This window comes from Enterobacter sp. BNK-14 (assembly GCF_047456095.1).
GTDB classification, from domain to species: domain Bacteria; phylum Pseudomonadota; class Gammaproteobacteria; order Enterobacterales; family Enterobacteriaceae; genus Enterobacter; species Enterobacter kobei.
The window spans coordinates 2,234,938-2,291,609 of sequence record NZ_CP179897.1 but is presented as its reverse complement, the minus strand read 5'-3'; the positions used below and the strand labels follow the sequence as shown (position 1 = coordinate 2,291,609).

Genomic DNA, 56,672 nt, shown 5'->3' with positions numbered 1-56,672 from the left:
TTTCTCGTATGTTAAGGATTAACAAGTGAAAAAAGTATTACTCGCTACCGCCCTTTCTCTGTGTGTAACATCAGCATTTGCTGCTAACCCTACCGCTGTTCTGAAGGTTAAGGGTACGCTGACAAATGCAGCATGTACGCCAACATTAAGTAATGGTGGTACCGTTGACTACGGTAGAATTAATCTGGGCAATTTGAGTGCTACAGCGGTTAACCAGCTGGGTCAGAAAAATATCGACCTGACCATTAATTGCACCGCGGCAACGAAAGTCTCCTGGAACATGGTTGACGATCGCAAAGATTCAAACGCGAAACTCGAAGTTGAGAAGGGCATGTTTGGTGGGGATTCTCAGACTTCTGAAAGCCAGCTTTATGGTGTCGGTAAAACTGCAGGTGCAACACCAGTAAGCATCGGTTCTTATTCAATGTTTGTTAAAACTGACAGCGTAGTGGCTGATGGTGCTACTGTTGATCCAATTTACCAGCAGGGCTCTGCGGGTGAATGGACTAAGAGCATCAACGGTTCTACTCAGGGCGACAACTATCGTGATTTCACCGTTGCGACTGTTGGCTCTTTGGCTCCTCTGGCGTTCGAAACGGCAACCTTCCCACTGGTAACCTCCCTGGCGATCCAGGATACCACCACGCTGGCGATCACTGATGACACCCAGCTTGACGGTCAGGTAACAATCAGTCTGCGTTATCTGTAAGACTTTTTAATCGAGTAAATATTATTTAATTACCGGAGAGTAAATGCGCTGCATTTACTCTCTTTTTAACGGCGCGATAAACATGGACTGTTCTGTTGTTGCTTTCAAGGAGATATTATTATGCAAGGTTTAAAATCCACTTTAATTAATACACTTATTACTGCCACATTATTGTCTGCCAGTGTTGCTGTACATGCAGAAGGCATGGTGCCTGAAACCAGTCTGTTAATCATTGATGAAGCGACGCACAGTGGAACGATAAACGTCAAGAATACCGACTCGCACCCTTCACTTTTATATACGAATGTCGTTGATCTGCCGGATGATACCGGTCTTAAGCTTATTGCGACGCAGCCAGTGGTACGTCTTGAGCCAGGTCAGACGCAGCAGTTGCGCTTTATTCTTCAGAATAAACAACCGTTGGACGTTGAGCATTATAAACGCGTCACGTTCGACGGTATTCCACCTAAAAACGATGATAAAAAAATCAAGATCGGTATAAACATTCGCCAGGATATCCCCGTGCTTATTCGTCCGGCATCTCTGGGAGTGGTTACTGATGCCTGGAAGTTCCTTAAGTGGTCTTCAAACGGCGCGTCTGTCACCGTGAAAAACCCTAGCAAATATGTGGTCCGTCTTGGGCAGAACGTAATGCTGCTGCCTTCAGGTGTGAGTGCCACTCTGTCCAAAACCTACATTCTTCCTGGCGAAACGCTAACGGCTGATATGAAAAAGAAAGTCAGCGGTGACAGCAGCGTTAAGTTTTTCCCGGCCAGCCGCTATGGCGTTGAGGTACCGAGCTTTACATCGGAATTAAATAAATAGGGATATGACGGTGATTAAACAAAGCCGCCTTGCATTTTGTGTCCGCGCCATTCTTTGCGGCACATTACCTCTGGTATTACTTGATTCGACATCCGTCCTGGCGAGGGAAGTCACCTTCGATACGGGGATTATGCAAACGCTGGGGTTGAATACAGATCTCAACCATTACTTCGCTGAAGCACCGCGATTTTTACCCGGAACCCACTCCGTTTCGGTGAAGGTCAATGGGAAAGAGCGAGGAATGGCTGCAGTTCGTTTCAACAAAGATGGCGTGCTTTGCTTTGACAACGATCTCATGGAGTTTGCCGGGCTGATGCCTGTGCCAATAAAGTCTAATGAGGCGTGTCACGATATTCGTGATAACTATCCTAAAGCCATCATCAACGCTTTGCCTAACCAGGAAGCCGTTGAACTCTATCTGCCAGCTGAAGCGGTGAACAGTCTGTCGGGAGATATCAAAAACTTTCAGCATGGCGGAACGGCGGCGCTGCTGAACTATTCATTGTTCAGTACCCATAACGACTATGGTGACAACGACACTAGCCGCTACTCTCAGGCCAGCCTGGAAGCCGGATTCAACACGATGGACTGGGCGCTGCGCAGCCGTTATATCCTGACGGATGACAACGGTAGCCGAAATGCTGAAAGCATTTACACCTATGCAGAACATGTATTTGCCGCGCAGAAGATGACGATGCAGGTGGGTGAAATCAACGCCATGTCTAACGTGTTGAGCGGCGTGCCGATTACCGGCGTGCAGTTTATGCCGACCAGCGGCCTGGCGAAAACAAGCTCTGGCGTGAGTGTTTCCGGTATCGCCCAGTCTTCCCAGGCACGTGTAGAAGTCCGCCAGAACGGGCAGTTGGTCTTCAGTACCCTTGTGCCTGCTGGCCCCTTCACGCTGGATGACGTGCCCGTGGTTCGCAACAATGTGGATCTGGACGTCTCGGTGGTAGAGTCCGATGGTGCGACTAACCGGTTTATTGTCCCGGCGTCTCAGGTAAGGGCGCGCAACCTTTCACGCCCACAGGGACTGACCCTTTCTGTAGGTCAGGTGCGCAGCATCGAAAGCGAATATAGCGATCCGCTGGTAATGAACATTTCTGACGGCTGGCGCATCTCACCGTGGATGAATCTCCTGGCTTCTGGTGCAGCTGCGGAAAACTACCAGGCAGCAGGCGGCAGAACAGAGTTCCTGATAAACGATGACTGGACTCTTTCAACGGGCGCAGCAGTCAGCAGTGCGAGCTTTGGTGACAGCAGCAGCGGAGTAAAAACCGATCTGCAAAGTGATTATATCCTGAACGAGTATGTCGGTCTTTCAGGCAGTGCGACGCATTACAGCGGCGAGTACCGCGAAATGGCTGACGCAATGGATGACGATTATCAGGGATATGACAATACCTATTCTGGCAACGTTCGTTTCTCCTCCCCTCTGGCGGGGGTGTTTAGTGCAGGGTTCAACTACAACCAGACCAATGGTGGTAGGGATGACTCACGTTATCTCCTGCTGTCCTGGGGCAAGACCTTTTCGTACGCGTCAGTGTCCATGAACTGGCAAAGTGCGGTCGGTAATGTCGATGACGATCAGGACAATGAGATGTTCTACGTCAATGTGAGCATCCCGCTCGGTGGCAGTCAGTCGATCAGTTCCTATATGCGTAAACAGGGTGATAGCACCACCTATGGCGTGTCTAACAGCGGCTCGCTGGGAGACAATACGCACTATTACATCTCAGCCGATCGCGATCAGGATACCAAAGACAACAGCTTCAATGGCAACATCAACACTAACCTCCACTATACGCAGCTAAGCGTGGGGGGCGGAACCAGTGGTGATAATCAGCGGAACTACAGTGCGACATTGTCGGGTGGCGTGGCCATGCATAAAGAGGGCGTGACTTTCTCGCCGTATTCGATTCAGGATACCTTCGCGATTGCCAGACTGAGCGAGAAGAAGAGCGGCGTTGAAATTTCCACTCCGCAAGGCACCGTCTGGACCGATCCATGGGGCCAGGCCGTGGTGCCTTCTCTCAACGAATGGCATAACTCCCGCATAGAAATTGATGCTAACAAGCTGCCGCAGAGTATGACGCTTGCTAACGGCACGAAATATATCGCCGCAGGCCATGCTTCGGTCAGCGAGATTGATTTCAAAGTACTCAACAGCCGCCGCGTCATGCTGAGCGTAAAGCAGGCTAACGGTCAGCCCCTGAATAAAGGGATCTCGATTGTTGATGAGAAAGGTAACTATATCGTGACCACGGTTGATGATGGCCACGTCTTTATTAACGATGCCGATCAGCTGAGCGCCCTCTACGCGCTAGACGGTAACAATAACCGACTGTGTAAGATTGATTACACTCTGGCTGATAAGCGTGACGAAAATGCCTTCTACGAAGAAGTGAACGGAGTCTGCCGATGAACAGTCGACACTTATCGGGCTTAGTAGCCTTGCTGATGCTCGGTATGACAGGGGTAACCCATGCTGAAGACTGTCAGATCAGCCTCTCACAGCCGGTGGTGGATTATCACGAGATGCGTCGGGATACGATCGAAACGACGCAACAGGACTGGCACAAAATGGCCGATCGTGGCATCACGGTCAACGTTTTCTGTCCTCAGACTCAGCAGATGGCGGTGTTACTGCGCGGTACAGCTGGAGATAAGGGGCGGTTTCTTTTTGGGCAGTCCGGTGGTGTCGCGGTCAAAATTGACAACATGACCGTCGATGGCAAAAGTTACAGTGTGGGTAAAACAGTTGATCAGCTAAATTTTACGCCTGAAAACGGTACGCCGACACCTCTCTACCTGCGTAATAACGAGGCGGTGATTGCGCTTGAGAATAACCAGGTTCCTTCCGGCCAGCAGATGAGTTTCAACGTAACGCTCTCGCCGGTTCTCAACGATAGCGCGTTCAGCCATCTGACAGATCAAACTACGCTGGAAAGTGATTTGTCCTGGAGTTTATTGACGAAGTAACCCTTCTCTTCGTGGCACTCCTTAAAAGCGGAGCTGCATGCGGGGTAGGGTGATAATCAATGGCTGTAAACCGCATAAAAAAAGCCGGAGGGTAAATACCGTCCGGCTTTTTTCTTACACTTCCAGGTAGTTCATAATCCCGTCGGCCGCTTTACGCCCTTCGGCAATGGCTGTCACCACCAGGTCAGAACCGCGAACGATATCGCCACCCGCGAAGATTTTTGGGTTGCTGGTCTGGAAAGCGTTATCGCTGCCTTCAGGGGCGATAATACGACCCTGAGAGTCAAGCTCAACGCTGTGCTTCGCCAGCCACTCCATGCTGTGAGGACGGAAACCGAACGCCATCACCACGGCATCAGCCGGGATCACATGCTCAGAGCCTGCGACAATCTCTGCACGACGACGGCCTTTCGCATCCGGCGCACCCATCTCCGTGCGCGCCATCTTCACGCCGCTCACTTTGCCGTTAGCATTCACTTCAATACCCAGAGGCTGGATGTTGAACTGGAATTCCACGCCCTCTTCACGCGCGTTTTTCACTTCGCGTTTAGAGCCCGGCATGTTCTCTTCGTCACGGCGGTAGGCGCAGATGACGTGCGCCGCATTCTGACGAATAGAGGTACGCACGCAGTCCATCGCGGTATCACCGCCGCCCAGCACCACCACGCGTTTGCCTTCCATGCTGACGAACGGTTCGTCGGCGGTTTCGCCGTAGCCCATAATCTGCTTAGTATTGGCAATCAGGAACGGCAGGGCATCAAACACGCCCGGCGCATCTTCGTTCTCCAGACCGCCGCGCATGGACTGATAGGTGCCCACGCCGAGGAACACCGCGTCGTAATCCTTCAGCAGATCGTCGAGCTGCACGTCGCGGCCCACTTCCACATTCAGTTTGAACTCAATACCCATGCCGGTGAAGATTTCACGGCGACGGGTCATGACCTCTTTTTCCAGCTTGAAGGCCGGAATACCAAAGGTCAGCAGACCACCGATTTCCGGATGACGGTCAAAGACCACCGCCTTCACGCCGTTGCGGGTCAGCACGTCCGCACAGGCCAGGCCCGCCGGGCCCGCACCGATGATCGCCACGCGCTTATCGGTTTGCTTCACGCCGGTCATATCCGGACGCCAGCCCATCTCGAACGCTTTATCATTGATGTAGCGCTCAATGTTACCGATGGTCACCGCACCAAACTCGTCGTTCAGGGTACAGGAGCCTTCACACAGGCGGTCCTGAGGACACACGCGGCCGCACACTTCCGGCAGGGTGTTGGTCTGGTGAGAGAGTTCGGCGGCTTCAAAAATACGCCCTTCGTTGGCCAGCTTCAGCCAGTTCGGGATGTAGTTATGGACCGGGCATTTCCATTCGCAATAAGGGTTACCGCAGGACAGGCAGCGGTCTGCCTGCGCTTTGGCCTGGCCTTCTGAAAACGGCTCGTAAATCTCAACAAATTCAATTTTACGGATCTTCAGCGGTTTCTTTGGCGGATCAACACGCTGCAGGTCGATAAACTGGTATACGTTCTGGCTCATCTGAATTCCTTACTGCGCCTGCACGCGCAGCTCTGCTGCGCTACGACTACGGTGACCCAACAGGGCTTTAACATCGCTGGACTTCGGTTTAACCAGCGCAAATTTCGCTGAGAACGCCGGCCAGTTCGCCAGGATCTCTTCGCCGCGCGAAGAACCGGTATGCTGCACGTGTTCGGTAATCAAACCGCGCAGGTGTTCTTCATGGATAGCCAGCGTATCAACGTCCAGCACTTCCACCAGTTCCGGGTTCACGCGTTTGCGGAACTCACCGTCTTCATCCAGGACGTAGGCAAAACCGCCCGTCATGCCTGCGCCAAAGTTCACGCCGGTTTTACCCAGAACGCAAACAATCCCGCCCGTCATGTATTCACAACCGTTATCGCCAATGCCTTCCACCACGGTGATGGCACCGGAGTTACGCACCGCAAAACGCTCACCCGCACGGCCCGCGGCGAACAGACGACCGCCGGTCGCGCCGTACAGACAGGTGTTACCGATGATGCTCGCTTCGTGGCTGCGGAAGGCAGAGCCGACCGGAGGGCGCACTGCCAGCAGACCACCCGCCATGCCTTTACCGACGTAGTCGTTGGCGTCACCGGTCAGGTACAGCTCAACGCCGCCTGCGTTCCACACCCCGAAGCTCTGACCCGCAGTGCCGCTGAAGTGCGCGGTAATCGGATCCGCTGCCAGCCCCTGGTCACCGTGCGTTTGCGCGATATAACCGGAGAGCGACGCGCCCACGGAACGGTCGGTGTTGCGGATATCAAACCAGAACGTCTTGCTCTGCTTCTCGTCCACATACGGTTTCGCCTGCTGCAACAGCTGCGCATTCAACACGCCATTGTCGAACGGTGGGTTGTTCTCGGTGCAGTACACCGCTTTGCCTGGGTGTGGCTGCGCGGTTTCCAGCAGCTTGCTCAGCTCCAGTTTCTGCTGCTTCGCCGTGAAGCCTTCCAGCTCTTTCAGCAGGTCGGTACGGCCAATCAGATCCACCAGACGCTTCACGCCCAGCTGCGCCATCAGCTCGCGGGTTTCCCGGGCGATGAAGTCAAAGTAGTTGGTCACTTTGAACGGCAGCCCGTGATAGTGGTTCTTACGCAGCTTCTCATCCTGGGTCGCCACACCGGTTGCGCAGTTGTTCAGGTGGCAAATACGCAGGTATTTACAGCCGAGCGCCACCATTGGGCCTGTACCGAAGCCGAAGCTTTCTGCACCGAGGATCGCGGCTTTGATGATGTCGAGGCCAGTTTTCAGGCCGCCGTCCACCTGAAGACGGATCTTATGACGCAGACCGTTCGCCACCAGCGCCTGCTGGGTTTCCACCAGTCCCAGCTCCCACGGGCAGCCCGCGTATTTCACGGAGGAGAGCGGGCTTGCACCGGTACCGCCGTCGTAGCCGGCGATGGTAATGAGATCCGCATAGGCTTTCGCCACCCCGGTGGCGATGGTGCCCACGCCCGGTTCGGAAACCAGCTTCACGGAGATCATCGCTTTCGGGTTGACCTGTTTCAGGTCGAAAATCAGCTGCGCTAAGTCCTCGATAGAGTAGATATCGTGGTGCGGTGGCGGGGAGATCAGCGTCACGCCCGGCACCGAGTAGCGTAGTTTGGCGATGTACGGGGTAACTTTATCCCCCGGCAGCTGACCGCCTTCGCCCGGTTTCGCACCCTGAGCGACTTTAATCTGAATCACGTCGGCGTTGACCAGGTACGCAGGCGTCACGCCAAAACGACCGGATGCTACCTGCTTGATACGGGACACTTTATTGGTGCCGTAACGCGCCGGATCTTCACCGCCTTCACCGGAGTTGGAGTTACCGCCGATGCTGTTCATGGCTTCGGCCAGCGCCTCGTGGGCTTCCGGGCTCAGTGCGCCGATGGACATTGCCGCGGTGTCGAAGCGTTTGAACAGCTCGGAAGCAGGCTCAACGTCGTCAATGCTGACCGCTTCATCACCCGGATTCAGGGCAATGAGATCGCGCAGCGTCGCCGCCGGACGGTTGTTCACCAGCTCAGCATACTGCTGATAATCGCTGTATTCACCGCTCTGCACCGCCTGCTGCAGCGTGCGCACCACGTCCGGGTTATAGGCGTGGTATTCACCACCGTGAACGTATTTCAGCAGACCGCCCTGATCCAGCGGCTTACGTGCCAGCCAGGCACGTTTGGACAGGTTCACCAGATCCTGCTGGAAGTCAGCAAAACCGGCTCCACCGATACGGCTAACCACGCCCTGGAAGCAGAGATTTGCCACGTCATCATGCAGGCCGACCGCTTCAAAGAGCTTCGAACAGCGATAAGAGGCAATGGTCGAGATGCCCATTTTGGACATGATCTTGTACAGGCCTTTGTTGATGCCGTTACGGTAGTTCAGCATCACAGTACGGTAATCTTTGTCGATCGCGCGGGTATCAACCAGACGGGCCAGCGTTTCGTAGGCCAGGTACGGGTAGATCGCCGTCGCGCCAAAGCCTAACAGCACGGCAAAGTGGTGCGGGTCGCGGGCGCTGGCGGTTTCAACAATGATGTTGGCATCGCAGCGCAGGCTCTTATCCACCAGACGCGTCTGGATAGCACCCACCGCCATTGGCGCAGGCACCGGCAGACGGTTTTTCGCGATATTGCGGTCAGACAGCACCAGCAGAACGGTACCGTTACGCACCATCTGTTCGGCTTTGTCACACAGCGCATTCACCGTCTCTTCGAGGCTCGCGTCGTTCACGTCAAACGTAATGTCGAGCGTGTCGGCGCGGTAGTGCTCCTCGGTCATGGTGGTGAGCTGTTTGAAGTCGGAGTACAGCAGGATCGGCGATTTAAAGGTCAGACGGTGCGCCTGGCCTTCGGCTTCGCAGAAGACGTTCATCTCGCGACCGATGCTGGTGGCCAGGGACATCACGTGGGCTTCACGCAGCGGATCGATTGGCGGGTTAGTAACCTGCGCGAACTGCTGGCGGAAGTAGTCATAAATGATGCGTGGCTGGCTGGAGAGCACGGCAAATGGGGTATCGTCACCCATGGAGCCGACTGCTTCCTGGCCGTTTTCACCGAGCACACGGATAACCGAGTCCAGCTCTTCCGCGCTGTAGTTAAACTGTTTCTGGAAGCTCGCAAGCGTATCGTCGTCCAGCTCGCGGCTGCCCACTTCTTCGTCCGACAAATCTTCAAACGGCACCAGACGACGCACGTTCTTCTCCATCCACTCTTTGTATGGATGACGGCTCTTCAGATCGTGATCGGTTTCGGCAGAGTGCAGGATGCGCCCACCGCGGGTGTCAATAACCATCAGCTCGCCCGGACCGACGCGGCCTTTCTCGACCACTTCATCAGGCTGGTAATCCCAGATACCGACTTCAGAGGCACAGGTGATGAGCTTGTCTTTTGTGATGACGTATCGCGCCGGACGCAGACCGTTACGGTCCAGGTTGCAGGCGGCAAAACGACCGTCGGACATAACGATGCCCGCCGGGCCGTCCCACGGCTCCATGTGCATGGAGTTAAAGTCGAAGAAGGCGCGCAGCTCAGGGTCCATATCCGGGTTGTTCTGCCATGCCGGTGGCACCAGCAGACGCATGGCGCGCACGATGTCCATCCCGCCCGCCAGCAGCAGCTCCAGCATGTTGTCCATGGAGCTTGAGTCCGAGCCAGTTTCATTCACGAACGGCGCAGCGTCGTGCAGGTCAGGGATCAGTGGCGTCTGGAACTTATAAGTACGGGCGCGAGCCCACTGGCGGTTACCGGTGATGGTGTTGATCTCGCCGTTGTGCGCCAGATAGCGGAACGGCTGCGCCAGCGGCCAGCGTGGAACAGTGTTGGTGGAGAAGCGCTGGTGGAACAGGCAAATGGCCGATTCCAGACGCAGGTCCGCCAGGTCCAGGTAGAAGCGCGGCAGGTCAGCCGGCATACACAGACCTTTATAGATGTTGACCAGGTTGGAGAGGCTACAGACGTAGAACTCTTTATCGTCCTGGAGGCGTTTTTCAATGCGGCGACGGGCGATAAACAGGCGGCGTTCCATATCGCGTGGACGCCAGCCCGCAGGCGCGTTAACAAAAATCTGCTCAATACGAGGCAGTGAGGAGAGGGCGATTTCACCGAGCACCCCTTCGTTGGTTGGCACATCGCGCCAGCCGACAATCGACAGGGTTTCACGCTGAAGTTCTTCTTCAACGATGCGGCGTGAAGCGGCAGCCTTTTCAGGATCCTGGTTCAGGAACAGCATACCGACAGCGTAGTTTTTGGCTAAACGCCAGCCGCGCTCTTCCGCAACGATACGGAAGAAACGATCCGGTTTTTGCAGCAGCAGGCCACAACCGTCGCCGGTTTTACCATCAGCAAGGATGGCGCCACGGTGCTGCATACGGGCCAGTGCGTGAATAGCGGTACGCACTACCTTGTGGCTAGGTTCGCCTTCTATGTGGGCGATCAGGCCGAAACCACAGTTATCCTTCTCAAGGGATTTATCGTACAACATATCAGTGAACCTCCCCAGGCTCGTCGGGCTTCTCTCTGAACTTTACCGTGGCGCACAGGCGCAGAAAGAGCATGGCGACGGGGTTTGCGCTTCATACGCGTACCTCGCATTCGCCCTCTTTTCATCCTTTCGCGCAGGTAAACAAGTTTGAGGACTTGCTTCAGAGGGAATCTCAATTACTGCATAAATATGATGAGCAGGCCGCTCATCCAGAAAGCTTCCAGCGGATTTCCAACTTATCGGGAATTGGTACACAGGTCAAATGGCAATCTTATTTATCCAAAAATGTGCTAAAGAGTGACTATGTATTTGTAAATAAAGGGAATTTAACTATTTTTACATTGATTAAAAGCCCTTGTAGACCGCAACGGAGTGTGATCTGTCTCACTATATGTAAGCGGTATTATCAACGTAGCGTGCTGAATAGTGGTTTTAACGCAGAACAATAATCTGGCATGGGTTCTAAACCCGCATAAAGTCACTGTTTTTCAGTGCTGGCGCTATAAATGAAAAAAACAATCAGAACATAAGGAAAAGTAATCACAGGTGGTGTGAATGAAACTGCAGTAATCTTGAGTATTTATTCATATAGATAAAGGCCGTCCTGGGCGATTGATCCAGGTCATCGCCGACAGAGGCTAAAAATGGCAGGCTTGTCCCCTTTCTTCGGGACGGTCTATCAGATTATGCAGTTACAGAAATTAGTCAATATGTTTGGTGGGGATCTTTTGCAGCGCTACGGGCAAAAGGTTCACAAGCTGACGCTGCACGGCGGTTTTAGCTGTCCGAATCGCGATGGCACCATCGGGCGCGGTGGCTGCACTTTCTGTAACGTGGCCTCCTTTGCTGACGAAGCTCAGCAGCATAAATCTATTGCAGAGCAGCTCGCACATCAGGCCAGCCGGGTTAACCGCGCAAAGCAGTATCTGGCCTATTTCCAGGCGTACACCAGTACCTGGGCGGAAGTGCAGGTGCTGCGGTCCATGTATCAGCAGGCAGTCACGCAGGCGAACATTGTGGGGTTGTGCGTCGGTACGCGTCCGGACTGTGTGCCGGAGGCGGTGCTGGACTTGCTCAGCGAGTATAAGGAGCAAGGCTACGAGATCTGGCTGGAACTGGGCTTGCAGACCGCACATGACAAAACCCTGCACCGCATTAACCGTGGCCATGATTTCGCCTGTTACCAGCGCACCACGCGCCTCGCGCGCGCGCGTGGGTTGAAGGTCTGTTCACATCTGATTGTCGGTCTCCCTGGCGAAGGGCAGCAGCACGGCCTGGAGACGCTGGAAAAGGTCGTTGAGACAGGCGTGGACGGTATCAAGCTGCATCCGCTGCACATCGTTACGGGAAGCATTATGGCGAAAGCCTGGCAAGCGGGGCGGTTGAGCGGTATTGAGCTTGAGGACTATACGGTGACCGCGGGGGAGATGATTCGCCACACGCCACCGGAGATTGTTTACCATCGCATCTCGGCCAGCGCCCGCCGTCCAACGCTTCTGGCACCGCTCTGGTGTGAGAACCGCTGGACGGGAATGGTGGAAATTGACCGCTATCTGCAGGAAAACGGCGTACAGGGTTCGGCGCTGGGGCGCCCGTGGGTTCCCCGTCTACCGGCGACGGCCGCCTAGCAAACTCCCCAGCATGCCCCGTACAATCTGATTGGTGACCTGCCGCGCCGCGCTTTTCGCCATGGTTTGCACCACGCCGTCGCGTTTGCCGCCGCGCGGACCGGTGCTGCCAAACAGAATGTCTTTGAGTCCACCGAGAATGCCATCATCTACGGCGACGGACTGCCCTTTTGCGGCAGGAGCCTCCTGGGACTCCGTTGTTGCCTGCACGCCTTTTTGCAGCATCTCAAACGCGGACTCGCGATCCACCTCGTCTTCGTACTTACCGTAAACCGGAGAATGGTTAATCAGGCCGTTACGTTCATCATCAGTGACGGGCCCCATACGCGAGCAGGGCGCAATCACCATCGCACGTTCCACGATGGATGGGCTGCCCTTCGCATCAAGGAACGATATCAGCGCTTCACCGGTGCCCAGCGCCTGAATGGCGGCTTCGGTATCAAAGGCTGGATTCGCACGCATGGTTTGCGCGGCGGCTTTCACCGCTTTCTGATCCTTTGGCGTGAAGGCGCGCAGGGCATGCTGGACGCGGTTGCCGAGCTGCCCGAGCACGTTATCGGGGATATCCGACGGATTTTGCGAGACAAACCAGACGCCGACGCCTTTGGAGCGGATCAGGCGGATGACCTGTTCAATCTTATCCAGCAAGACCTGTGGGGCGTCGTTGAACAGCAGGTGCGCTTCGTCAAAGAAGAACACCAGCTTCGGTTTTTCCAGGTCACCCGCTTCGGGCAGCTGTTCATAAAGCTCGGAGAGCATCCACAGCAGGCTGGCGGCGTAGAGTTTCGGCATCTGGTAGAGCTTCTCTGAGCTCAGAATGTTGATGATGCCTTTTCCACTGCTGTCGGTGCGCATCCAGTCTTTGATATCCAGCATCGGTTCACCAAAGAAGTGTTCGGCACCCTGTTGTTCCAGAGTCAGTAACCCGCGTTGAATCGCGCCGACAGAAGCGCTGCTGATATTGCCGTACTGGTTCTGGAAAGATTTAGCGTTATCCCCGATGTACTGGGTAATGGCCCGCAGATCTTTGAAATCGAGCAGCAGCAGTCCCTGGTCATCGGCGATGCGGAAGATAATATTCAGTACCCCGGACTGGACATCGTTAAGGTTAAGCAGACGGGCGAGCAGCAGCGGGCCGAGGTCGGAGACGGTGGCGCGGACCGGGTGGCCTTTCTCACCGAAGATATCCCATACCACCACCGGGTTGCCATGCGGCGTCCAGTCCGTGATGCCAATATTCTTCAGCCGCTCGAGCAATTTTTCAGAGGCGGTACCCTCCTGAGCCACACCGGTTAAATCGCCTTTCACGTCAGCCATAAAGACCGGCACGCCAATCTCTGAAAGCGACTCCGCCAGCTTCTGCAGGGTGACGGTTTTCCCCGTCCCGGTCGCGCCGGTGATCAGGCCGTGGCGGTTCGCCATCGCGGGCAGCAGATACAGCTCTTTTTCCAGCGTCCGGGCAATTAACAATGGTGTACTCATAATGCGCTTCCTCTCTTAGTCCTGGGTGGAGTATAGGCAACCTGACGGCAAAATGGCTGAGTAAATTGCTGACTTTGCGGCGCATTATCCAGCGCGGACTATGCTTTTGCATACGGTTAACAAAATAGTGGGAAACTATGTCCAGATTCTTCTTTAACGATCGCAAACAGCTGGTCAACGATGCCATTGAAGGCATACTGCTTTCTGCGCCACACGCGAATCTCGTCAAACTCGATATTGATCCTGCCATCAGGATTGTCGCGCGCGGTGACTGGGACAAAAGCCGCGTGGCGGTGATCTCCGGCGGCGGCTCTGGCCACGAGCCCGCGCATGCCGGGTTTGTCGGCAAAGGCATGCTGACGGCTGCCGTCTGCGGCGATCTGTTTGCCTCGCCGAGCGTGGATGCGGTGCTGAATGCCATTGTCGCGGTCACGGGCGATCGCGGCTGCCTGCTGATTGTCAAAAATTACACCGGCGATCGGCTGAACTTCGGTCTGGCGGCCGAGAAGGCCAAACGTTACGGGCTGAAGGTCGAAATGGTGATTGTGGCGGACGATATCGCGCTGCCCGACAACAAACAGCCGCGCGGTATTGCCGGTACGGCGCTGGTGCATAAGATTGCGGGCTATGCGGCGGAGCAGGGGAAATCGTTGAGTGAAGTGCGGGATATTGCGCAACAGGCCTGCGATAACCTCTGGAGTCTGGGCGTGGCGATGCAAACCTGCAACCTGCCGGGCAGTGACGATGAAGAGGGACGCATTAAGCAGGGTCATGTCGAGCTGGGGCTGGGGATCCACGGTGAGCCGGGCGCTTCCGTTGTCGACACACAAAACAGCAAAGCGATTATCGACACGCTGGTGACCCCTCTGAAAGCGCAGGCGGGTGAAGGGCGCTTTGCGGTGCTGATTAACAATCTTGGTGGCGTATCGGCGCTGGAAATGGCGTTACTGACCAAAGAGCTGGCGCACTCGGCGCTGAAAGAGAGTATTGCTTATCTTATTGGCCCGGCCCCGCTGGTAAGCGCTCTGGATATGAAGGGTTTTTCGCTGACGCTGCTGAAGCTCAACGATCTGTTCGAAAAAGCGCTTCATGAAGAGGTGGAAACGCTGGGCTGGCAGAAACCCGTGGCGTTTGCGCCACTGCGTACCGTCGCACATAGTGCCATCCATGATCGCGTGGAATACACTCCGTCGGAAAACCCACAGGTCGAAAAGTCTGTCTCCTCGGTAGCCAGGACGCTGATCCAACTGGAAAATCGTCTGAACGCGCTGGATGCCAAAGTGGGCGACGGCGATACCGGCTCCACCTTTGCGCAAGGCGCGCGGGATATTGCGCAGCGTCTGGAGGAGCATGCGCTTCCGCTTGATGATGTCTCTAAGCTTCTGCTGCTGGTAGGGGAGCGGCTGGCAACGGTGATGGGCGGATCGAGTGGCGTACTGATGTCGATCTTCTTCACGGCAGCGGGGCAAAAGCTGCATGACGGAAAATCGCTTCCGGATGCGCTGCTGAGCGGGCTGGCGCAAATGAAGCAGTATGGCGGCGCGGATCTCGGCGATCGCACCCTGATCGATGCGCTCCAACCGGCGCTGGAGGCGTTGCAGAAAAATGATCTTCAGGCAGCGGCGCAGGCAGCGCAGCAGGGGGCAGAAGCAACGGCAAAAATGGAGAAAGCAGGAGCAGGGCGCTCGTCGTATGTGAACAAAGAAAACCTGGATGGCGTGATGGATCCGGGGGCGGTTGCGGTGGCAGAAGTATTTAACGTATTGGCACAGCGGTAAAAGTAGGCCGGGTAAGGCGAAGCCGCCACCCGGCAAACTCACATCAAAAATCCGCTTTCAACACCACGCGATACCGGGCTTTCCCGTCGCGTACGTGCTGGATAGCTTCGTTAATTTTCGACATCGGATAAAGCTCGGTGGTGGGCGCCACTTTGGTGCGTCCGGCGAACTTCATCAGCTTGCGCAACTCGTACGGCGTACCGGTTGCGGAACCGGATACGCTGCGATCCCCGCCGATCAGGGTAAACGCCGGAACCGGCAGAGGCTTCATCACCGCACCCACGGTGTGGAAGTTACCGCCGTGGGCCAGTGCTTCAAAGTATGGCTGCCAGTTGAGATCGACGTTGACGGTGTTGATGATCAGATCAAACTGACCCGCCAGCGCCTTCAGCGCTTCAGGATCGCGGCTGTTCACCACTTTATCCGCACCCATCGCCAGCACTTCCTGTTCTTTTGCCGGGTTCGAGCTGAACGCCGTCACTTCACAGCCCATTGCGTGCAGCAGTTTGATGGCAATATGTCCCAGGCCGCCAATACCAATGACGCCTACGCGGCTGGTCGCAGTGACGTGGTGCATCAGCAGTGGTTTAAAGACGGTGATACCGCCACACAGCAGCGGACCGGCGGATTCAATATCAATGCTCTCCGGCAGGGGGATAACCCATTGCCAGTCGGCACGCAGTTTATCGGCAAATCCGCCTTTGTTCAGAATGGTTGGCACCGCGCCTTCAAGGCAGTTGATCTGGTTGCCGCTGATACAAGCATCACAATGACCGCAGCTGCGTGCCGTCCAGCCAATACCTACGCGCTGGCCGACCTTCAGCCCTTTGTCCTGGGCGGCGCTACCGAGCGCCGCGACGCGACCAATGACTTCATGCCCGGCAATCAGTGGATAGCTCGAGAAGCCCCATTCGTTGTCGATCATCGAGAGATCCGAGTGACAGATCCCGCAGTAATCAACCTGCACTTCGACGTCTTCTGCTTTTAGTTCGCCCGCATCGTATTCGTACAGCTCAAGTTCTGCACCCGCCTGCGGTGCGGCGTAGCTTTTTATCTTCGACATCGTGTTTCCCCCGTTGTGGTGTGAACTGAGAGTGTAGAGCATTCAGTTTACGGCCGCTTAACAGAAGGGGGCAGGAACAAAATTTACAGATTTTTCAGCATTCTCACTTCGCAGTCGACGTGGCCCGTACAGCCCAGCGGCGCATCGATATGCTCAAAGCCAAGATGTTCATACAGGCCGATGGCCTCTTTGAGGAAGGCGGTTGTTTCGAGGTAACAGCGTGTGAAACCCTGAGTACGAGCATGATCAAGGGCGAGCTGCGCCAGTTTTTTTGCCAGCCCTTGTCCGCGAGCGGACGGCAGGAAATACATTTTCTGTAGCTCACAGATGTCCGGCTCGCTGCAGCTCAGCGGCGCAACGCCGCCACCGCCCACGACCTGGCCGTCCTGCTCTATGACCCAATAGGCGTGGCCCGGTTGGCTGTAGAGCTGAAAAAGCTCGTCAAGATTGGGGTCAGCAACGGTATAGCCTTTATCCGCTGTCAGCCCATACTCCGCAGAAACGGTGCGGATAACGGTGGCAATAGCCGGATTGTCCTGCTCAGTGATCCGACGCATCGTCGTCGCGACGGGGGTAATCACGCTCATAGTATTACTCATGACAAAAATTGACACACAACTGCTGTTAATAGCACCGCAGAAAAGGGAGTGCAAGCGAGGAGTTTTCAGGAAGGGTACCCCTTACGCCCTGAAGCGTAAGGGGTAAAAGCATTACAGGGCAGCAATAACCGCCTGCTGCTCAATCAGCTTGGTCTTCGCATCTGCGAAGGCAACCAGACGTTCACGCTCTTTGGCAATGACCGCCTCCGGCGCACGGGCGACAAAGCCTTCGTTCGCCAGTTTGCTTTCGATTTTGCCAATTTCTACGTCGACTTTCGCCACTTCTTTCGCCAGACGCGCCAGCTCAGCATCTTTGTCGATCAGACCTGCCATCGGGATCAGCAGCTCGGCGCCGTCGATGATTTTGGTCACGGAAACCGGACCTTTGTCATCTGCAGGCAGCACGGTGATGCTTTCCAGACGCGCCATCGTTTTCAGGAAGGTGCTGTTCTCGTTCACGCGACGCACGGCAGCCTCGCTGCAGCCGCGCAGCAGCAGTTCCAGCGGCTTGCTCGGGGCGATGTTCATTTCTGCACGAACGTTACGCACGGCAACAATCGCCTGCTTCAGCCATTCGGTATCGGCAGCGGCGGCTTCATCAACGCGCGCAGCATCGAATTCCGGGAACGGCTGCAGCATGATGGTATCGGCATTGATACCTGCAATCACTTTCACGCGCTGCCAGATGGTTTCGGTAATGAATGGAATGACCGGATGCGCCAGGCGCAGCAGACCTTCCAGAACGGTAATCAGCGTGTTGCGCGTGCCGCGCAGCTCCGCTTCAGAACCGCCGTTCATCACCGGCTTCGCCAGCTCCAGGTACCAGTCGCAGAACTGGTTCCAGGTGAATTCATACAGAATGCCCGCTGCGATATCGAAGCGGTAGCTGTCCAGCGCCTCACGGAACGCTTTCACGGTCTGGTTGAATTCCGCCAGGATCCAGCGGTCCGCCAGGGACAGGGTCATCTCGCCGCCGTTGAAGCCGCAATCCTGATCTTCGGTGTTCATCAGCACGAAGCGGCTGGCATTCCACAGCTTGTTACAGAAGTTACGGTAACCTTCCAGACGCTTCATGTCCCAGTTGATGTCGCGGCCGGTCGAGGCCAGCGCCGCCAGGGTGAAGCGCAGGGCGTCGGTACCGTGAGACTCAATCCCGTTCGGGAACTGCTTCTCGGTGCGCTTGCGGATTTTCTCTGCCAGCTGCGGCTGCATCATGTTGCCGGTACGTTTTTCCAGCAGATCTTCCAGCGAAATACCGTCAACCATATCCAGTGGGTCGATAACGTTACCCTTGGATTTGGACATCTTCTGGCCTTCATCATCACGGATCAGACCGGTCATGTAGACGGTATGGAACGGAACCTGAGGCTTGCCGTCTTCGTCTTTGATGAAGTGCATGGTCATCATGATCATGCGCGCAATCCAGAAGAAGATGATGTCGAAACCGGACACCATCACGCTGGTTGGGTGGAACTGACGCAGCGCGTCGGTGTTCTCAGGCCAGCCAAGGGTGGAGAAGGTCCACAGCGCGGAAGAGAACCAGGTATCCAGTACGTCTTCGTCCTGACGCAGCGCAACGTCAGCGCTCAGGTTGTTTTCCTGACGCACTTCGTCTTCGCTGCGGCCAACGTAGACGTTGCCTTCGTTGTCATACCACGCCGGGATGCGGTGACCCCACCACAGCTGACGGGAGATACACCAGTCCTGAATATCACGCATCCAGGAGAAGTACATGTTTTCGTACTGCTTCGGCACAAACTGGATGCTGCCGTTTTCAACCGCTTCCACCGCCGGTTTCGCCAGCACATCGGCACGGACGTACCACTGGTCGGTCAGCATTGGCTCGATAACTACGCCACCACGATCGCCGTACGGCACGGTCAGGTCGTGAGGTTTAATCTCTTCCAGCAGGCCGAGTGCGTCAACGGCAGCCACAATCGCTTTACGCGCGGCAAAACGTTCCAGTTTCTGGAATTCAGCCGGGATCTCGCTGGAGTAAACGTCAGATTCGTTGCCTTTGGTGTCGTACACTTCTGCGCTTTCACGGATATCACCGTCGAAGGTCAGAATGTTGATCATTGGCAGGGCGTGACGACGACCCACTTCATAGTCGTTGAAGTCGTGCGCCGGAGTGATTTTCACGCAGCCAGTGCCTTTTTCCATGTCGGCGTGTTCGTCGCCCACGATCGGAATACGGCGGTTTACCAGCGGCAGCACCACAAATTTGCCGATCAGATCTTTATAACGCGGATCTTCCGGGTTAACGGCCACGCCGGTATCGCCCAGCAGGGTTTCCGGACGGGTGGTGGCAACGACCAGATAATCTTTACCGTCTGCGGTTTTTGCGCCGTCGGCCAGCGGATAGCGGATGTGCCACATGGAGCCTTTAGACTCGCGGTTTTCCACTTCCAGGTCAGAGATGGCGGTACGCAGTTTCGGATCCCAGTTCACCAGGCGCTTGCCACGGTAAATCAGGTCTTCTTTGTACAGACGGACGAAAACTTCTTTCACGGCATTGGACAGGCCTTCATCCATGGTGAAGCGCTCGCGCTCCCAGTCTACGGAGTTGCCGAGGCGGCGCATCTGACGGGTAATGGTGCCGCCGGATTCCGCTTTCCACTGCCAGATTTTGTCGATGAAGGCGTCGCGACCGTAGTCGTGGCGGGTTTTTCCTTCTTCAGCGGCAATTTTACGCTCAACCACCATCTGGGTCGCGATACCCGCGTGGTCAGTCCCCGCCTGCCACAGGGTGTTTTTACCCTGCATGCGCTGGTAGCGGATCATGGTGTCCATGATGGTCTGCTGGAAAGCATGTCCCATATGCAAACTGCCGGTGACGTTCGGCGGCGGGATCATGATGCAGAAGGACTCTTTGCTTTCGTCGCCGTTAGGCTTGAAATAGCCCTGCTGTTCCCAGTGCTCGTAAAGCGGCTGTTCGATATCGCGTGGGTTATATGTCTTTTCCATTATTTCCAGGTTGCCGTATTCAGGTTAAAACCAGCCAGGCGGTACGCTTTATAGCGTTCGCGCGCCAGTTGTTTCAAAGATTCTTCGTAAGGGACAAAGTCTACCACTTCTGTGAAAGCGGTGGCAAAATCTGCAAAGTCTGCCCGCAGGCTAATGAGAATATCGCGCGCGCTGCTGTTGCGCTTTTGTGGCCAGGCGATCTCGACCGGGGCGCCACCGCGCGGACCTTCGCCCGACAGGTTATGCGGGACAAAACTCTCCGGTGGGCGGGCCCACAGGGCTTCATCAAGGCGAATCGCCTGCTGTTCATCTTCACAGGCAATCAGAACGCGTTTACCTGCGCGCCAACGTTCTGCGGCAATGTCACACACCAGCTGTTCGACGGCGCTGAGGCCATCCTGATGGGTGTCGTTGTCCAGAAGGTAGAACGTTGCATTCTTCATATATGGGGCTTCTTGTCGTGGATTTAAATGCAAAGCCGGGTGGCGCTACGCTTACCCGGCCTACGGTTGAGCGACGTTGTCGGCCGGGTAAGGCGAAGCCGCTACCCGGCGTTTTACATCACTCGTCGCCGTTAAAACCCGCACGATTGAGCAGGAACTGCGACAGCAGCGCCACCGGACGGCCGGTGGCACCTTTGGCTTTACCGGAGCGCCATGCGGTACCCGCGATATCCAGGTGTGCCCAGTTATACTTGCGGGTGAAGCGTGCCAGGAAGCAGCCCGCGGTGATAGCCCCGCCAGGACGACCGCCGATGTTCGCCATATCCGCAAAGTTAGACTCCAGCTGTTCCTGGTACTCGTCACCCAGCGGCAGACGCCATGCGCGATCGCCAGCCTGTTCAGATGCCCCGATAAGCTCGTGCGCCAGCGGATTGTGGTTCGACATCAGTCCGGTGATGTGGTGGCCCAGTGCAATCACGCAGGCACCCGTCAATGTGGCGACGTCAATCACCGCTTCAGGCTCGAAGCGCTCAACGTAGGTCAGCACGTCGCACAGCACCAGACGGCCTTCGGCATCGGTGTTCAGCACTTCAACGGTCTGGCCTGACATCGTGGTCAGCACGTCACCCGGACGATAGGCGCGTCCGCCAGGCATGTTTTCGCAGCCTGCCAGAACGCCGATCACGTTAATGGGCAGCTGGAGCTCCGCGACCATGCGCATCACGCCGTAAACCGCCGCCGCGCCGCACATGTCGTACTTCATCTCATCCATGCCTTCGGCAGGCTTGATGGAGATGCCGCCGGAGTCGAAGGTCAGGCCTTTACCGACGAGCACGACAGGGCGCGCATCTTCGGACGGGTTGCCCTTGTATTCGATGACCGACATTAAGGATTCGTTCTGCGAGCCGTTGCCGACCGCCAGATAGGAGTGCATCCCCAGCTCTTTCATCTGCTGTTCACCGATGACGCGAGTGATGACGTTTTTGCTGTAGGAGTCTGCCAGCTGGCGCGCCTGAGAGGCCAGATAGGCAGCGTTACAGATGTTCGGCGGCATGTTGCCGAGGTCTTTCGCCGCTTTAATACCGGCGGCAATCGCCAGACCATGCTGAATAGCGCGTTCGCCGCTGGTCAGTTCGCGACGGGTTGGCACATTGAAGACCATTTTACGCAGCGGACGACGCGGCTCGCTTTTATTGGTCTTCAGCTGATCGAAGCTGTACAGGCTCTCTTTTGCGGTTTCGACCGCCTGACGGACTTTCCAGTAAGTGTTACGGCCTTTAACGTGCAGCTCGGTCAGGAAGCAGACGGCTTCCATTGAACCGGTATCATTCAGCGTATTAATGGTTTTCTGAATGACCTGCTTATACTGACGCTCGTCCAGCTCGCGCTCTTTGCCGCAGCCAATCAGTAGAATACGCTCTGACAGGACGTTTGGAACATGGTGCAGTAACAACGTCTGCCCAGGTTTGCCTTCCAGTTCGCCACGGCGCAGCAGGGCGCTGATATAGCCGTCACTGATTTTATCGAGTTGCTCGGCGATCGGGGAGAGTCGGCGTGGTTCAAAGACGCCCACAACGATGCAGGCACTCCGCTGTTTCTCCGGGCTACCGCTTTTTACACTGAACTCCATGCACTACGCTCCTGAATCTTAAAGACAACAGCGGCTGCTACGGATAGAATTGAAACCTTTCGTAACTCATGTCCGCTGTTGTGGTGACTTCGTGTTAATCTTACGTTACTACGGTTTCGACACGTCAGAAAAAGTCCTGAAGCGTGAATCCGCCGGATGTTTTAATCTTAGCGATGATTTCGACGACTCAAGAGAATAAATGACGTTTAAGCCATGAAACAAGCGATTTTCCAGCAAAGAGACGGGTTTTTACGGGCGTATTTAAAGTGATAATCATAAGATATCTGGTGCGGGAGACGCTCAAAAGCCAACTGGCGATCCTCTTCATCCTGCTGCTGATTTTTTTCTGTCAGAAGCTGGTTAAGATCCTCGGTGCGGCCGTTGACGGCGAAATTCCAACGAATTTGGTGCTTTCCCTGCTTGGTTTAGGGATCCCGGAAATGGCGCAGCTGATCCTGCCGCTGAGTCTTTTCCTCGGCCTGCTCATGACGCTCGGCAAGCTGTACACCGAGAGTGAAATCACGGTGATGCATGCCTGTGGCCTGAGCAAAGCCGTACTGGTGAAAGCGGCGATGATACTGGCGCTGTTCACGGGGATCGTGGCGGCAGTGAATGTGATGTGGGCGGGCCCCATGTCTTCTCGTCATCAGGACGAAGTGCTGGCCGAAGCGAAAGCGAACCCCGGCATGGCGGCGTTAGCGCAGGGGCAGTTCCAGCAGGCGACCGACGGTAACTCTGTGCTGTTCATTGAGAGCGTTGACGGCAGTAAATTCAACGATGTATTCCTGGCCCAGCTGCGACCTAAAGGTAACGCGCGTCCATCCGTCGTGGTGGCCGATTCCGGTCAGCTGGCTCAGAGTAAAGATGGTTCGCAGATTGTCACGCTGAATAAAGGCACTCGCTTTGAAGGCACCGCGATGCTGCGCGACTTCCGTATTACGGATTTCCAGAACTATCAGGCTATTATCGGCCATCAGGCGGTGGCGCTCGATCCGACGGATACCGAGCAAATGGATATGCGTACATTGTGGAACACCGACACCGACAGAGCGCGTGCAGAGTTCCACTGGCGTATTACGCTCGTATTCACCGTGTTTATGATGGCACTGATTGTGGTTCCGCTGAGCGTGGTGAACCCGCGTCAGGGGCGCGTGCTCTCTATGCTGCCAGCGATGCTGCTTTACCTGATCTATTTCCTGCTGCAAACCTCTATTCGCTCTAACGGCGCGAAGGGTAAGCTGGATCCTATGGTCTGGACGTGGTTCGTTAACAGCTTGTACATCTTACTGGCGCTGGGATTAAACCTGTGGGATACGGTGCCAGTGCGCCGCATACGTGCCCGATTTTCGCGTAAAGGAGCCATCTAATGCAGGCGTTTGGCGTTCTTGACCGCTATATCGGTAAAACCATTTTTACCACCATCATGATGACGTTGTTCATGCTGGTGTCGCTCTCCGGCATTATCAAATTTGTCGACCAGCTGAAAAAAGCCGGGCAGGGCAGTTATGACGCGCTGGGCGCAGGGATGTACACCCTGCTCAGCGTGCCAAAAGATGTGCAGATCTTCTTCCCAATGGCGGCCCTGCTGGGGGCACTCCTCGGGTTGGGCATGCTGGCACAGCGCAGCGAGCTGGTGGTGATGCAGGCCTCAGGCTTTACCCGTATGCAGGTTGCGCTGTCGGTGATGAAAACCGCTATCCCGCTGGTGCTGTTGACCATGGCGATTGGTGAGTGGGTGGCACCGCAGGGCGAACAGATGGCGCGTAACTATCGTGCTCAGGCGATGTACGGTGGTTCACTACTCTCGACGCAGCAAGGGCTGTGGGCGAAAGATGGTAAAAACTTCGTCTACATCGAACGGGTAAAAGGCGATGATGAACTGGGCGGCGTGAGCATCTACGCCTTCAATGACCAGCGCCGCCTGGAGTCAGTCCGACATGCCTCTTCGGCAAAGTTTGACCCCGAACATAAGCAGTGGCGTTTGTCGCAGGTGGATGAATCTGACCTGACCGATCCAAAACAGATCACCGGTTCGCAGACCGTCAGCGGCACGTGGAAGACCAACCTCACGCCGGATAAACTCGGCGTCGTGGCGCTGGATCCTGATGCGCTCTCTATCAGCGGCTTGCACAACTATGTGAAGTACCTGAAGGCGAGCGGGCAGGATGCCGGACGTTATCAGCTCAACATGTGGAGCAAGATCTTCCAGCCGATGTCCGTGGCGGTAATGATGCTGATGGCGCTGTCGTTTATCTTCGGTCCGCTGCGTAGCGTACCGATGGGCGTGCGCGTGGTAACGGGGATCAGCTTCGGCTTTGTCTTCTACGTTCTCGATCAGATCTTCGGACCGCTGACGCTGGTGTACGGTATCCCGCCGATTATTGGCGCGCTGCTGCCGAGTGCCAGTTTCTTCCTGATCAGCCTCTGGCTGCTTTTGAAACGCTCCTGACAGACCTCTCCTCGCTTCCGGTTGACCGGGAGCGAGGCTAATCTCCTGTTTCACCCCGCACTTTTTCTCACAACCTTCAACGCCCTGCCCCGAATTTGAGTATTATTGAGCGATAAAGTCGTGAAGGGATCCTCTATGAAGCAAATTCGAATGCTTGCCCAGTATTACGTCGACCTGATGATGAAGCTTGGGCTGGTGCGTTTCTCCATGCTGCTGGCGCTGGCGCTGGTCGTTCTGGCCATTGTCGTGCAAATGGCCGTCACCATGGTTCTGCATGGCCAGGTTGAGAGTATCGACGTCATCCGCTCTATCTTCTTTGGCTTGCTTATTACCCCCTGGGCCGTCTATTTCCTTTCCGTCGTGGTTGAACAGCTTGAGGAGTCTCGTCAGCGCTTGTCAAAACTGGTGGATAAGCTGGAGGAGATGCGCGAGCGCGATCTGAAACTCAACGTTCAGCTTAAAGACAATATTGCGCAGTTGAATCAGGAAATTTCAGATCGTGAGAAGGCGGAGGCTGAGCGTCAGGCCACGCTGGAACAACTGAAAGTTGAAATGAAAGAGCGCGAGGTGACGCAGATCCAGCTTGAGCAGCAATCCTCTTTCCTGCGTTCGTTCCTGGATGCTTCGCCGGATCTGGTGTTCTACCGCAACGAAGATAAAGAGTTTTCCGGCTGTAACCGGGCGATGGAACTCCTGACCGGAAAAAGCGAGAAGCAGTTGATTCACCTGAAGCCGCAGGACGTTTACTCTGAGGAGGCGGCCGCCAAGGTTATGGAAACGGACGAAAAAGTGTTCCGCCATAACGTCTCGCTGACCTACGAGCAGTGGCTGGATTATCCGGATGGCCGCAAAGCCTGCTTTGAGATCCGTAAGGTGCCCTATTATGACCGCGTAGGGAAACGCCACGGCCTGATGGGCTTCGGCCGTGATATCACCGAGCGTAAGCGCTATCAGGATGCCCTGGAGCGCGCCAGCCGCGATAAAACCACCTTTATCTCCACCATTAGCCACGAACTGCGTACGCCGCTCAATGGCATTGTGGGGCTGAGCCGTATTTTGCTGGATACCGATCTCACTGCAGAGCAGGAAAAGTACCTGAAAACAATTCATGTCTCGGCGGTTACGCTGGGTAATATCTTCAACGATATTATCGATATGGATAAGATGGAACGCCGTAAGGTTCAGCTTGATAACCAGCCGATTGATTTCACCAGTTTCCTTGCCGATCTGGAAAATCTGTCTGGTCTTCAGGCGCAGCAGAAAGGGCTGAGGTTCGTCATGGAGCCCACCCTGCCGCTGCCGCATAAAGTGGTTACCGACGGTACGCGGTTGCGCCAGATCCTGTGGAACCTGATCAGCAACGCGGTGAAATTTACCCAGAAAGGGCAGGTGGCGGTGCGTATCCGCTATGACGCAGGCGACATGCTGCACTTCGAGGTGGAGGACTCCGGGATCGGTATTCCACAGGAAGAGCAGGACAAAATTTTCGCGATGTACTACCAGGTGAAGGACAGCAACGGCGGAAAACCTGCCACCGGGACCGGTATTGGCCTTGCGGTGTCTAAACGGCTGGCGAAGAGCATGGGCGGTGATATTACCGTTGCCAGCCAGCCGGGCAAAGGATCAACCTTTACGCTGACGGTGCATGCGCCAGCTGTGGCGGAAGAAGTTGAGGATACCTTTGAAAACGACGATATGCCGCTGCCAGCCCTGCACGTCCTGCTGGTGGAAGATATTGAGCTGAACGTCATTGTGGCGCGCTCGGTGCTGGAAAAACTGGGCAACAGCGTGGATGTGGCAATGACCGGTAAAGCCGCGCTGGAGATGTTTACACCGGGCGAATATGACCTCGTTCTGCTGGATATCCAGTTGCCGGATATGACCGGGCTGGATATCTCGCGTGAACTGACGCGTCAGTACGCGGCTGACGAACTGCCGCCGCTTGTGGCGCTAACGGCAAACGTACTGAAAGACAAAAAAGAGTATCTCGACGCCGGTATGGACGATGTACTCAGCAAGCCGCTGGCGGTGCCTGCTCTGACCGCCATGATCAAGAAGTTCTGGGATACCCGTGATGAAGAGGAGAGCACCATGACGTCTGTTGATAGCGCAAAAGCCCAAACGATACTCGATACCGCGATGCTGGAGCAGTACATTGACCTGGTCGGCCCGAAACTGATTACCGACGGTCTGGCTGTGTTTGAAAAAATGATGCCGGGCTATCTGAGCGTGCTGGAGTCAAACCTGACGGCACGGGACCAGAAGGGCATCGTGGAAGAAGGGCATAAAATCAAAGGGGCCGCCGGCTCGGTCGGGTTACGCCACCTGCAGCAGCTGGGCCAACAGATTCAGTCGCCTGATTTACCCGCCTGGGAAGATAACGTGGGTGATTGGGTTGAAGAGATGAAACAAGAGTGGCAGAACGATGTGGCGGTGCTTAAAGCCTGGGTGGACGCCAGAAAAAAATGACCCCGGTTTAACCGGGGTGCGCGAATACTGCGCCAACACCAGGGAAATCGTGGCTGCGCCTGTTTTTAAACGTTATTTTCGAATGGGCGCCGCCTGAAAAATTTAGGCCGCACGCAGATAAGATAGCAAATCTTAAATGGTTTGTTACATGAATCAGTGAAATGTGTGAAGCATAGCGTTTTAATCAAAATTATTAATGTGCTTCAGCAAGTTGCAAAGAAGGATCGTCAAGATGAAAAAAATGGGTGTCGTCCTGAGCGGATGCGGTGTTTATGATGGCTCAGAGATACATGAAGCCGTAATTACCCTACTGGCTCTGGCAAAACAGGGCGCAGAGGTGATGTGTTTTGCGCCAGATAAAAATCAGGCGGATGTCATTAACCATCTGACCGGCGAGCCAATGGCCGAAACCCGTAATGTGTTGATTGAAGCCGCGCGTATTGCCCGGGGAGAAATTCGTCCGCTGGCCCAGGCAAATGCTGCTGAACTGGATGCGCTCATTGTGCCGGGTGGCTTTGGTGCCGCGAAAAATCTCAGCACTTTTGCTGCTGAAGGCGCGGCTTGCAAGGTGGACGCGGATTTAAAAGCGCTGGCGCAGGCGATGCATGCGGCGGGTAAGCCGCTGGGCTTTATCTGCATTGCACCGGCCATGCTGCCAAACATTTTTGATTTCCCGTTACGGCTGACAATCGGGACCGATATCGATACTGCTGAGGTCATCGAGGAGATGGGTGGCGAACACGTTCCGTGCCCGGTCGACGACATTGTCGTGGATGAAGAGAACAAAATCGTCACCACGCCCGCGTACATGCTGGCGCAGAATATCGCGCAAGCGGCTGAGGGTATTGAAAAACTGGTAGCCCGGGTACTGGTGCTGACGGAATGAGCCGACAGTCTTCCGCAGGAAAATGGGTGAAATACCTTCTTTTGCGCATCGTACTCGTGCTGGCGGTGTTCTGGGGAGGCGGACTGGCCGTGTTCAGCATTTTGCCAGTACCGTTTTCAGCCGTTATGGTTGAGCGTCAGCTCAGCGCGTGGTTCTCCGGTGATTTTGGCTATGTCGCGCATTCTGACTGGGTGAGTACGGACGAGATCTCACCGTGGATGGGGCTGGCAGTCATCGCGGCGGAAGATCAGAAGTTCCCGGAGCACTGGGGGTTCGATGTGGCCGCGATTGAAAAGGCGCTTGCCCATAACGAACGCCATGAAAATCGCGTGCGCGGTGCGTCTACCCTGTCGCAACAGACGGCAAAAAATCTGTTCCTGTGGGATGGCCGAAGCTGGGTGCGAAAAGGGCTGGAAGCGGGGCTGACCCTGGGAATGGAAACAGTCTGGAGCAAAAAGCGCATTCTGACCGTCTATCTCAATATTGCCGAGTTTGGGGAGGGGGTATTTGGTGTCGAAGCTGCATCACAACGCTATTTTAATAAACCTGCCAGCAGGCTAAGCATGTCGGAGGCCGCGCTGTTAGCCGCTGTACTGCCTAATCCTCTTCGCTTTAAGGCCAGTGCCCCATCAGGCTACGTGCGAAGCCGTCAGGCGTGGATCATGCGCCAAATGAGACAGCTGGGTGGGAAGGGATTTATGCAGCGTAATCATCTGATGTAGGGCGGGTAAGCGCAGCGCCACCCGCCAGAATGGCAGACCTAATCTTCGTCAAACCCGGCATTAAACAGCGCAATCACCGCCGCCAGCGCTTCCTCTTCCTGAGGGCCGGTGGCTTCGACCTCAATCTGGCGCCCTTTGGCAGAATCCAGCATCAGCAGGGCGATAACGCTGTTCGCTTCCGCTTCGGTGCCTTCATCATTGCGCAACAGAACTTCTGCATCAAAACCCTGCATCAGCTCAAACAGTTTCATCGCCGGGCGTGCATGCATTCCCAGCTTGTTGGTGATCTCAACGGTTTGTTTTACGGTCATGTTTTACGTTTTTCCAGCGTGCGATGACGGGACTGAACGTTCTTGCCGCGCGAGCGGAAATAGTCGGCCAGCTGTTCGGCAATGTAGACCGAACGATGTTTACCGCCGGTACAGCCAATCGCCACCGTCAGGTAGCTACGATTGTTTGTCTCCAGCATAGGTAACCATAGCTCAAGGTAGCTTCGCGTCTGGTAGATAAAATTGTGAACTTCTGTGTGCCTGTCGAGGAACGCCGCAACGGGTTTATCCAGGCCGGTCATAGGACGCAGTTTAGGATCCCAGTGCGGGTTCGGCAGGAAGCGCACGTCGAAAACATAGTCCGCATCAATCGGAATACCGTGCTTAAAGCCAAAGGATTCGAACACCATCGTCAGTTCGCGCTCGCGTTTGCCCAGCAGGCGGGTACGCAGCATTTCCGCCAGTTCATGAACGGACATCTCTGAGGTATCGACAATCAGGTCGGCGCGTGAACGCAGCGGTTCCAGCAGATCGCTCTCTTCGTCGATGGCGCTTTCCAGCGAGAGATTTTTACTGGAAAGCGGATGCAAACGCCGGGTATCGCTGTAGCGGCGGATCAGGGTATTGCGATCGGCATCGAGAAACAGCAGCTGAGGCGAGAACGCGTCAGGCAGGTTACTCATTGCCTGCTCGAAGATTTCAGGCGACTCGGGCATGTTACGAACGTCGATACTGACGGCAGCAGAGGTTTGTCTCTCCGCCAGGGTACGCGCCAGATCGGGCAATAACACCACCGGCAGGTTATCTACGCAGTAAAAACCCATGTCTTCCAGCGCGCGCAGGGCAACGGATTTCCCCGACCCTGAACGACCGCTGACAATCATCAGCACCATGTTCCGTTTCTCCTCAGGACAACAGATGTGAAGGCCATCTCCTGGTTACGCGTCATCCTGATTGCCTTCTGCTTCAGTGATAATCTGATAAAGCTCTTCATCACTTTGGGCTGAGCGCAGTCGACGGCAGATGGTTTTATCGGCCAGACGTTTAGCGACCAGCGAAAGCGTGTGTAGATGGGTTTTGGTCTGGTCGGCAGGAACCAGCAGCGCGAAGAGGAGATCGACGGGCTGATTATCAATGGCATCAAAGGCAATTGGCGTTTCCAGTTGCACAAACACACCGACGGCACGCAGGGTGTCCTCTTCCAGTTTGCCGTGCGGGATCGCGATGCCGTTGCCGATACCGGTACTGCCCATCTTTTCACGGGTCAGGATCGCTTCGAACACCACTTGCGGCGGCAGGCCCAGCTGTTTTGCAGCCAGTTCACTGATGATCTCCAGCGCACGTTTTTTGCTCTGGCAGTGAACGGCACTGCGGGTACATTCCTGGTTAAGGACATTGCTCAGTTGAAGAGCGGAATCGTTGTTCATCATAATTTCACCTAAGCGCTAACTGTACAAATGGCCTGTTGTTTTTCACAACAGGCCGTCCTGCACCCGTTAACTGCCCGGACAATTAGTGTTGTTTCAGTTTATCTTTATGTTTATTGAGCTGTCGCGCAAGCTTATCAATCAAGCCGTCGATAGCAGCGTACATGTCTTGCCCTTCCGCACTGGCATGGAGTTCACCCCCGTTTACATGCAGGGTCGCATCCGAGATATGAGTCACTTTCTCCACTTTCAACACAACGTAGACCTGGTTGATCCTTTCGAAATACTGCTCGAGTTTCGCGAACTTAGCGTTCACAAAATCACGTAAGGCCTCAGTAATCTCGACATTGTGTCCTGTGATATTGAGCTGCATAGTGTCTTCCTTATCGGTTGTGTCAGACCAGTTGTTTACGCTGGTTTGACGGCGGAATGGATAAAGACTCTCGATACTTCGCAACAGTACGACGTGCCACCATAATACCCTGATCGGACAGCATGGTGGTTAACTTACTGTCACTCAGTGGCTTCGCGGGGTTCTCCGCGGCGATCAACTTCTTCACCAGTGCGCGAATCGCCGTTGACGACGCTTCGCCGCCGCCCTCGGTACTCACGTGGCTGGAGAAGAAATACTTAAGCTCAAAAATACCGCGCGGACTGTGCAGATACTTCTGCGTGGTGACGCGGGAAATGGTTGATTCATGCATCTCGACGGCCTGAGCGATATCCGCCAGTACCATCGGTTTCATATATTCTTCGCCCTGCTCAAAGAATGCCTGCTGCTGTTCGACGATACAGCGGCTCACGCGAAGCAGGGTATCATTTCGGCTCTCCAGACTCTTGATCAACCATCGCGCTTCCTGAAGGTTGCTACGAATATATTGATTATCGGCGTCGTTGCGCGCGCTGGTGCACATGGAGGCGTACTGCTGGTTGATTTGCAGGCGAGGGATGCTGTCAGAGTTCAGTTCAACGACCCAGCGGTCGTTATGTTTTCTGACCAGCACGTCCGGGATCACGTACTCGGGTTCACTGGTCTGGATCGACTGACCAGGCCGCGGATCGAGCGACTGAATCAGATTCACCGCCTCTTTCAGCACCTCTTCTTTGAGGCGCGTAACGCGCATCAGGCTACGAAAGTCGTGGTTAGCGAGAAGATCCAGATGATCGCTGATGATTAAGCGTGCTTCGTCGAGCCATGGCGTCTCTTTGCTGAACTGAGAAAGCTGGATCAGCAGGCAGTCGCGCAGATCTTTCGCTGCCACGCCTACGGGATCGAAACGCTGAATACGTTTCAGAACGGCTTCAATCTCTTCCAGCTCAATCTCTTCATCGCCCATGCTCTCCAGAATGTCGTCCAGCGTGACGGTCAGATAGCCGGTGTCATCAACGGCGTCGACAATGGAGGTGGCAATGGCACGATCGGTATCGGAGAACGGGGTCAGCTCCACCTGCCACATCAGGTAATCCTGCAGCGACTGGGTGGTTTCGCCCTGATAAACCGGCAGCTCATCGTCCTGGTAGTCTGCACGCGTACCGGAAGGGGTGCCGGCGGTATAAATTTCATCCCAGCTGGCATCCAGAGGAAGCTCGTCCGGCATCTCTTTTTGTTCGAGTGCATCTGCGGTATCGAGCGATTCTGTATCCTGGGACTGCTGTGTATCTACCTCATCATGAAGATCGGCTTGCTCCAGCAGGGGATTGCTGTCCAGCGCTTGCTGGAGCTCCTGCTGGAGTTCTAAGGTGGACAGTTGCAACAGACGAATTGCCTGCTGTAACTGCGGCGTCATCGCCAGTTGTTGGCTGAGCCTTAATTGCAAACCTTGCTTCATGTTCAGAGCATTTTTCTCCGGTTCGGCGTTACGTTACCTCTACCCTATCAGAGTCTGAAGTCTTCCCCAAGATAGACGCGCTTAACATGATCGTTTTCGAGGATCTGCTGCGGCGTACCGTGGGCGATCAGATTGCCCTGGCTCACAATGTACGCGCGCTCACAGACGGCAAGCGTTTCACGCACGTTGTGGTCGGTGATCAGCACGCCAAGCCCGCTGTCACGCAGATGCTCAATGATACGTTTAATGTCGATGACGGAGATTGGGTCAACACCGGCAAACGGTTCATCCAGAAGGATAAATTTAGGGTTTGCAGCCAGCGCGCGCGCAATCTCAACACGACGGCGTTCACCGCCGGACAATGCCTGACCCAGGCTGTCGCGCAGGTGCTCGATGTGAAACTCTTCCATCAGCTCGTTGGCGCGATCCTGACGCTGTTCGCTGGTCAGGTCGTCACGAATTTGCAGAACCGCCATCAGGTTATCAAAGACGCTCAGGCGGCGGAAAATAGAGGCTTCCTGCGGCAGATAGCCGATGCCACGACGCGCGCGCGCGTGCAGTGGCAGCAGGCTGATGTCTTCATCATCGATGATGATGTTGCCGGCATCACGCGGGACAATGCCAACCACCATGTAGAAGGTGGTGGTTTTACCCGCACCGTTAGGGCCAAGCAGGCCCACAATTTCGCCGGAGTTGACGGTCAGACTGACATCTTCTACGACACGGCGGCCCTTATAGGCCTTCGCGAGATTTTTTGCAGTTAATGTTGCCATAACGAATTAGTTACTCTTCTTCTGTGCCGGGGCCTGACCCTTGCCTTTATCCTGCAGCTGAGACGGAACCAGCACGGTGGTTACGCGTTTGCCTTTCTCGCTGGAGGCCTGCATTTTTTGCTCTTTCACCAGATAGGTGATCTTGTCGCCGGTAATGTTGCTGTCCAGCTGTTCCAGATACGCGTTTCCGGTCAGGATAACCAGGTCTTTCGCCAGCTCATAGTGCATATGCGAGGCGCGGCCTTTCACCGGCTTGCCGTTGTCCTGCATCTGGTAGAAGGTGGCCGGGTTGCCGTAACCATCAATGATCTCTTTGCCCTGCTCGCCACCCGGACGGGTAACGACCACTTTATCAGCGTTAATTTTGATGGTGCCCTGCGTCATCACGACGTTACCCGTGAAGGTGACGACGTTACCCTGCATATCGAGGGACTGAGTGTCAGACTCGATGTGGATCGGCTGGTCGGTATCGCCCGTTACAGCAAGCGCGGGGAGACTGGCCGCCAGCATCGCGCTGGCGATAATTACTTTAAGGCTGAGTTTGTTTGTTTTGAATTTCATAGGAGGTTCTAACCTTTTCAATCAGCTCGGCGTTCTTGCTGCGTAAGTTCCCGCGCATTCTTAAACCGCTGGAATTAAATGTTGTGCCATACAGTGTGACCAGATCCTGCGAGGTCACGTCCTGGGTTACCAGGTTGATCTGGGCATTATCGGTCGTAATTTTCCGCAGTTGCGAGTCAGCGGTCAGGGCGTTGACTTCAACGTGGCCATACAGATAAAGCATACGGTCATTTGTCAGTTTGGCCCGATCTGACTTAATTGACCACGTCGGCACTTTGTCTTTATCGAATGTGGTCATGACGGGTTGGGTAAACCACGAAACGCCCTCATCGGAAAAATATTCCACATGCTGGGCAACCAGGCGATAGTTCAGCGCACCTTCCGGGCTATAGACCACGGTGTCGCTGTGATCGCTTTTGTAGGTTGGATCGTTATTGTTGATCACTTCCTTTTGCGTATCGTCGCGATCGGCCAGGTTCACGCCAATCAATACCAGTGCGACAAGCGAAAGCAGAATGATAACCCAACGTCTGGTTTTACTCATATTGATTGCCCTTTGGCCTCATCAAGCTTGCCCTGCGCCAGCAGAAGCAGGTCGCAGACTTCACGTACGGCACCGCGGCCACCGTTGATGTGGGTAACGTAGTCAGCGCGTGGGAGCAGCAGCGGGTGAGCGTCAGCAACCGCAATGCTGAGACCGACTTCAGCCATCACTGGCCAGTCAATCAAATCGTCCCCGACATAGGCCACGTTTTCCGGCGCGATCGCCAGTTTACCCAGTAAATCGTTGAACGCTGCCATTTTATCGGATTGCCCCTGATACAGATGGGTAATCCCTAAGGTTTCACAGCGGTCTTCTACCAGTTTAGCTTTCCGCCCGGTGATGATAGCCACCTCGATACCCGAGGTGAGCGCGCAGCGAATTCCGTAGCCATCGCGGACGTTAAACGCTTTCAGCTCTTCGCCATGATTGCCCATGTAAATCAGGCCATCGGAGAGTACGCCATCGACATCAAGGATGAGCAGACGAATATTTTCCGCCTTTGCCATCATCTGGGTACTAACCGGTCCATAACAGGTTGCAAGGGATGCACCCGCATTACTCATTGTCTTATCCTTCATTACACTACGCCTGCGCGCAGCAGATCATGCATATGTACCACACCCAGCAACTGGTCGCCATCGGCAACCATAACGGAGGTGATATGGCGGGACTGCATCAGGTTCAGCACATCCACGGCCAGCGTACCCGGACGCACGCGAATCCCGCCGGGCGTCATCACATCGGCAATGCCAAGTGTACGGACATCTACACCCATGTCGAACACGCGACGCAGGTCGCCATCGGTGAAGATCCCCTGAATTTTCATCAGGTCGTCACACACGACCGTCATGCCCAGATTCTTGCGGGTGATTTCCAGCAGCGCATCACGCAGGGAGGCCTCTTTACTGACGTGAGGGATCTCATCCCCGGTGTGCATAATGTCGTTTACCCGAAGCAGCAGCTTGCGCCCCAGCGCGCCACCCGGGTGGGAAAGCGCGAAGTCCTCCGGCGTAAAACCACGCGCTTCCAGCAACGCAACGGCAAGTGCATCGCCCATGACCAGGGCCGCGGTGGTACTGGACGTTGGCGCCAGACCGAGAGGACAGGCTTCTTTGGGTACTTTTACGCACAGGTGAATATCGGCTGCACGCGCCATGCTGCTTTCCGGGCGGCTGGTCATGCAAATCAGCGGCACCTGCAGACGCTTCAGTACCGGGATTAGCGCCAGGATTTCATTGGATTCACCGGAGTTGGACAGCGCGATGACAACATCCTGCGGCGTGACCATCCCCAGGTCGCCGTGTGCGGCTTCTCCCGGGTGGACAAAGAAGGAGGAGGTTCCGGTGCTGGCAAAGGTTGCCGCCATTTTGCGGCCAATATGACCGGATTTGCCCATCCCCATCACCACGACTTTACCGGCACAGTAAAACATCTTCTCACAGGCCAGACTAAAATCCTGATTAATGTACTGATCTAACTGCGCCAGACCTTCACGTTCAATCTCCAGAACGTCTTTGCCTGCTTTCTGAAAGTCAAAACCCGGCTGCAATTCTATTTGCGACATAATGCGTTTCCGTTTACCCAGAGAGAAGAGGCGAGAGCCAGTACAGCATCGCCATCCATACGATAAATCCACCTGTCAGCAGCGCACCTGCGCCTTTGCCGATCTGTCGTTGCCGCCGCCAGCAGAGCAGGGCGAATATCACGCTGACCAACAACATCACTCCGTAATCGCGAGAGAATGCCAGAGGGTTGAAGGGCCCTGGCGTAATCAGGGCCGGCAGACCCATCACAATCGCGATATTAAATATGTTGGAACCGATGATATTACCAATGGCAATGTCATCTTCCCCTTTACGTGCCCCCGCAATGGCGGTGGCCAGCTCCGGCAGGCTGGTGCCGATAGCAATCACCGTCAGGCCAATCGTCAGTTCACTCATGGCGAAAAAGTTCGCCAGCACCGTCGCGTTATCCACGACCATGCGCGTTGCCATCGGCATAATAATCAGCGCGACGCCAAGCCAGAGCAGGGCGACCGGTAGCGTACCTTCGCGCGGGAGTTCGGCGACCTGCTCACGCGTGAGGCTGTCATGACCCAGTTTCTCAGCCTGGCGGGCGATTTTAACACTATACAGCAGCCAAATGACGGCCAGCGCCAGCAGGAAAATGCCGTCGCTGTAGCTCAGTACGCCATCATAAAATACGCAGCCTGCCAGCAGACTTACGATTAACATTAGCGGCAATTCCCGGCGCAGAACATCAGAATGCACGCGAAATGGATGGAGCAGCGCCGCCAGGCCCAGGATCAGTAAGATGTTGACGATGTTAGAGCCAATCGCGGTGCCAATTGCAAGGTCTAACTGACCGTGCAACGATGCCGAGACAGAGACGATGATTTCAGGAAGCGACGTGCCAACACTGACAACGGTCATCCCGATGACAACCGGCGGTACGCCCGTCAGGCGACACAGGATTGATGCAGCAAACACTAAACGGTCAGCACTGTAGACCACCAAAAGTAAACCAATTATTAACAGTGCTGTTGCTAAAAGCATCAAAAGTCCTTTCTTCAGGTATACTTGTCGGTCCATCGCGCGGGAATGGCTGGACTGCATACGGTCTGAGGCGTAACGAATTCCTAATTTTGACTTTATGCGCCGGAAAAGTAAAACAAATGCCAGCTTTCGCTAACCTCAATGGCTAATATTCTGTAAAAATGCTGAGTTTAGGGCTGATTCAGGCTGCACGCTTAAACGTGAGCAGGGTAAGAAAGGAACCATAAATGAGCCAAACGATGGCGAATTTAGTCGATGTCCGCGGTGTGAGTTTCTCGCGTAGTAATCGATTGATATTCGATGATATTTCGTTGACCGTACCGCGTGGCAAAATTACCGCCATCATGGGGCCGTCCGGGATCGGTAAAACGACCCTTCTGCGCCTTATTGGTGGGCAGATACCACCTGATAGCGGTGAAATCCTCTTCGATGGCGAAAACATCCCGGAGATGTCGCGCTCGCGCCTGTATACTGTCCGCAAACGTATGAGTATGCTCTTTCAGTCGGGGGCGCTGTTCACCGACATGAACGTCTTTGATAACGTGGCTTATCCGCTGCGCGAACATACCAGCCTGCCGCCTGAACTGCTGAAAAGCACGGTGATGATGAAGCTTGAAGCTGTCGGTCTGCGGGGGGCTGCCAAACTGATGCCTTCAGAACTGTCTGGCGGGATGGCGCGACGTGCCGCACTGGCGCGAGCCATTGCATTAGAACCCGATTTAATCATGTTCGACGAACCGTTTGTCGGACAGGATCCCATCACGATGGGCGTGCTGGTGAAGCTTATCTCTGAACTGAACAGCGCGCTCGGCGTAACCTGTATTGTGGTGTCTCACGATGTACCGGAAGTGTTGAGCATTGCCGATTACGCCTATATCGTGGCGGACAAAAAGATCGTCGCACACGGCAGCGCCCAGGCGCTTCAGGAAAATTGCGATCCGCGCGTGCGGCAATTCCTCGATGGTATTGCTGACGGACCCGTACCGTTCCGCTACCCGGCGGGCGATTATCGTGACGATTTACTGGGATTAGGGAGTTAAGCCACTCATGCTGTTAAATGCGTTGGCCGCCCTTGGACACCGTGGCATAAAAACCATCAGGACGTTCGGGCGTGCCGGATTAATGTTATTCAACGCGCTGGTTGGCAAGCCGGAGTTTCGCAAGCACGCGCCTCTGCTGGTGCGGCAGCTTTATAATGTCGGTGTGCTGTCGATGCTCATCATCATTGTCTCCGGCCTGTTTATCGGTATGGTGCTGGGGCTGCAGGGCTACCTCGTTCTGACCACCTACAGTGCGGAAACCAGCCTCGGGATGCTGGTGGCGCTCTCACTGCTGCGTGAACTGGGGCCGGTTGTGGCGGCGCTGCTGTTCGCCGGTCGTGCAGGATCAGCACTCACGGCAGAAATTGGCCTGATGCGCGCCACCGAGCAACTCTCCAGCATGGAGATGATGGCGGTCGACCCGCTGCGTCGGGTCATCTCTCCGCGTTTCTGGGCGGGGGTGATCTCGTTACCGCTACTGACTATTCTGTTTGTCGCCGTGGGGATCTGGGGTGGTTCGCTGGTGGGGGTCCACTGGAAAGGCATTGATGCCGGTTTCTTCTGGTCCGCCATGCAGGATGCCATCGATCTGCGAATGGATCTGGTTAACTGCCTGATTAAAAGCGTGGTATTTGCCATTACGGTCACCTGGATCGCCTTGTTCAATGGTTATGATGCCATTCCGACGTCGGCGGGCATTAGCCGTGCAACTACACGTACTGTCGTACATTCGTCGCTGGCCGTACTGGGTCTGGATTTTGTGCTCACCGCACTGATGTTTGGGAATTGAGTTCATGCAAACGAGAAAAAATGAAATTTGGGTCGGCGTGTTTCTGCTGCTGGCGCTGCTGGCCGCACTGTTTATCTGTCTGCGAGCGGCGGATATCACCTCAGTGCGCACCGAGCCGACGTACCGTGTCTATGCCACCTTCGATAATATCGGCGGCCTGAAAGCGCGCTCACCGGTGCGTATTGGTGGCGTTGTTATTGGGCGTGTATCAGACATAACGCTTGATGAGAAAACGTATCTGCCGCGCGTTGCGATGGATATCGAAGAGCGTTACAACCACATTCCGGACACCAGCTCCCTGTCAATCCGTACTTCCGGCCTGCTGGGAGAGCAATACCTGGCACTCAACGTTGGCTTTGAAGACCCTGAGCTTGGAACGACTATCCTTAAAGACGGTAGCGTTATCCAGGATACGAAGTCCGCGATGGTGCTGGAAGATATGATTGGTCAGTTCCTTTACAACAGTAAAGGGGATGATAAAAAGTCTGACGATGCCCCTGCGCAGAGTGAAGACCATACCAACGCTGCGCCGACCCCAGGTGCGACGAATTAATTCAGGAGAAGTCATTCATGTTTAAACGACTGTTAATGGTTGCCATGCTGGTCATTGCTCCCCTGACTGCGGCTCATGCTGCGGATCAAAGCAACCCGTACAAACTGATGGACGAAGCTGCGAAGAAAACCTTCGACCGTCTCAAAAACGAACAGCCAAAAATTCGCGCGAATCCTGATTATCTGCGTGACGTGGTAGACCAGGAACTGCTGCCCTATGTGCAGATCAAATATGCTGGTGCGCTGGTGCTGGGACGTTATTACAAAGATGCGACGCCTGCGCAGCGTGAAGCCTACTTTGCTGCGTTCCGTGAATACCTGAAACAGGCGTATGGTCAGGCGCTGGCGATGTACCACGGCCAGACCTATCAGATTGCTCCCGAGCAGCCGCTGGGTGATGCCACCATTGTGCCTATCCGCGTGACGATCAACGATCCTAACGGCCGTCCACCGGTGCGCCTGGATTTCCAGTGGCGTAAAAACAGCCAGACCGGGCACTGGCAGGCCTATGACATGATTGCCGAAGGGGTAAGCATGATCACCACCAAACAGAACGAGTGGAGTGACCTGCTGCGCACCAAAGGTATTGATGGCCTGACCGCGCAACTGCAGTCTATTGCGCGTCAGAAAATTACTCTGGACGAGAAAAAGTAATGTCGCAGCAACTCAGCTGGTCGCGTGAAGGTGAGACGTTAAAGCTGTCCGGTGAACTTGATCAGGACCTGCTGAACCCACTGTGGGATAAACGCCACGACGCGATGCAGGGCGTGACGCTCATCGACTTAACCGACGTCACGCGGGTGGATACGGCAGGTGTTGCGCTGCTCGCCCATCTGGTCGCTGTGGGGAAAAAGCAGGGGACAAGCGTCAGGCTTCATGGCGCGAGCGATAATGTCGTTACCCTTGCCCAACTCTACAATTTGCCTCCGGACGTCCTGCCTCGTTAATATTTTCAGTGCGTTACTTCCGAAAGCCCTGACAGTTTCATCGTCGGGGCTTTTTGCTTGTTTAAGACGACGCCACTTTGCTCTAAGATGTTGGGCTTGTTTTCACTATCAGATGATTAAGAACCCATGGAAAATCATGAAATCCAGACAGTGCTGATGAATGCACTCTCCCTTCAGGAAGCCCACGTCACTGGCGATGGCAGTCACTTCCAGGTTATTGCTGTGGGTGAGATGTTCGACGGTATGAGCCGTGTGAAGAAACAGCAGGCTGTGTACGCGCCGCTGATGGAATATATTGCGGATAACCGCATCCACGCCCTGTCGATTAAAGCGTTCACCCCGCAAGAGTGGGCACGCGATCGCAAACTAAACGGTTTTTGAGCTGAGGGCGACAGGCCCGCAGCACGGTTGAATTTATAAGAGAGCACACAATGGATAAATTTCGTGTACAGGGGCCAACGCGTCTCCAGGGCGAAGTCACAATTTCTGGCGCGAAAAACGCCGCGCTGCCAATCCTCTTTGCTGCGCTGCTCGCGGAAGAGCCGGTAGAAATTCAGAACGTACCGAAGCTGAAAGATATCGACACCACCATGAAGCTGCTCACCCAGCTGGGCACGAAAGTTGAGCGTAACGGTTCCGTCTGGATCGATGCCAGCAACGTGAACAACTTCTCTGCGCCTTACGATCTGGTGAAAACCATGCGTGCATCCATCTGGGCGCTTGGCCCGCTGGTGGCTCGTTTTGGTCAGGGTCAGGTTTCACTGCCGGGCGGTTGCGCCATCGGTGCGCGTCCGGTTGATCTGCATATCTATGGTCTGGAGAAACTGGGCGCTGAGATCAAGCTGGAAGAAGGTTACGTTAAAGCCTCCGTCAACGGTCGTCTGAAAGGCGCGCACATTGTCATGGACAAAGTGAGCGTGGGCGCAACCGTCACCATCATGTCTGCGGCAACGCTGGCAGAAGGCACGACCATCATCGAAAACGCCGCGCGTGAACCAGAGATTGTGGATACTGCCAACTTCCTCGTGGCGCTGGGGGCGAAGATCTCCGGCCAGGGTACTGACCGTATCACCATCGAAGGCGTTGAGCGTCTGGGCGGCGGTGTGTATCGCGTTCTGCCCGACCGTATCGAAACCGGCACCTTCCTGGTGGCCGCAGCGATCTCTGGCGGTAAGATTGTTTGTCGCAACGCGCAGCCTGATACCCTGGATGCGGTGCTGGCGAAACTGCGTGATGCAGGCGCGGATATCGAAATCGGCGAAGACTGGATCAGCCTCGATATGCACGGTCAGCGTCCAAAAGCGGTCAATGTACGTACGGCGCCGCATCCGGCGTTCCCAACGGACATGCAGGCGCAGTTCACCCTGTTGAACCTGGTTGCCGAAGGGACAGGCTTCATCACAGAGACCATTTTCGAGAACCGCTTTATGCACGTACCGGAACTGATCCGTATGGGTGCGCATGCTGAGATCGAGAGCAATACCGTGATTTGCCACGGCGTGGAGAAACTGTCAGGTGCTCAGGTGATGGCAACCGATCTGCGTGCGTCTGCAAGCCTGGTGCTGGCGGGGTGTATTGCGGAAGGTACTACGGTGGTGGATCGTATTTACCACATCGATCGTGGTTATGAGCGTATCGAAGACAAACTGCGCGCGCTGGGTGCCAATATCGAGCGTGTGAAGGGCGAGTAATCGTTCCGGCAGCCCCCTGCCAGAGATGACCGGGGGGTTGCTGTTCCTGCTAAAAAGCGCGTTATTCCTGTGGTTCTTTCTTTAACTTTCTCTGGCGCATCATGCGCGTTCTGTCGATGAATTCATGGGTAATGGGATCGTGGTAGCGCGAGGGCCAGATCACCCACGGGTGCGTTTCCAGCGCCGTCGCGATAATTAATTCTCCCTTTGGCCAGGGGCGGGTCAGGGCGTTGGCCAGGGTGGAAGAACTCAGACCATGGCGGCGGGACTCTGCTGCCAGTGACGTCCCTCTTTTGCGCAGTGCCGCAATGATATCTGCCGTATGCCAGTCGATAAATTTCGTATCCATAACGCTGTCCTTAAGTGCGGATTCACCTACGCCGTTTCTTCTGAAACGACTGGCTTACTATACCCATTTCAAACTCTTGTTCTAAAAAGTTCGCGTTACTTGAAGGGATATTCAGAATAAGACATGCCTTTATTCATGCGGTCTCTAAACCGATGAATTTACATGAATACGGAATTTACTGGGGTGTTTTAGAACCTCCCCGCGATGGAAACGGGGAGGCGTGAAAGGATTAACGATCGCGTTGAACAGCGATGTGGGCAAGGCCAATAAGGGCATCACGCCACGGGCTGTCTGGAATAACCTGAAGGGCAGCGATGGCTTTATCAGCCTCTTCTTCGGCACGCTGACGCGTCCATTCCAGTGAACCGCAGATCGCCATAGTTTCCAGTACCGGTTCCAGAAGATGGCGACCATTTCCCTGTTCGATCGCCTCACGGATCATTTTCGCCTGATCTGCAGTTCCGTTGCGCATCGCATGGAGCAGCGGCAGGGTCGGTTTGCCTTCGTTCAGGTCATCGCCCACGTTTTTGCCGAGCGTTTCGCCGTCCGCACTGTAGTCCAGCAAATCATCAATTAGCTGGAAGGCTGTCCCCAGATAGCGACCATAGTCCTGGAGCCCTTTTTCCTGAGCCTCAGAACAGCCAGCCAGAATGCCGGAGCACTGCGCGGCCGCTTCAAACAGGCGTGCTGTTTTGCTGTAGATGACGCGCATGTAGTTTTCTTCAGTGATATCCGGATCGTTGACGTTCATCAGCTGCAGCACTTCGCCTTCAGCGATGACGTTTACGGCTTCTGACATCACTTCCAGCACTTTCAGCGAGCCCAGGCTGGTCATCATCTGGAAGGCGCGGGTATAGATAAAATCCCCGACCAGAACGCTGGCGGCATTACCGAAGGCGGCATTGGCCGTGGCCTTACCGCGACGCATATCGGATTCATCCACAACATCGTCATGCAGAAGCGTCGCTGTGTGAATAAATTCGATCAGTGCGGCGATCGTGACGTGGGCATTTCCCTGATAGCCAACGGCTCTGGCAGCCAGAATGGCAATCATCGGGCGAATGCGTTTACCGCCGCCGCTGACAATGTAATAGCCCAACTGATTGATCAACTGAACGTCAGAGTTGAGTTGCTCCAGGATTGCTGCATTCACACCCGCCATATCTTGCGCGGTTAACTCATTGATTTTTTCTAAATTCATCGCAAAAGCCGGGCTTTTCATCCTGTTGATCCCATCTTCAATGGGGTAACGAAGGGTTTCGGTTTATCAATAGTAGTGCTGATTGTACTGAAAAAACGGCTCAGATAAACGTTACCGTACGTGTTGTGTTTTTTTTCTTCATGTATTGATGGTAGCACTTGTCAAAGGCTCGCGTTTTGCGTAATATTCGCGCCCTATTGTGAATATTTATAGCGCACTCTGAATCATACGAGGATGTGCGCGGAAGCGGAGTTTATATGTACGCGGTTTTCCAAAGTGGTGGTAAACAACACCGAGTAAGCGAAGGTCAGACCGTTCGCCTGGAAAAGCTGGACATCGCAACTGGCGAATCTGTTGAGTTCGCAGAAGTTCTGATGATCGCAAACGGTGAAGAAGTCAAAATCGGCGTTCCTTTCGTTGATGGCGGCGTTATCAAAGCTGAAGTTGTTGCTCACGGTCGTGGCGAGAAAGTTAAAATCGTTAAGTTTCGTCGTCGTAAACACTACCGTAAGCAGCAGGGCCACCGTCAGTGGTTCACTGATGTGAAAATTACTGGCATCAGCGCCTAAGACCTGAGGAGAGATTTAAATGGCACATAAAAAGGCTGGCGGCTCCACACGTAACGGTCGCGATTCAGAAGCTAAACGCCTGGGCGTTAAGCGTTTCGGTGGCGAATCCGTTCTGGCGGGTAGCATCATTGTTCGTCAACGTGGTACCAAATTCCACGCTGGCAACAACGTAGGTTGCGGTCGTGACCACACTCTGTTTGCTAAAGCAGACGGTAAAGTGAAATTTGAAGTTAAAGGCCCGAACAACCGTAAATACATCAGCATCGTTGCTGAGTAAGGTTTTCTCGGTCCGGTAACGGATTAAAGCCCCGCAACGTGTTGCGGGGCTTTTTACATTGGAAACCCGGAAAATTTTCTGTAGGGAAAACGGGCATGAAGCAGCAGGCCGGCATTGGTATTCTTTTGGCGCTCACGACCGCAATGTGCTGGGGTGCGCTGCCAATTGCAATGAAGCAAGTACTGGAAGTGATGGAGCCGCCTACGGTGGTCTTTTATCGCTTTCTGATGGCAAGCATCGGCCTCGGCGCCATTCTGGCTATCAAAGGTAAGCTTCCGCCTTTGCGACTTTTCCGCAAACCGCGCTGGCTGGTGCTGCTGGCTATCGCGACGGGCGGTCTGTTTGGTAACTTCATCCTGTTCAGCTCTTCTCTGCAGTATCTTAGCCCTACAGCGTCACAGGTGATTGGTCAGCTTTCACCTGTGGGCATGATGGTCGCCAGCGTGTTTATCCTCAAGGAGAAGATGCGTGGGACGCAGATTATCGGGGCGAGCATGTTGCTGTGTGGTCTGGTGATGTTCTTTAACACCAGCCTGATCGAAATTTTTACCCGCCTGACGGATTACACCTGGGGTGTGATTTTTGGTGTGGGAGCAGCTACGGTCTGGGTAAGCTATGGCGTCGCGCAAAAGGTGTTATTGCGGCGCCTGGCCTCACAGCAGATCCTTTTTTTGCTGTACACTTTATGTACAGTTGCATTATTGCCGTTAGCAAAGCCGGGTGTCATTACCCAGCTGAGCGACTGGCAGCTGGCGTGCCTCATTTTTTGTGGGCTTAACACGCTGGTTGGTTATGGCGCGCTTGCTGAAGCAATGGCGCGCTGGCAGGCAGCACAGGTTAGCGCATTGATCACGCTGACTCCGCTGTTTACCCTGTTATTTTCAGATTTGTTATCAATGGCCTGGCCCGATGTCTTCGTCAGACCGATGCTCAACCTGTTGGGCTATCTCGGTGCGTTTGTCGTGGTTGCGGGCGCGATGTATTCCGCCATTGGTCATCGTCTTTGGGGACGTTGGCGCAAAAATGAAGCGGTCCCCGCTCAGGCGAATGAGTTACGGAGAGTAAAATGAAGTTTGTTGATGAAGCAACGATCCTGGTTGTGGCTGGTGATGGCGGCAACGGTTGCGTGAGCTTCCGCCGTGAAAAATATATTCCTCGAGGTGGCCCGGATGGCGGCGACGGCGGGGATGGTGGTGATGTGTGGCTGGAGGCGGATGAGAACCTCAACACGCTGATCGACTACCGTTTCGAAAAATCCTTCCGCGCTGAACGTGGTCAGAACGGTCAGAGCCGCGACTGTACCGGTAAACGCGGTAAAGACGTGACCATTAAAGTGCCGGTTGGTACGCGCGTGATTGACCAGGGCACCGGTGAAACCATGGGTGACATGACCAAACACGGTCAGCGCCTGATGGTTGCAAAAGGTGGCTGGCACGGTCTGGGCAACAGCCGCTTCAAATCGTCCGTTAACCGTACTCCGCGTCAGAAAACGATGGGTACGCCGGGCGATAAGCGCGATCTGCAGCTGGAGCTGATGCTCCTGGCAGACGTGGGCATGCTGGGTATGCCAAATGCCGGTAAATCGACCTTTATTCGCGCGGTTTCTGCGGCGAAACCAAAAGTGGCGGACTATCCGTTTACCACGCTGGTACCGAGCCTGGGTGTTGTCCGTATGGATAACGAGAAGAGCTTCGTTGTTGCTGATATCCCGGGTCTGATCGAAGGTGCAGCGGAAGGTGCCGGTCTCGGCATTCGCTTCCTGAAACACCTTGAGCGTTGCCGCGTACTGCTGCACCTCATTGATATCGATCCTATTGATGGTTCCGATCCGGTTGAAAATGCCCGGATCATCATCGGTGAGCTGGAAAAATACAGCGAAAAACTGGCGTCTAAACCGCGCTGGCTGGTCTTCAACAAGATCGACCTGATGGATAAAGCGGAAGCGGAAGCGAAAGCTAAAGCGATTGCTGAAGCGATGGGCTGGGAAGATAAATACTACCTTATCTCCGCGGCAAGCCAGGTTGGCGTGAAAGACCTCTGCTGGGACGTGATGACCTTTATCATCGAAAACCCGGTCGTTCAGGCTGAAGAAGCGAAACAGCCAGAAAAAGTCGAATTCATGTGGGATGACTACCACCGTCAGCAGCTCGAAGAGCTGGAAACGGAAGAGGAAGACGACTGGGACGATGACTGGGATGAAGACGACGAAGAAGGTGTCGAGTTCATCTACAAACACTGATATCTGTCTAAAGCCCCCATTCCGGGGGCTTTTTTTATTCCAGCGTTGAGGGGAGCCAGCAGCTTGCTATCAGGCCGCCTTCAGCACCGTTCTCCAACGCCAGCTTACCGCGGTGGAGTTGCAGGATACGCTGTACGATACTCAGGCCCAGGCCGCTACCGCCGTAGCGCTGATCGAGCCGACGGAACGGCTCGGTGATCGACTGTCGGTGCGCTTCATCAATTCCCGGCCCCTGATCGCTCACGCTGACCAGCGTACCTCCCGCAACCTCGGTTAGTGCCACGGTGATTGTTGTGCCTGGTGGACTGTAACGTCCGGCATTTTCCAGCAGGTTACGCAGCATCAGTCGCAAAAGCACCGCGTCACCCTGCACCGTAAGCGTACTTTTGGCCGGCCATATCACCGTATGTTCTTTGGCTTCATGCTCAAGACCAAGGGGCGTGATGATCGTGTCCGTCCAGTTGATGGTCTCATAGTGACCGCTCGCCATCGCCTGTCCCGCACGGGCCAGCATCAGCAGTTGTTCAACGGTATGCATGAGCTGATCGATACGGCTGATTAACGTTGTCGCCTGCGGTGCGCCTGACTGCGCCATTAACTCCAGATGAAGCCGGATCCCGGCCAGTGGCGTTCGCAGTTCGTGGGCGGCGTCTGCGGTGAAGAGACGCTCCTGCTGAATGGTACTGTCCAGCCTGGCGAGTAGCTGGTTGAGAGAGGTGGTAACGGCGCCTATTTCTTCCATGTCGGAATACATAGGCAGCGGCGTTAAGTTATCCGCCGAACGGTTAGCGAGGCTGTCGCGGAGTTTATTCAGAGGCCGGGTTATCCAGGTGACCGCCCAGAATGAAAACAGCAGTGTGAAACTGACCATCACCAGGGAAGGGACCAGAAGAGATGCAATCGCCTCGCGGATCTCTTTTTCGACATGGTTATTGCGGGCTTTTGCAGACAGCGTTTCATTCACCAGAAAGCCAATCTGCTCACGGCTTTCATGCCACAACCAAATCACGCTTATCAGCTGGAAAAATAACAGAATGACCGCCAGCAACACCATTAATCGCCGACGCATGCTGTTCATTTCTGGCTCTCCAGACGATAGCCAACGCCGCGGACGGTTTTTATCCGGTCTTTGCCAAGCTTGCGACGCAGGTTATGGATGTGGACTTCCAGGGTGTTAGAGCCGGGATCGTCCTGCCAGGAGTAAATGTCCTGTTGCAGCGTTTCACGGTGCACCGTTTGCCCGCTGCGCATGATCAGGCGGGTCAGGAGGGCGAACTCTTTTGGGGTCACTTCAACGGGCTGGGACTGACGCAGTACCTGCTGGGTTTGCAGATTGAGCGTGATGTCGCCGTCCGTCAGCAGATTATCGCTGTGCCCCTGATAGCGCCGGATAAGCGCCCGCACGCGGGCCTGAAGTTCTGCGAGCGCAAAGGGCTTCACCAGATAGTCATCTGCGCCAGCATCGAGGCCGGTAATACGATCTTCAATCGCATCGCGTGCTGTCAGGATCAACACCGGGTTAGCGATGCCGCGCCGACGCCATTGGGTGAGCAGCGTCGCGCCGTCTTTGTCCGGCAAACCCAAATCGAGGATCACCAGACTGTACTCGCCGCTCTGGATCAGGGAATCCGCCTCTGCCGCGGTACCGGCACAATCCAGAGCATACCCTTCGTTGGCAAGCCCCAGCGCGAGTCCTTCCTGTAATAACAGATCGTCTTCAACTATGAGTAGTTTCATCGTTAGTTATTCTGATAAATGTCTTTATAAAGCCTGCTTTCGAAGCGAACCAGCGGAATACGACGGTTGCGCTGATCGGTCGGTTCGACGGCATAGCCGGAAAGATACTGTACGAAGGCCATGCGTTGTCCGCTGGCTGTCGTGATGAACCCTGCAAGATTGTAAACGCCCTGCAGTGAACCTGTTTTAGCGGATACTTTGCCATCTACGCCGGCCGCGTGAAGCCCGGCGCGATACTGCAGAGAACCGTCATGCCCGGCAAGCGGCAGCATTGAAATAAAGTTTAGCTCAGAGTCATGTTGTGCAATGTACTGAAGCACTTGCATCATGGTTGCCGGTGCGATCAAATTATGACGCGATAATCCGGAACCATCGACAGCAATGGTATTACCCAGATCGATTCCCGCCTGTTGGCGCAGGATCTGGCGCACAGCGTCTGAGCCCGCGCGCCAGGTTCCCGGCACGCCAAAACGCGCGTGGCCGATCATGCGGAACACCGTATCAGCAATCATGTTGTCAGACTTTTTCAGCATAATTCGCAGCAAATCGTGCAGCGGAGGCGACTGTTTGCTGGCGATGACCGTTCCGGGCTGGTTGACCTGCGTCTGGCGGAGCAGCGTACCGGAGTAGCTAATGCCTGCCTGCTTCAGTTCATCCTTCAGAATGGCACCCGCGTAGCTCGCGCCATCTTGTATTGCAAAGGCCAGCGGCAGGGGATCGGCGCGCTGGGTCAGACAGCCGGTGAGCGTGAAACGGTTAAGATCGCCAGGCACCACGTCCAGTTCACAATACTGGGCATCCGGGGAGCCTTTGGCCAGCGTACGCACCTGGCTAAACATGGTCACCGGGTAGTAGGATGCCACGCGGATAAACGCTAAATCATCCGGTTTGGGCGCGCTGTAAAGGGAAATTGAAAAGCAGTTGCGGTCAACAATCGCGGCGGCGGGTGGTGCGCTAAAGCATTGCGTCATGTCGTTCCACGGCCAGCCTGGCGCTTTATCATGGCTGGCAAAAATCGAGGTGTCGATCAGCACGTTACCCTCGATTTTCGTCACACCGGATTTTTTCAGCACCGCCACCATATTGCGGATATCCTGGCGCTTAAAGGTCGGATCGCCGCCAAAACGGGCAATAAGATCGCCCTTCAGTACACCGCCCTCAATGTTGCCTTTGCTCTCAAGCGTGGTGGTAAAACGAAAGTCAGGGCCGAGCTGAAGCAGCGCGGCGAGGGCCGTGATCACCTTTTGGGTACTGGCAGGCAGCGCCATCTGTTGACTGTGATAGTCAATCTCTGGCGTCTGCGCCCCGACCTTCTGCACCATCAATGCAAGGTTAGCACCTGCGGGTAGCTGATTAATGTACTCATCAACATTCGCGGCCTGAACGCTGAACGCTATACTGGTAGTCAATCCGATGATAAATCTGGAAAATCGCATAATCTCGCGCTAACAACCCGAAAACAAACCGTCATACTACGGTGCATAGCACTGCAAAGTAAACGATGACCCATAGTGAACTTCGCGGTAAAATGCGTATCAAATTGAAAAATTGCTGCTGACCTGGGGCGTTGCTCCCGGGTCGGTTTTCTTTTTGCTTCTTGCCCGCTTAGGGGGGCAGGGGCAGGGAACACTGCTCCCAACAGGAATGTTTAAGAGGTATAACAAATGCAAGCTATTCCGATGACCTTACGTGGTGCCGAAAAACTGCGCGAAGAGCTGGATTTCCTGAAATCCGTTCGTCGCCCTGAAATTATCGCCGCTATCGCGGATGCGCGTGAGCATGGCGACCTGAAGGAGAACGCTGAATACCATGCGGCGCGTGAGCAGCAGGGCTTCTGTGAAGGACGTATCAAAGATATCGAAGCAAAACTGTCCAATGCGCAGGTTATCGATATCACCAAGATGCCTAACAATGGGCGTGTGATCTTTGGTTCAACCGTGACCGTGCTGAACCTGGACAACGACGAAGAGCAGACCTATCGCATCGTGGGTGATGATGAAGCAGACTTCAAACAGAACCTGATTTCCGTGAACTCTCCGATTGCTCGCGGCCTGATTGGCAAAGAGCAGGATGATGTTGTTACCATTCGCACGCCTGGCGGTGAAGTGGAATACGAAATTATTAAGGTTGAATACCTGTAATTCGCATCTCTGGTAAGATGTTGATACATTGTAAAGAAAAGAAAAAGGCCGCATAGCGGCCTTTTATCAACTCAAGGAGCATGGCATTTTGCTCGCCTGCTGACAGAAATCCCTCGTTTCACACAGAAAATGTGTTCGATTCAGGATATCCTTAGCGTGGCAGCGAGATTTTACGCTCTTTAGATGGGCGGTAGAGCACCAGCGTTTTACCGATGACCTGTACATTACAGGCGCCGGTTTCGCGCACGATGGCTTCCACGATCAGGTTTTTAGTGTCTCTGTCTTCAGAGGCGATTTTCACCTTGATCAGCTCGTGGTGTTCCAGCGCTTGTTCAATCTCGGCAAGCACCCCTTCGGTCAAACCATTGTTGCCAAGCATCACTACAGGCTTGAGCGGATGTGCCAGACCTTTAAGGTGCTGTTTTTGTTTAGTACTCAGATTCATCGTATATTTTTGCTTACGTTGGGATTGAAAACGGTTCATTCTACCGCCATCTCCCTTATATCGCCAAATAGCTGCGTAGAAATTTACGTCACAGGCAGGTAACGATGAACCAGGACGGAAATGTTAAATGACAGGTAAAAAGCGTTCTGCCAGCTCCAGCCGCTGGCTTCAGGAACACTTTAGCGATAAATATGTTCAACAGGCGCAGAAAAAGGGGTTGCGTTCCCGTGCCTGGTTTAAACTTGATGAAATACAGCAAAGTGACAAACTTTTTAAGCCGGGGATGACGGTTGTTGACCTCGGTGCGGCACCTGGCGGATGGTCCCAGTATGCGGTAACGCAGATCGGCGGAACGGGCCGAATCATCGCGTGCGATCTTTTACCAATGGATCCTATCGTCGGTGTCGACTTCCTTCAGGGCGACTTTCGTGATGAATTAGTGCTTAAAGCGTTACTTGATCGTGTAGGTGACAGTAAGGTCCAGGTTGTCATGTCAGATATGGCACCAAATATGTGTGGAACACCGGCGGTGGATATCCCCCGCGCCATGTATCTGGTGGAGCTAGCGTTAGAAATGTGTCGTGATGTACTAGCGCCTGGTGGTAGTTTTGTTGTGAAGGTGTTTCAGGGCGAAGGTTTCGAGGAGTATCTTAAGGAAATTCGCTCCCTGTTTGCGAAGGTCAAAGTTCGTAAGCCGGACTCTTCCCGGGCCCGTTCCCGCGAAGTGTATATTGTAGCGACCGGGCGAAAATGATAACCGGTAGATTTCAGGCGAAAGTTTGAATGAAACTGGATATAGAGTATCCTGACGCTGTTTTTAACACAGTTGTAATATGAGGTTAATCCCTTGAGTGACATGGCGAAAAACCTAATACTCTGGCTGGTCATTGCCGTTGTGCTGATGTCAGTATTCCAGAGCTTTGGGCCCAGCGAGTCGAATGGCCGCAAGGTGGATTATTCTACCTTCCTGCAGGAGGTCAATCAGGACCAGGTTCGCGAAGCGCGTATCAACGGACGTGAGATCAACGTTACCAAGAAAGATAGTAACCGTTACACGACTTACATCCCGGTGAACGATCCTAAGCTGCTTGATAACCTTCTGACCAAAAACGTCAAAGTGGTAGGCGAGCCGCCAGAAGAACCAAGCCTGTTGGCTTCAATCTTCATTTCCTGGTTCCCGATGCTGCTTCTCATCGGCGTCTGGATCTTCTTTATGCGCCAGATGCAGGGCGGCGGTGGCAAAGGTGCCATGTCGTTCGGTAAGAGCAAGGCGCGTATGCTGACGGAAGACCAGATTAAGACTACGTTCGCTGACGTTGCAGGTTGTGACGAAGCGAAAGAAGAAGTCGGTGAACTGGTTGAATACCTGCGCGAGCCGAGCCGTTTCCAGAAACTGGGCGGTAAGATCCCGAAAGGCGTGCTGATGGTCGGCCCTCCGGGTACCGGTAAAACCCTGCTGGCGAAAGCTATCGCAGGTGAAGCGAAGGTACCGTTCTTTACTATTTCAGGTTCTGACTTCGTCGAAATGTTCGTGGGTGTGGGTGCATCTCGTGTGCGTGACATGTTCGAGCAGGCTAAGAAGGCAGCACCGTGCATTATCTTCATCGATGAAATCGACGCCGTAGGCCGCCAGCGTGGCGCGGGCCTGGGCGGTGGTCACGATGAACGTGAACAGACTCTGAACCAGATGCTGGTTGAGATGGACGGCTTCGAAGGTAACGAAGGTATTATCGTTATCGCCGCAACTAACCGTCCGGACGTACTTGACCCGGCGCTGCTGCGTCCAGGCCGTTTCGACCGTCAGGTTGTGGTCGGTCTGCCAGATGTTCGTGGTCGTGAACAGATTCTGAAAGTGCACATGCGTCGCGTACCGCTGGCGCCAGATATCGACGCGGCAATTATTGCGCGTGGTACCCCGGGCTTCTCCGGTGCGGATCTGGCTAACCTGGTCAACGAAGCTGCTCTGTTCGCCGCTCGCGGTAACAAGCGCGTGGTGTCCATGGTGGAGTTCGAGAAAGCGAAAGACAAAATCATGATGGGTGCGGAACGTCGCTCCATGGTGATGACGGAAGCGCAGAAAGAGTCCACGGCATATCACGAAGCCGGTCACGCGATTATTGGCCGCCTGGTACCGGAGCACGATCCGGTACACAAAGTGACGATTATTCCGCGCGGTCGTGCGCTGGGTGTGACCTTCTTCCTGCCTGAAGGCGACGCGATCAGCGCCAGCCGTCAGAAACTGGAAAGCCAGATTTCAACCCTGTACGGTGGTCGTCTGGCGGAAGAGATCATCTACGGGCCGGAACATGTTTCTACCGGTGCGTCGAACGACATTAAAGTGGCGACAAACCTGGCACGTAACATGGTCACTCAGTGGGGCTTCTCCGACAAACTCGGTCCGCTGCTTTATGCAGAGGAAGAGGGTGAAGTATTCCTGGGCCGCTCCGTGGCAAAAGCGAAACATATGTCCGATGAGACGGCTCGTATCATCGACCAGGAAGTGAAAGCGCTGATTGAACGTAACTACGGTCGCGCGCGTCAGATCCTGAACGACAATATGGACATCCTGCATTCGATGAAAGATGCGCTCATGAAATATGAGACCATCGATGCACCGCAGATTGACGACCTGATGGCTCGCCGCGAAGTGCGTCCGCCAGCAGGCTGGGAAGACCCAGGTGCTTCCAACAATTCTGACAACAATGGCACCCCGCGTGCGCCGCGTCCGGTCGATGAACCGCGTACGCCGAACCCGGGCAACACCATGTCAGAACAGTTGGGCGACAAGTAAGTCACTGCTGTTGAAGCGTTTGTCTGTATCTCAAACCCTGGAGCTTGCTCCGGGGTTTTTCTTTTTCATTTAACCATATTGATACCAGGGATTTAGCCATGAAACTCTTCGCCCAGGACTCGCATCTCGATCTCTCACATCCTCATGTGATGGGTATCCTGAATGTTACCCCTGACTCCTTCTCTGACGGCGGCACGCACAACACGCTTATCGACGCGGTTAAGCACGCGAATTTAATGATCAACGCAGGTGCTACCATCATTGATGTCGGCGGTGAATCGACGCGCCCAGGGGCAGCGGATGTGTCGGTGGAAGAAGAGCTGGCGCGCGTGGTGCCGGTCGTTGAGGCAATCGCACAACGTTTTGAGGTATGGATCTCCGTCGATACTTCCAAACCAGAAGTGATTCGTGAAGTGGCGAGAGTGGGTGCTCACATTATTAATGATATCCGCTCGCTGACTGAACCCGGTGCAATCGAAGCCGCTGCTGAGACAGGGTTGCCTGTGTGCCTGATGCACATGCAGGGGCAGCCGAAAACCATGCAGGAGGCGCCGAAGTATGACGATGTCTTTGCTGATGTGAATCGCTTCTTTATTGAGCATATTGAACGCTGTGAGCGTGCAGGCATCCCAAAAGAGAAATTGCTGCTCGACCCGGGGTTCGGTTTCGGTAAAAATCTCTCCCACAACTATGCACTGCTTGCGCGCTTATCGGAATTCCATCACTTCGGCCTGCCGCTGCTGGTGGGGATGTCGAGAAAATCGATGATTGGCCAATTGCTTAACGTAGGGCCGAGCGAGCGCCTGAGTGGTAGTCTGGCCTGCGCGGTCATTGCGGCGATGCAAGGCGCGCATATTATTCGTGTCCATGACGTCAAAGAAACAGTAGAAGCCATGCGCGTGGTGGAAGCCACACTGGCAGCGAAGGAAAACAAACGCTATGAGTAATCGTAAATATTTTGGGACCGATGGTATCCGTGGGCGTGTCGGCGATGCGCCTATCACGCCTGATTTTGTCCTTAAGCTTGGCTGGGCTGCTGGCAAGGTACTCGCACGTCATGGTTCCCGTAAGATCATTATTGGTAAAGATACCCGTATTTCAGGTTATATGCTGGAATCGGCGCTGGAAGCCGGACTGGCAGCCGCGGGGCTGTCAGCTTCCTTTACTGGCCCAATGCCAACGCCGGCTGTTGCGTATCTGACCCGTACCTTCCGCGCGGAAGCGGGAATTGTGATTTCGGCCTCCCATAACCCGTTCTATGACAACGGCATCAAGTTCTTCTCCATTGATGGCACCAAGCTGCCGGATGAAGTGGAAGAAGCCATTGAAGCCGAAATGGAAAAAGAGATCACCTGCGTGGACTCCGCAGAGCTGGGTAAAGCAAACCGTATCGTCGATGCCGCGGGTCGCTATATTGAGTTTTGCAAAGGCACCTTCCCGAACGAACTGAGCCTTGCCCACCTTAAAATTGTGGTGGACTGCGCCAACGGTGCAACCTACCACATTGCGCCAAACGTATTCCGCGAGCTGGGCGCCAAAGTGATCACCATTGGCTGCGAGCCGGATGGTCTGAACATTAACGAGCAGGTTGGTGCGACGGACGTGCGTGCCCTGCAGGCGCGCGTGCTGGCAGAGAAGGCCGACCTGGGTATTGCGCTGGATGGCGACGGCGATCGCGTGATCATGGTCGACCACGAAGGCAACAAGGTTGATGGCGATCAGATCCTCTACATCATCGCCCGTGAAGGGCTGCGTCAGGGTCAACTGCGCGGTGGTGCCGTCGGCACGCTGATGAGCAACATGGGCCTGGAGCTGGCGCTGAAACAGCTGGGTATCCCGTTTGTTCGCGCGAAAGTGGGTGACCGTTACGTGCTGGAGAAGCTTCAGGAGAAAGGCTGGCGCATTGGCGCAGAAAACTCAGGCCACGTGATCCTGCTCGACAAAACCACCACCGGTGACGGCATCGTGGCTGCGCTTCAGGTCGTCGCAGCGATGGCCCGTAACCATATGAGCCTGCACGATCTCTGCAGCGGCATGAAAATGTTCCCGCAGATCCTGGTGAACGTGCGTTTCACGGCAGGTAAAGGCGATCCGCTGGAAAATGACAATGTGAAAGCGGTAATGGCTGACGTTGAAGCGGCGCTGGGAAGCCGTGGCCGCGTGCTGCTGCGTAAGTCCGGAACTGAACCACTGATTCGCGTTATGGTGGAAGGTGAGGATGAAGCGCAGGTGACTGAATTTGCCCACCGTATTGCTGATGCCGTTAAAGCTGCATAAACTTGCACGCTAACTGTTTAAAAAGGCGACTTTTGTCGCCTTTGTTTTAAGCAATTAATGGCTTTTTGCTGTTTTTTTCCGCAGTTGATACAATGGCTCAAAAATGCCCTTGCGAAGGCCATTCGCTTTGGTTAGTATTCACACCCGCTTCAGTGGGAAACAAAAATCCTGCTAATTGGTCGAAGCATTGGTATGCGGCAAATCCGCAAGGAACAGGTTGATTATGTACGAAGCTCTTTTAGTTATTTTCCTTATTGTAGCCATCGCTCTCGTAGCGCTGATTATGCTGCAGCAAGGTAAAGGCGCTGATATGGGAGCCTCCTTCGGAGCAGGCGCTTCCGGTACGCTGTTCGGTTCAAGTGGTTCTGCGAACTTCATGACCCGTACGACAGCGATTCTGGCTACGCTGTTCTTCATCATCAGTCTGGTGCTGGGCAATATCAACAGCAACAAGACCAGTAAAGGAAGCGAGTGGGAAAACCTGAGCGCGCCAGCGAAAACTGAGCAGACTCAGCCAGCTGCACCGGCGAAGCCAACCAGCGATATCCCGCAGTAAGTATTCCGTACCGAGGTGGTGGAATTGGTAGACACGCTACCTTGAGGTGGTAGTGCCCTAACGGGCTTGTGGGTTCGAGTCCCATCCTCGGTACCAATATTCCAGAAGAAAGACGTCGAAAGACGTCTTTTTTTTCGTCTGTACTTTTTGTTTTCGTAGGCCCGGTAAGCGCAGCGCCACCGGGCAAAATGGCGGGTGGCGCTGCGCTTACCCGCCCTACAAAAGGGCATAAAAAAGGCACCCTAAGAGTGCCTTCTGCATTTCTGAATAGCGATTACTTCTTATCGCTGTGCTCCAGGTTTTCCACCTGCGGCAGGCCGTTACCGGAGCTTGCGGAGAGCAGACCATTCTCAACATAATTGAACAGCTTTTCACGGGTATCGGTGATGTCCAGGTTACGCATGGTCAGCTGACCAATACGGTCATCTGGCGAGAACACCGACTCACCTTTCTCCATGGTCAGACGCTCTGCTTTAT

Annotated in this window: 54 protein-coding genes and 1 tRNA gene (1 of these 55 running past the window's edge); 29 read left to right on the top strand and 26 right to left on the bottom strand. The window is 54.7% G+C overall.

The features are described 5' to 3' along the window. Positions 1-25: 25 nt before the first annotated feature. The 4 genes from ACMGGM_RS10925 to ACMGGM_RS10910 all read left to right on the top strand — a co-directional run bounded on the left by ACMGGM_RS10925 (position 26) and on the right by ACMGGM_RS10910 (position 4,516). Positions 26-709: a DUF1120 domain-containing protein gene (locus tag ACMGGM_RS10925; protein WP_045134758.1), complete on the top strand. Its 684-nt coding sequence runs from the start codon at positions 26-28 to the stop codon at positions 707-709. Between the two features lie 120 nt (positions 710-829). Beyond that, on the top strand, positions 830-1,534 hold the full coding sequence (locus ACMGGM_RS10920) for a fimbria/pilus chaperone family protein (protein ID WP_014885415.1): 705 nt from the start codon (positions 830-832) through the stop codon (positions 1,532-1,534). A 4-nt stretch (positions 1,535-1,538) separates the two neighbouring features. Next, on the top strand, positions 1,539-3,959 hold the full coding sequence (locus tag ACMGGM_RS10915) for a fimbrial biogenesis usher protein (protein WP_063943503.1): 2,421 nt from the start codon (positions 1,539-1,541) through the stop codon (positions 3,957-3,959). After that, positions 3,956-4,516 (top strand): hypothetical protein, encoded by a 561-nt coding sequence (locus ACMGGM_RS10910; protein WP_063943505.1) that lies wholly within the window; start codon positions 3,956-3,958, stop codon positions 4,514-4,516. The genes ACMGGM_RS10915 and ACMGGM_RS10910 overlap by 4 nt, the downstream gene beginning before the upstream one ends. Positions 4,517-4,630: 114 nt before the next feature. Here the strand turns inward: ACMGGM_RS10910 and gltD are convergent, their stop codons facing one another. Further along, entirely contained in the window at positions 4,631-6,049 is a 1,419-nt protein-coding gene (gltD, locus tag ACMGGM_RS10905) for a glutamate synthase subunit GltD (protein WP_045134760.1), read from the bottom strand. 9 nt (positions 6,050-6,058) lie between these two features. Beyond that, positions 6,059-10,519 (bottom strand): glutamate synthase large subunit, encoded by a 4,461-nt coding sequence (gene gltB / locus ACMGGM_RS10900; protein ID WP_014885411.1) that lies wholly within the window; start codon positions 10,517-10,519, stop codon positions 6,059-6,061. Between the two features lie 686 nt (positions 10,520-11,205). On the opposite strand from gltB, the gene ACMGGM_RS10895 reads away from it, so the two are divergent. Next, on the top strand, positions 11,206-12,147 hold the full coding sequence (locus ACMGGM_RS10895) for a TIGR01212 family radical SAM protein (protein WP_127341531.1): 942 nt from the start codon (positions 11,206-11,208) through the stop codon (positions 12,145-12,147). Here the strand turns inward: ACMGGM_RS10895 and ACMGGM_RS10890 are convergent. Further along, entirely contained in the window at positions 12,127-13,629 is a 1,503-nt protein-coding gene (locus tag ACMGGM_RS10890) for a helicase HerA-like C-terminal domain-containing protein (protein ID WP_045134763.1), read from the bottom strand. The two genes, ACMGGM_RS10895 and ACMGGM_RS10890, sit on opposite strands and share 21 nt — an antisense overlap. A 137-nt stretch (positions 13,630-13,766) precedes the next feature. Between ACMGGM_RS10890 and ACMGGM_RS10885 the strand changes: the two genes are divergently transcribed. After that, the gene (locus tag ACMGGM_RS10885) at positions 13,767-15,407 is read left to right on the top strand and encodes a dihydroxyacetone kinase subunit DhaK (RefSeq protein WP_045134764.1); all 1,641 of its coding nucleotides are present in this window, start codon (positions 13,767-13,769) and stop codon (positions 15,405-15,407) included. Positions 15,408-15,450: 43 nt separating this feature from the next. On the opposite strand, the gene ahr is transcribed toward ACMGGM_RS10885, so the two are convergent. From ahr to pepA, 5 genes are all read right to left on the bottom strand, one after another. Further along, complete coding sequence (gene ahr / locus ACMGGM_RS10880) at positions 15,451-16,470, bottom strand: NADPH-dependent aldehyde reductase Ahr (RefSeq protein WP_045134765.1); 1,020 nt, start codon at positions 16,468-16,470, stop codon at positions 15,451-15,453. 83 nt (positions 16,471-16,553) lie between these two features. Then, positions 16,554-17,057, bottom strand: a complete 504-nt coding sequence (locus ACMGGM_RS10875) for a GNAT family N-acetyltransferase (RefSeq protein WP_014885406.1) — start codon at positions 17,055-17,057, stop codon at positions 16,554-16,556. Positions 17,058-17,180: 123 nt separating this feature from the next. Continuing rightward, positions 17,181-20,036, bottom strand: coding sequence for a valine--tRNA ligase (locus tag ACMGGM_RS10870; protein ID WP_014885405.1), 2,856 nt, complete (start codon positions 20,034-20,036; stop codon positions 17,181-17,183). Further along, positions 20,036-20,479, bottom strand: a complete 444-nt coding sequence (gene holC / locus ACMGGM_RS10865; protein ID WP_014885404.1) for a DNA polymerase III subunit chi — start codon at positions 20,477-20,479, stop codon at positions 20,036-20,038. The genes ACMGGM_RS10870 and holC overlap by 1 nt, the downstream gene beginning before the upstream one ends. 118 nt (positions 20,480-20,597) lie before the next feature. Further along, on the bottom strand, positions 20,598-22,109 hold the full coding sequence (gene pepA / locus ACMGGM_RS10860; RefSeq protein WP_014885403.1) for a leucyl aminopeptidase: 1,512 nt from the start codon (positions 22,107-22,109) through the stop codon (positions 20,598-20,600). Between the two features lie 266 nt (positions 22,110-22,375). Here pepA and lptF point away from each other — a divergent pair, with 266 nt between their 5' ends. The 5 genes from lptF to mtgA all read left to right on the top strand — a co-directional run bounded on the left by lptF (position 22,376) and on the right by mtgA (position 28,635). Continuing rightward, entirely contained in the window at positions 22,376-23,476 is a 1,101-nt protein-coding gene (lptF, locus tag ACMGGM_RS10855; protein WP_014885402.1) for an LPS export ABC transporter permease LptF, read from the top strand. After that, the gene (lptG, locus tag ACMGGM_RS10850) at positions 23,476-24,558 is read left to right on the top strand and encodes an LPS export ABC transporter permease LptG (protein WP_014885401.1); all 1,083 of its coding nucleotides are present in this window, start codon (positions 23,476-23,478) and stop codon (positions 24,556-24,558) included. The genes lptF and lptG overlap by 1 nt, the downstream gene beginning before the upstream one ends. Positions 24,559-24,693: 135 nt before the next feature. Further along, the gene (gene arcB / locus ACMGGM_RS10845; protein WP_014885400.1) at positions 24,694-27,027 is read left to right on the top strand and encodes an aerobic respiration two-component sensor histidine kinase ArcB; all 2,334 of its coding nucleotides are present in this window, start codon (positions 24,694-24,696) and stop codon (positions 27,025-27,027) included. Positions 27,028-27,259: 232 nt separating this feature from the next. Further along, entirely contained in the window at positions 27,260-27,913 is a 654-nt protein-coding gene (elbB, locus tag ACMGGM_RS10840; RefSeq protein ID WP_014885399.1) for an isoprenoid biosynthesis glyoxalase ElbB, read from the top strand. After that, positions 27,910-28,635, top strand: coding sequence for a monofunctional biosynthetic peptidoglycan transglycosylase (mtgA, locus tag ACMGGM_RS10835; RefSeq protein ID WP_045134766.1), 726 nt, complete (start codon positions 27,910-27,912; stop codon positions 28,633-28,635). The genes elbB and mtgA overlap by 4 nt, the downstream gene beginning before the upstream one ends. 38 nt (positions 28,636-28,673) lie before the next feature. On the opposite strand, the gene npr is transcribed toward mtgA, so the two are convergent. The 11 genes from npr to ACMGGM_RS10780 form a co-directional block, all read right to left on the bottom strand. Next, positions 28,674-28,946, bottom strand: a complete 273-nt coding sequence (npr, locus tag ACMGGM_RS10830; RefSeq protein WP_003861872.1) for a PTS phosphocarrier protein NPr — start codon at positions 28,944-28,946, stop codon at positions 28,674-28,676. Further along, positions 28,943-29,797, bottom strand: a complete 855-nt coding sequence (rapZ, locus tag ACMGGM_RS10825; protein ID WP_014885397.1) for an RNase adapter RapZ — start codon at positions 29,795-29,797, stop codon at positions 28,943-28,945. Before rapZ ends, npr begins: the two co-directional genes overlap by 4 nt. Before the next feature lie 45 nt (positions 29,798-29,842). Continuing rightward, positions 29,843-30,334 (bottom strand): PTS IIA-like nitrogen regulatory protein PtsN, encoded by a 492-nt coding sequence (gene ptsN, locus ACMGGM_RS10820; RefSeq protein WP_008501443.1) that lies wholly within the window; start codon positions 30,332-30,334, stop codon positions 29,843-29,845. 82 nt (positions 30,335-30,416) lie between these two features. Further along, positions 30,417-30,704 carry a ribosome hibernation promoting factor gene (hpf, locus tag ACMGGM_RS10815; protein ID WP_014171818.1) on the bottom strand — a complete coding sequence of 96 codons (288 nt, stop codon included), beginning with the start codon at positions 30,702-30,704 and terminating at the stop codon, positions 30,417-30,419. A 22-nt stretch (positions 30,705-30,726) separates the two neighbouring features. After that, positions 30,727-32,160, bottom strand: a complete 1,434-nt coding sequence (rpoN, locus tag ACMGGM_RS10810) for an RNA polymerase factor sigma-54 (RefSeq protein WP_014885396.1) — start codon at positions 32,158-32,160, stop codon at positions 30,727-30,729. A 47-nt stretch (positions 32,161-32,207) separates the two neighbouring features. Continuing rightward, on the bottom strand, positions 32,208-32,933 hold the full coding sequence (lptB, locus tag ACMGGM_RS10805; RefSeq protein WP_014885395.1) for an LPS export ABC transporter ATP-binding protein: 726 nt from the start codon (positions 32,931-32,933) through the stop codon (positions 32,208-32,210). A gap of 6 nt (positions 32,934-32,939) precedes the next feature. Further along, positions 32,940-33,494 carry a lipopolysaccharide ABC transporter substrate-binding protein LptA gene (lptA, locus tag ACMGGM_RS10800; RefSeq protein ID WP_023331402.1) on the bottom strand — a complete coding sequence of 185 codons (555 nt, stop codon included), beginning with the start codon at positions 33,492-33,494 and terminating at the stop codon, positions 32,940-32,942. Beyond that, positions 33,463-34,038, bottom strand: a complete 576-nt coding sequence (gene lptC / locus ACMGGM_RS10795; protein WP_014885393.1) for an LPS export ABC transporter periplasmic protein LptC — start codon at positions 34,036-34,038, stop codon at positions 33,463-33,465. The genes lptA and lptC overlap by 32 nt, the downstream gene beginning before the upstream one ends. Further along, positions 34,035-34,601 carry a 3-deoxy-manno-octulosonate-8-phosphatase KdsC gene (gene kdsC / locus ACMGGM_RS10790; protein ID WP_023331400.1) on the bottom strand — a complete coding sequence of 189 codons (567 nt, stop codon included), beginning with the start codon at positions 34,599-34,601 and terminating at the stop codon, positions 34,035-34,037. Before kdsC ends, lptC begins: the two co-directional genes overlap by 4 nt. 14 nt (positions 34,602-34,615) lie before the next feature. Next, entirely contained in the window at positions 34,616-35,602 is a 987-nt protein-coding gene (gene kdsD, locus ACMGGM_RS10785) for an arabinose-5-phosphate isomerase KdsD (RefSeq protein ID WP_014885391.1), read from the bottom strand. 13 nt (positions 35,603-35,615) lie between these two features. Then, a complete protein-coding gene (locus ACMGGM_RS10780) occupies positions 35,616-36,593 on the bottom strand; it encodes a calcium/sodium antiporter (protein WP_014885390.1) in 978 nt (325 codons plus the stop codon). Positions 36,594-36,820: 227 nt separating this feature from the next. On the opposite strand from ACMGGM_RS10780, the gene mlaF reads away from it, so the two are divergent. The 7 genes from mlaF (at position 36,821) to murA (ending at position 41,613) form a co-directional block, all read left to right on the top strand. Next, entirely contained in the window at positions 36,821-37,633 is an 813-nt protein-coding gene (gene mlaF, locus ACMGGM_RS10775) for a phospholipid ABC transporter ATP-binding protein MlaF (protein ID WP_014885389.1), read from the top strand. A gap of 7 nt (positions 37,634-37,640) precedes the next feature. Then, positions 37,641-38,423, top strand: a complete 783-nt coding sequence (gene mlaE, locus ACMGGM_RS10770; RefSeq protein WP_010436044.1) for a lipid asymmetry maintenance ABC transporter permease subunit MlaE — start codon at positions 37,641-37,643, stop codon at positions 38,421-38,423. Between the two features lie 4 nt (positions 38,424-38,427). Next, a complete protein-coding gene (mlaD, locus tag ACMGGM_RS10765) occupies positions 38,428-38,976 on the top strand; it encodes an outer membrane lipid asymmetry maintenance protein MlaD (protein ID WP_014885388.1) in 549 nt (182 codons plus the stop codon). 17 nt (positions 38,977-38,993) lie between these two features. Beyond that, on the top strand, positions 38,994-39,629 hold the full coding sequence (mlaC, locus tag ACMGGM_RS10760; RefSeq protein ID WP_014885387.1) for a phospholipid-binding protein MlaC: 636 nt from the start codon (positions 38,994-38,996) through the stop codon (positions 39,627-39,629). After that, a complete protein-coding gene (gene mlaB / locus ACMGGM_RS10755; protein WP_014885386.1) occupies positions 39,629-39,922 on the top strand; it encodes a lipid asymmetry maintenance protein MlaB in 294 nt (97 codons plus the stop codon). Before mlaC ends, mlaB begins: the two co-directional genes overlap by 1 nt. A 126-nt stretch (positions 39,923-40,048) precedes the next feature. Further along, a complete protein-coding gene (gene ibaG / locus ACMGGM_RS10750) occupies positions 40,049-40,303 on the top strand; it encodes a BolA family iron metabolism protein IbaG (protein WP_008501458.1) in 255 nt (84 codons plus the stop codon). Positions 40,304-40,353: 50 nt separating this feature from the next. Continuing rightward, the gene (gene murA, locus ACMGGM_RS10745; RefSeq protein ID WP_014885385.1) at positions 40,354-41,613 is read left to right on the top strand and encodes a UDP-N-acetylglucosamine 1-carboxyvinyltransferase; all 1,260 of its coding nucleotides are present in this window, start codon (positions 40,354-40,356) and stop codon (positions 41,611-41,613) included. Between the two features lie 61 nt (positions 41,614-41,674). On the opposite strand, the gene sfsB is transcribed toward murA, so the two are convergent. Next, positions 41,675-41,962, bottom strand: coding sequence for a DNA-binding transcriptional regulator SfsB (gene sfsB, locus ACMGGM_RS10740; protein ID WP_014885384.1), 288 nt, complete (start codon positions 41,960-41,962; stop codon positions 41,675-41,677). A 229-nt stretch (positions 41,963-42,191) separates the two neighbouring features. Continuing rightward, positions 42,192-43,163, bottom strand: coding sequence for an octaprenyl diphosphate synthase (gene ispB / locus ACMGGM_RS10735; RefSeq protein ID WP_032629753.1), 972 nt, complete (start codon positions 43,161-43,163; stop codon positions 42,192-42,194). 257 nt (positions 43,164-43,420) lie between these two features. On the opposite strand from ispB, the gene rplU reads away from it, so the two are divergent. From rplU to cgtA, 4 genes are all read left to right on the top strand, one after another. Then, positions 43,421-43,732, top strand: coding sequence for a 50S ribosomal protein L21 (gene rplU, locus ACMGGM_RS10730; RefSeq protein WP_003025032.1), 312 nt, complete (start codon positions 43,421-43,423; stop codon positions 43,730-43,732). A gap of 19 nt (positions 43,733-43,751) precedes the next feature. Beyond that, positions 43,752-44,009 (top strand): 50S ribosomal protein L27, encoded by a 258-nt coding sequence (rpmA, locus tag ACMGGM_RS10725; RefSeq protein ID WP_004385076.1) that lies wholly within the window; start codon positions 43,752-43,754, stop codon positions 44,007-44,009. Between the two features lie 95 nt (positions 44,010-44,104). Next, positions 44,105-45,079, top strand: coding sequence for a DMT family transporter (locus ACMGGM_RS10720; protein WP_014885382.1), 975 nt, complete (start codon positions 44,105-44,107; stop codon positions 45,077-45,079). Next, positions 45,076-46,248: an Obg family GTPase CgtA gene (cgtA, locus tag ACMGGM_RS10715; RefSeq protein ID WP_063943511.1), complete on the top strand. Its 1,173-nt coding sequence runs from the start codon at positions 45,076-45,078 to the stop codon at positions 46,246-46,248. The genes ACMGGM_RS10720 and cgtA overlap by 4 nt, the downstream gene beginning before the upstream one ends. A 34-nt stretch (positions 46,249-46,282) precedes the next feature. Here cgtA and pmrB read toward each other — a convergent pair whose 3' ends face one another. The 3 genes from pmrB to dacB are packed head-to-tail and all read right to left on the bottom strand — an operon-like array spanning position 46,283 to position 49,421. After that, positions 46,283-47,326 (bottom strand): two-component system sensor histidine kinase PmrB, encoded by a 1,044-nt coding sequence (gene pmrB, locus ACMGGM_RS10710; RefSeq protein WP_063614101.1) that lies wholly within the window; start codon positions 47,324-47,326, stop codon positions 46,283-46,285. Beyond that, positions 47,323-47,985, bottom strand: a complete 663-nt coding sequence (gene pmrA / locus ACMGGM_RS10705) for a two-component system response regulator PmrA (protein ID WP_014885379.1) — start codon at positions 47,983-47,985, stop codon at positions 47,323-47,325. The genes pmrB and pmrA overlap by 4 nt, the downstream gene beginning before the upstream one ends. A 2-nt stretch (positions 47,986-47,987) precedes the next feature. Beyond that, on the bottom strand, positions 47,988-49,421 hold the full coding sequence (dacB, locus tag ACMGGM_RS10700; RefSeq protein WP_014885378.1) for a serine-type D-Ala-D-Ala carboxypeptidase: 1,434 nt from the start codon (positions 49,419-49,421) through the stop codon (positions 47,988-47,990). A 228-nt stretch (positions 49,422-49,649) separates the two neighbouring features. Between dacB and greA the strand changes: the two genes are divergently transcribed. Continuing rightward, on the top strand, positions 49,650-50,126 hold the full coding sequence (greA, locus tag ACMGGM_RS10695; RefSeq protein ID WP_014171793.1) for a transcription elongation factor GreA: 477 nt from the start codon (positions 49,650-49,652) through the stop codon (positions 50,124-50,126). A gap of 151 nt (positions 50,127-50,277) precedes the next feature. Here greA and yhbY read toward each other — a convergent pair whose 3' ends face one another. Next, positions 50,278-50,571 carry a ribosome assembly RNA-binding protein YhbY gene (gene yhbY / locus ACMGGM_RS10690; protein WP_003861814.1) on the bottom strand — a complete coding sequence of 98 codons (294 nt, stop codon included), beginning with the start codon at positions 50,569-50,571 and terminating at the stop codon, positions 50,278-50,280. 127 nt (positions 50,572-50,698) lie between these two features. Here yhbY and rlmE point away from each other — a divergent pair, with 127 nt between their 5' ends. The 6 genes from rlmE to ACMGGM_RS10660 all read left to right on the top strand — a co-directional run bounded on the left by rlmE (position 50,699) and on the right by ACMGGM_RS10660 (position 56,291). Then, positions 50,699-51,325, top strand: a complete 627-nt coding sequence (gene rlmE, locus ACMGGM_RS10685; RefSeq protein WP_003861812.1) for a 23S rRNA (uridine(2552)-2'-O)-methyltransferase RlmE — start codon at positions 50,699-50,701, stop codon at positions 51,323-51,325. A gap of 102 nt (positions 51,326-51,427) precedes the next feature. Then, entirely contained in the window at positions 51,428-53,362 is a 1,935-nt protein-coding gene (gene ftsH, locus ACMGGM_RS10680; RefSeq protein ID WP_013098921.1) for an ATP-dependent zinc metalloprotease FtsH, read from the top strand. A gap of 98 nt (positions 53,363-53,460) precedes the next feature. After that, a complete protein-coding gene (folP, locus tag ACMGGM_RS10675; protein ID WP_014885377.1) occupies positions 53,461-54,309 on the top strand; it encodes a dihydropteroate synthase in 849 nt (282 codons plus the stop codon). Continuing rightward, on the top strand, positions 54,302-55,639 hold the full coding sequence (gene glmM / locus ACMGGM_RS10670) for a phosphoglucosamine mutase (RefSeq protein ID WP_014885376.1): 1,338 nt from the start codon (positions 54,302-54,304) through the stop codon (positions 55,637-55,639). Before folP ends, glmM begins: the two co-directional genes overlap by 8 nt. Positions 55,640-55,862: 223 nt before the next feature. Next, entirely contained in the window at positions 55,863-56,195 is a 333-nt protein-coding gene (gene secG, locus ACMGGM_RS10665; protein ID WP_003861803.1) for a preprotein translocase subunit SecG, read from the top strand. Positions 56,196-56,204: 9 nt separating this feature from the next. Next, positions 56,205-56,291 (top strand) — tRNA-Leu (locus ACMGGM_RS10660). A gap of 178 nt (positions 56,292-56,469) precedes the next feature. Here ACMGGM_RS10660 and argG read toward each other — a convergent pair. Beyond that, a protein-coding gene (argG, locus tag ACMGGM_RS10655; protein WP_014885375.1) for an argininosuccinate synthase crosses the window boundary here: on the bottom strand, positions 56,470-56,672 show its 3' end. The gene runs 1,144 nt beyond the window's last position; only the last 203 of its 1,347 coding nucleotides appear in the window; its start codon lies beyond the right edge, outside the window; it ends in the stop codon at positions 56,470-56,472.

Excerpts from the sequence above, each read along its gene's own strand:
- ACMGGM_RS10920 (WP_014885415.1), top strand. The coding sequence starts at position 830 with ATGCAAGGTTTAAAATCCACTTTAATTAATACACTTATTACTGCCACA.
- ACMGGM_RS10915 (WP_063943503.1), top strand. The coding sequence starts at position 1,539 with ATGACGGTGATTAAACAAAGCCGCCTTGCATTTTGTGTCCGCGCCATT.
- ACMGGM_RS10910 (WP_063943505.1), top strand. The coding sequence starts at position 3,956 with ATGAACAGTCGACACTTATCGGGCTTAGTAGCCTTGCTGATGCTCGGT.
- gltD (WP_045134760.1), bottom strand. The coding sequence starts at position 6,049 with ATGAGCCAGAACGTATACCAGTTTATCGACCTGCAGCGTGTTGATCCG.
- gltB (WP_014885411.1), bottom strand. The coding sequence starts at position 10,519 with ATGTTGTACGATAAATCCCTTGAGAAGGATAACTGTGGTTTCGGCCTG.
- ACMGGM_RS10895 (WP_127341531.1), top strand. The coding sequence starts at position 11,206 with ATGCAGTTACAGAAATTAGTCAATATGTTTGGTGGGGATCTTTTGCAG.
- ACMGGM_RS10890 (WP_045134763.1), bottom strand. The coding sequence starts at position 13,629 with ATGAGTACACCATTGTTAATTGCCCGGACGCTGGAAAAAGAGCTGTAT.
- ACMGGM_RS10885 (WP_045134764.1), top strand. The coding sequence starts at position 13,767 with ATGTCCAGATTCTTCTTTAACGATCGCAAACAGCTGGTCAACGATGCC.
- ahr (WP_045134765.1), bottom strand. The coding sequence starts at position 16,470 with ATGTCGAAGATAAAAAGCTACGCCGCACCGCAGGCGGGTGCAGAACTT.
- ACMGGM_RS10875 (WP_014885406.1), bottom strand. The coding sequence starts at position 17,057 with ATGAGCGTGATTACCCCCGTCGCGACGACGATGCGTCGGATCACTGAG.
- ACMGGM_RS10870 (WP_014885405.1), bottom strand. The coding sequence starts at position 20,036 with ATGGAAAAGACATATAACCCACGCGATATCGAACAGCCGCTTTACGAG.
- holC (WP_014885404.1), bottom strand. The coding sequence starts at position 20,479 with ATGAAGAATGCAACGTTCTACCTTCTGGACAACGACACCCATCAGGAT.
- pepA (WP_014885403.1), bottom strand. The coding sequence starts at position 22,109 with ATGGAGTTCAGTGTAAAAAGCGGTAGCCCGGAGAAACAGCGGAGTGCC.
- lptG (WP_014885401.1), top strand. The coding sequence starts at position 23,476 with ATGCAGGCGTTTGGCGTTCTTGACCGCTATATCGGTAAAACCATTTTT.
- arcB (WP_014885400.1), top strand. The coding sequence starts at position 24,694 with ATGAAGCAAATTCGAATGCTTGCCCAGTATTACGTCGACCTGATGATG.
- elbB (WP_014885399.1), top strand. The coding sequence starts at position 27,260 with ATGAAAAAAATGGGTGTCGTCCTGAGCGGATGCGGTGTTTATGATGGC.
- mtgA (WP_045134766.1), top strand. The coding sequence starts at position 27,910 with ATGAGCCGACAGTCTTCCGCAGGAAAATGGGTGAAATACCTTCTTTTG.
- npr (WP_003861872.1), bottom strand. The coding sequence starts at position 28,946 with ATGACCGTAAAACAAACCGTTGAGATCACCAACAAGCTGGGAATGCAT.
- rapZ (WP_014885397.1), bottom strand. The coding sequence starts at position 29,797 with ATGGTGCTGATGATTGTCAGCGGTCGTTCAGGGTCGGGGAAATCCGTT.
- ptsN (WP_008501443.1), bottom strand. The coding sequence starts at position 30,334 with ATGATGAACAACGATTCCGCTCTTCAACTGAGCAATGTCCTTAACCAG.
- hpf (WP_014171818.1), bottom strand. The coding sequence starts at position 30,704 with ATGCAGCTCAATATCACAGGACACAATGTCGAGATTACTGAGGCCTTA.
- rpoN (WP_014885396.1), bottom strand. The coding sequence starts at position 32,160 with ATGAAGCAAGGTTTGCAATTAAGGCTCAGCCAACAACTGGCGATGACG.
- lptB (WP_014885395.1), bottom strand. The coding sequence starts at position 32,933 with ATGGCAACATTAACTGCAAAAAATCTCGCGAAGGCCTATAAGGGCCGC.
- lptA (WP_023331402.1), bottom strand. The coding sequence starts at position 33,494 with ATGAAATTCAAAACAAACAAACTCAGCCTTAAAGTAATTATCGCCAGC.
- lptC (WP_014885393.1), bottom strand. The coding sequence starts at position 34,038 with ATGAGTAAAACCAGACGTTGGGTTATCATTCTGCTTTCGCTTGTCGCA.
- kdsC (WP_023331400.1), bottom strand. The coding sequence starts at position 34,601 with ATGAGTAATGCGGGTGCATCCCTTGCAACCTGTTATGGACCGGTTAGT.
- kdsD (WP_014885391.1), bottom strand. The coding sequence starts at position 35,602 with ATGTCGCAAATAGAATTGCAGCCGGGTTTTGACTTTCAGAAAGCAGGC.
- ACMGGM_RS10780 (WP_014885390.1), bottom strand. The coding sequence starts at position 36,593 with ATGCTTTTAGCAACAGCACTGTTAATAATTGGTTTACTTTTGGTGGTC.
- mlaF (WP_014885389.1), top strand. The coding sequence starts at position 36,821 with ATGAGCCAAACGATGGCGAATTTAGTCGATGTCCGCGGTGTGAGTTTC.
- mlaE (WP_010436044.1), top strand. The coding sequence starts at position 37,641 with ATGCTGTTAAATGCGTTGGCCGCCCTTGGACACCGTGGCATAAAAACC.
- mlaD (WP_014885388.1), top strand. The coding sequence starts at position 38,428 with ATGCAAACGAGAAAAAATGAAATTTGGGTCGGCGTGTTTCTGCTGCTG.
- mlaC (WP_014885387.1), top strand. The coding sequence starts at position 38,994 with ATGTTTAAACGACTGTTAATGGTTGCCATGCTGGTCATTGCTCCCCTG.
- mlaB (WP_014885386.1), top strand. The coding sequence starts at position 39,629 with ATGTCGCAGCAACTCAGCTGGTCGCGTGAAGGTGAGACGTTAAAGCTG.
- ibaG (WP_008501458.1), top strand. The coding sequence starts at position 40,049 with ATGGAAAATCATGAAATCCAGACAGTGCTGATGAATGCACTCTCCCTT.
- murA (WP_014885385.1), top strand. The coding sequence starts at position 40,354 with ATGGATAAATTTCGTGTACAGGGGCCAACGCGTCTCCAGGGCGAAGTC.
- sfsB (WP_014885384.1), bottom strand. The coding sequence starts at position 41,962 with ATGGATACGAAATTTATCGACTGGCATACGGCAGATATCATTGCGGCA.
- ispB (WP_032629753.1), bottom strand. The coding sequence starts at position 43,163 with ATGAATTTAGAAAAAATCAATGAGTTAACCGCGCAAGATATGGCGGGT.
- rplU (WP_003025032.1), top strand. The coding sequence starts at position 43,421 with ATGTACGCGGTTTTCCAAAGTGGTGGTAAACAACACCGAGTAAGCGAA.
- rpmA (WP_004385076.1), top strand. The coding sequence starts at position 43,752 with ATGGCACATAAAAAGGCTGGCGGCTCCACACGTAACGGTCGCGATTCA.
- ACMGGM_RS10720 (WP_014885382.1), top strand. The coding sequence starts at position 44,105 with ATGAAGCAGCAGGCCGGCATTGGTATTCTTTTGGCGCTCACGACCGCA.
- cgtA (WP_063943511.1), top strand. The coding sequence starts at position 45,076 with ATGAAGTTTGTTGATGAAGCAACGATCCTGGTTGTGGCTGGTGATGGC.
- pmrB (WP_063614101.1), bottom strand. The coding sequence starts at position 47,326 with ATGAACAGCATGCGTCGGCGATTAATGGTGTTGCTGGCGGTCATTCTG.
- pmrA (WP_014885379.1), bottom strand. The coding sequence starts at position 47,985 with ATGAAACTACTCATAGTTGAAGACGATCTGTTATTACAGGAAGGACTC.
- dacB (WP_014885378.1), bottom strand. The coding sequence starts at position 49,421 with ATGCGATTTTCCAGATTTATCATCGGATTGACTACCAGTATAGCGTTC.
- greA (WP_014171793.1), top strand. The coding sequence starts at position 49,650 with ATGCAAGCTATTCCGATGACCTTACGTGGTGCCGAAAAACTGCGCGAA.
- yhbY (WP_003861814.1), bottom strand. The coding sequence starts at position 50,571 with ATGAATCTGAGTACTAAACAAAAACAGCACCTTAAAGGTCTGGCACAT.
- rlmE (WP_003861812.1), top strand. The coding sequence starts at position 50,699 with ATGACAGGTAAAAAGCGTTCTGCCAGCTCCAGCCGCTGGCTTCAGGAA.
- ftsH (WP_013098921.1), top strand. The coding sequence starts at position 51,428 with ATGGCGAAAAACCTAATACTCTGGCTGGTCATTGCCGTTGTGCTGATG.
- folP (WP_014885377.1), top strand. The coding sequence starts at position 53,461 with ATGAAACTCTTCGCCCAGGACTCGCATCTCGATCTCTCACATCCTCAT.
- glmM (WP_014885376.1), top strand. The coding sequence starts at position 54,302 with ATGAGTAATCGTAAATATTTTGGGACCGATGGTATCCGTGGGCGTGTC.
- secG (WP_003861803.1), top strand. The coding sequence starts at position 55,863 with ATGTACGAAGCTCTTTTAGTTATTTTCCTTATTGTAGCCATCGCTCTC.